56 protein-coding genes and 3 pseudogenes (2 of these 59 cut by a window edge) are annotated in these 55091 nt (G+C 71.4%); 35 read left to right on the top strand and 24 right to left on the bottom strand.

What is annotated here, in order from left to right:
- Positions 1-79, bottom strand: the start of a protein-coding gene (locus CW359_RS02155) for a molybdopterin-dependent oxidoreductase (protein ID WP_105967937.1). It extends 404 nt beyond the left edge of the window; the window shows 79 of its 483 coding nt (coding positions 1-79); the start codon lies at positions 77-79; the stop codon falls past the left edge of the window.
- 201 nt (positions 80-280) lie between these two features.
- Between CW359_RS02155 and modA the strand changes: the two genes are divergently transcribed.
- From modA to CW359_RS02190, 6 genes are all read left to right on the top strand, one after another.
- Positions 281-1102, top strand: coding sequence for a molybdate ABC transporter substrate-binding protein (gene modA / locus CW359_RS02160; RefSeq protein WP_105967938.1), 822 nt, complete (start codon positions 281-283; stop codon positions 1100-1102).
- Positions 1099-1965 (top strand): molybdate ABC transporter permease subunit, encoded by an 867-nt coding sequence (gene modB / locus CW359_RS02165; RefSeq protein WP_105967939.1) that lies wholly within the window; start codon positions 1099-1101, stop codon positions 1963-1965. The genes modA and modB overlap by 4 nt, the downstream gene beginning before the upstream one ends.
- The gene (locus CW359_RS02170) at positions 1962-3038 is read left to right on the top strand and encodes an ABC transporter ATP-binding protein (protein WP_105967940.1); all 1077 of its coding nucleotides are present in this window, start codon (positions 1962-1964) and stop codon (positions 3036-3038) included. Before modB ends, CW359_RS02170 begins: the two co-directional genes overlap by 4 nt.
- 107 nt (positions 3039-3145) lie before the next feature.
- Positions 3146-3847: a hypothetical protein gene (locus CW359_RS02175; RefSeq protein ID WP_157968466.1), complete on the top strand. Its 702-nt coding sequence runs from the start codon at positions 3146-3148 to the stop codon at positions 3845-3847.
- Positions 3848-4023: 176 nt separating this feature from the next.
- The gene (locus CW359_RS02185; protein ID WP_332874954.1) at positions 4024-4740 is read left to right on the top strand and encodes a substrate-binding domain-containing protein; all 717 of its coding nucleotides are present in this window, start codon (positions 4024-4026) and stop codon (positions 4738-4740) included.
- Positions 4741-4790: 50 nt separating this feature from the next.
- Positions 4791-4982, top strand: a complete 192-nt coding sequence (locus CW359_RS02190) for a hypothetical protein (RefSeq protein WP_105967943.1) — start codon at positions 4791-4793, stop codon at positions 4980-4982.
- A gap of 19 nt (positions 4983-5001) precedes the next feature.
- On the opposite strand, the gene CW359_RS02195 is transcribed toward CW359_RS02190, so the two are convergent.
- Complete coding sequence (locus CW359_RS02195; RefSeq protein WP_105967944.1) at positions 5002-6063, bottom strand: nuclear transport factor 2 family protein; 1062 nt, start codon at positions 6061-6063, stop codon at positions 5002-5004.
- Between the two features lie 174 nt (positions 6064-6237).
- On the opposite strand from CW359_RS02195, the gene sigJ reads away from it, so the two are divergent.
- The 3 genes from sigJ (at position 6238) to CW359_RS02210 (ending at position 8669) form a co-directional block, all read left to right on the top strand.
- Complete coding sequence (sigJ, locus tag CW359_RS02200) at positions 6238-7308, top strand: RNA polymerase sigma factor SigJ (RefSeq protein WP_105967945.1); 1071 nt, start codon at positions 6238-6240, stop codon at positions 7306-7308.
- A gap of 97 nt (positions 7309-7405) precedes the next feature.
- Positions 7406-8065, top strand: a complete 660-nt coding sequence (locus CW359_RS02205; RefSeq protein ID WP_105967946.1) for an ATP-dependent Clp protease proteolytic subunit — start codon at positions 7406-7408, stop codon at positions 8063-8065.
- Position 8066: 1 nt separating this feature from the next.
- Positions 8067-8669, top strand: a complete 603-nt coding sequence (locus CW359_RS02210; RefSeq protein WP_105967947.1) for a ClpP family protease — start codon at positions 8067-8069, stop codon at positions 8667-8669.
- 16 nt (positions 8670-8685) lie between these two features.
- Here CW359_RS02210 and CW359_RS47050 read toward each other — a convergent pair whose 3' ends face one another.
- Positions 8686-9111: a helix-turn-helix domain-containing protein gene (locus tag CW359_RS47050; RefSeq protein WP_105967948.1), complete on the bottom strand. Its 426-nt coding sequence runs from the start codon at positions 9109-9111 to the stop codon at positions 8686-8688.
- Positions 9112-9209: 98 nt separating this feature from the next.
- Between CW359_RS47050 and CW359_RS02220 the strand changes: the two genes are divergently transcribed.
- Both CW359_RS02220 and CW359_RS02225 read left to right on the top strand, forming a co-directional pair.
- Positions 9210-9986, top strand: coding sequence for a class I SAM-dependent methyltransferase (locus CW359_RS02220; protein WP_105967949.1), 777 nt, complete (start codon positions 9210-9212; stop codon positions 9984-9986).
- A 262-nt stretch (positions 9987-10248) separates the two neighbouring features.
- Positions 10249-11136: an RNA polymerase sigma factor SigF gene (locus CW359_RS02225; RefSeq protein WP_105967950.1), complete on the top strand. Its 888-nt coding sequence runs from the start codon at positions 10249-10251 to the stop codon at positions 11134-11136.
- 148 nt (positions 11137-11284) lie between these two features.
- On the opposite strand, the pseudogene CW359_RS02230 reads toward CW359_RS02225, so the two are convergent.
- A pseudogene (locus CW359_RS02230) lies at positions 11285-11737 on the bottom strand (ATP-binding protein); the annotation flags it as partial.
- A 120-nt stretch (positions 11738-11857) separates the two neighbouring features.
- Entirely contained in the window at positions 11858-13138 is a 1281-nt protein-coding gene (locus tag CW359_RS02235) for a DUF6777 domain-containing protein (protein WP_232838172.1), read from the bottom strand.
- A 162-nt stretch (positions 13139-13300) separates the two neighbouring features.
- Here CW359_RS02235 and CW359_RS02245 point away from each other — a divergent pair, with 162 nt between their 5' ends.
- Positions 13301-14614, top strand: a complete 1314-nt coding sequence (locus CW359_RS02245) for a streptophobe family protein (protein ID WP_105968210.1) — start codon at positions 13301-13303, stop codon at positions 14612-14614.
- On the opposite strand, the gene CW359_RS02250 is transcribed toward CW359_RS02245, so the two are convergent.
- From CW359_RS02250 to mgrA, 5 genes are all read right to left on the bottom strand, one after another.
- The gene (locus tag CW359_RS02250; protein ID WP_105967953.1) at positions 14587-15606 is read right to left on the bottom strand and encodes a serine/threonine-protein kinase; all 1020 of its coding nucleotides are present in this window, start codon (positions 15604-15606) and stop codon (positions 14587-14589) included. The two genes, CW359_RS02245 and CW359_RS02250, sit on opposite strands and share 28 nt — an antisense overlap.
- Positions 15603-16196, bottom strand: coding sequence for an SH3 domain-containing protein (locus CW359_RS02255; RefSeq protein WP_105968211.1), 594 nt, complete (start codon positions 16194-16196; stop codon positions 15603-15605). The genes CW359_RS02250 and CW359_RS02255 overlap by 4 nt, the downstream gene beginning before the upstream one ends.
- A gap of 14 nt (positions 16197-16210) precedes the next feature.
- Positions 16211-18556 carry an ABC transporter ATP-binding protein/permease gene (locus CW359_RS02260; RefSeq protein WP_105967954.1) on the bottom strand — a complete coding sequence of 782 codons (2346 nt, stop codon included), beginning with the start codon at positions 18554-18556 and terminating at the stop codon, positions 16211-16213.
- A 69-nt stretch (positions 18557-18625) separates the two neighbouring features.
- A complete protein-coding gene (locus tag CW359_RS02265; protein WP_105967955.1) occupies positions 18626-19036 on the bottom strand; it encodes a hypothetical protein in 411 nt (136 codons plus the stop codon).
- 463 nt (positions 19037-19499) lie between these two features.
- Complete coding sequence (gene mgrA, locus CW359_RS02270) at positions 19500-20492, bottom strand: L-glyceraldehyde 3-phosphate reductase (protein WP_105967956.1); 993 nt, start codon at positions 20490-20492, stop codon at positions 19500-19502.
- A 120-nt stretch (positions 20493-20612) separates the two neighbouring features.
- Between mgrA and CW359_RS02275 the strand changes: the two genes are divergently transcribed.
- Entirely contained in the window at positions 20613-21512 is a 900-nt protein-coding gene (locus CW359_RS02275; RefSeq protein ID WP_105967957.1) for a LysR family transcriptional regulator, read from the top strand.
- A gap of 28 nt (positions 21513-21540) precedes the next feature.
- Entirely contained in the window at positions 21541-22056 is a 516-nt protein-coding gene (locus tag CW359_RS02280; protein WP_105967958.1) for a mycothiol transferase, read from the top strand.
- Here the strand turns inward: CW359_RS02280 and CW359_RS02285 are convergent.
- Complete coding sequence (locus tag CW359_RS02285; protein WP_105967959.1) at positions 22038-23117, bottom strand: adenosine deaminase; 1080 nt, start codon at positions 23115-23117, stop codon at positions 22038-22040. The two genes, CW359_RS02280 and CW359_RS02285, sit on opposite strands and share 19 nt — an antisense overlap.
- Positions 23118-23186: 69 nt before the next feature.
- Positions 23187-23582 carry a VOC family protein gene (locus CW359_RS02290; RefSeq protein ID WP_105967960.1) on the bottom strand — a complete coding sequence of 132 codons (396 nt, stop codon included), beginning with the start codon at positions 23580-23582 and terminating at the stop codon, positions 23187-23189.
- A 193-nt stretch (positions 23583-23775) separates the two neighbouring features.
- Between CW359_RS02290 and CW359_RS02295 the strand changes: the two genes are divergently transcribed.
- Both CW359_RS02295 and CW359_RS02300 read left to right on the top strand, forming a co-directional pair.
- Complete coding sequence (locus tag CW359_RS02295) at positions 23776-24651, top strand: phosphatase PAP2 family protein (RefSeq protein WP_232838173.1); 876 nt, start codon at positions 23776-23778, stop codon at positions 24649-24651.
- Positions 24587-24979, top strand: a pseudogene (locus CW359_RS02300) (dienelactone hydrolase family protein); the annotation flags it as partial. The gene CW359_RS02295 and the pseudogene CW359_RS02300, both read left to right, overlap by 65 nt.
- A 239-nt stretch (positions 24980-25218) precedes the next feature.
- Here CW359_RS02300 and CW359_RS02305 read toward each other — a convergent pair.
- The 3 genes and pseudogenes from CW359_RS02305 to CW359_RS02315 all read right to left on the bottom strand — a co-directional run.
- A pseudogene (locus CW359_RS02305) lies at positions 25219-26166 on the bottom strand (hydrolase); the annotation flags it as partial.
- Positions 26167-26398: 232 nt separating this feature from the next.
- Positions 26399-27298, bottom strand: coding sequence for an aldo/keto reductase (locus CW359_RS02310; RefSeq protein WP_105967963.1), 900 nt, complete (start codon positions 27296-27298; stop codon positions 26399-26401).
- A gap of 64 nt (positions 27299-27362) precedes the next feature.
- Positions 27363-28733 (bottom strand): PI-PLC domain-containing protein, encoded by a 1371-nt coding sequence (locus tag CW359_RS02315; RefSeq protein WP_105967964.1) that lies wholly within the window; start codon positions 28731-28733, stop codon positions 27363-27365.
- Between the two features lie 227 nt (positions 28734-28960).
- Here CW359_RS02315 and CW359_RS02320 point away from each other — a divergent pair, with 227 nt between their 5' ends.
- The 12 genes from CW359_RS02320 to CW359_RS02375 all read left to right on the top strand — a co-directional run bounded on the left by CW359_RS02320 (position 28961) and on the right by CW359_RS02375 (position 41796).
- Entirely contained in the window at positions 28961-30127 is a 1167-nt protein-coding gene (locus tag CW359_RS02320; RefSeq protein WP_105967965.1) for an acyl-CoA dehydrogenase family protein, read from the top strand.
- 16 nt (positions 30128-30143) lie between these two features.
- Positions 30144-30911: an SDR family oxidoreductase gene (locus CW359_RS02325; RefSeq protein ID WP_105967966.1), complete on the top strand. Its 768-nt coding sequence runs from the start codon at positions 30144-30146 to the stop codon at positions 30909-30911.
- A gap of 91 nt (positions 30912-31002) precedes the next feature.
- A complete protein-coding gene (locus CW359_RS02330; RefSeq protein WP_232838175.1) occupies positions 31003-31773 on the top strand; it encodes a FadR/GntR family transcriptional regulator in 771 nt (256 codons plus the stop codon).
- 198 nt (positions 31774-31971) lie between these two features.
- On the top strand, positions 31972-32766 hold the full coding sequence (locus CW359_RS02335; protein ID WP_105967967.1) for an enoyl-CoA hydratase/isomerase family protein: 795 nt from the start codon (positions 31972-31974) through the stop codon (positions 32764-32766).
- 6 nt (positions 32767-32772) lie between these two features.
- Complete coding sequence (locus tag CW359_RS02340; RefSeq protein ID WP_105967968.1) at positions 32773-33765, top strand: acyl-CoA dehydrogenase family protein; 993 nt, start codon at positions 32773-32775, stop codon at positions 33763-33765.
- Positions 33762-34907 (top strand): acyl-CoA dehydrogenase family protein, encoded by a 1146-nt coding sequence (locus CW359_RS02345; protein WP_105967969.1) that lies wholly within the window; start codon positions 33762-33764, stop codon positions 34905-34907. The genes CW359_RS02340 and CW359_RS02345 overlap by 4 nt, the downstream gene beginning before the upstream one ends.
- A gap of 26 nt (positions 34908-34933) precedes the next feature.
- Positions 34934-36529: a FadD3 family acyl-CoA ligase gene (locus CW359_RS02350; protein WP_198655040.1), complete on the top strand. Its 1596-nt coding sequence runs from the start codon at positions 34934-34936 to the stop codon at positions 36527-36529.
- 1 nt (position 36530) lies between these two features.
- On the top strand, positions 36531-37733 hold the full coding sequence (locus CW359_RS02355) for a CaiB/BaiF CoA transferase family protein (RefSeq protein ID WP_105967971.1): 1203 nt from the start codon (positions 36531-36533) through the stop codon (positions 37731-37733).
- The gene (locus CW359_RS02360) at positions 37730-38584 is read left to right on the top strand and encodes an enoyl-CoA hydratase/isomerase family protein (RefSeq protein WP_105967972.1); all 855 of its coding nucleotides are present in this window, start codon (positions 37730-37732) and stop codon (positions 38582-38584) included. Before CW359_RS02355 ends, CW359_RS02360 begins: the two co-directional genes overlap by 4 nt.
- Positions 38585-38589: 5 nt before the next feature.
- A complete protein-coding gene (locus CW359_RS02365) occupies positions 38590-39825 on the top strand; it encodes a thiolase family protein (protein WP_105968213.1) in 1236 nt (411 codons plus the stop codon).
- 31 nt (positions 39826-39856) lie between these two features.
- Complete coding sequence (locus CW359_RS02370) at positions 39857-41005, top strand: acyl-CoA dehydrogenase family protein (RefSeq protein ID WP_105967973.1); 1149 nt, start codon at positions 39857-39859, stop codon at positions 41003-41005.
- Positions 41005-41796 (top strand): SDR family NAD(P)-dependent oxidoreductase, encoded by a 792-nt coding sequence (locus CW359_RS02375; RefSeq protein WP_198655041.1) that lies wholly within the window; start codon positions 41005-41007, stop codon positions 41794-41796. The genes CW359_RS02370 and CW359_RS02375 overlap by 1 nt, the downstream gene beginning before the upstream one ends.
- A 49-nt stretch (positions 41797-41845) precedes the next feature.
- Here CW359_RS02375 and CW359_RS02380 read toward each other — a convergent pair whose 3' ends face one another.
- On the bottom strand, positions 41846-43156 hold the full coding sequence (locus tag CW359_RS02380) for an amidohydrolase family protein (protein WP_105967974.1): 1311 nt from the start codon (positions 43154-43156) through the stop codon (positions 41846-41848).
- Positions 43150-44133 (bottom strand): CoA transferase, encoded by a 984-nt coding sequence (locus CW359_RS02385; protein WP_105967975.1) that lies wholly within the window; start codon positions 44131-44133, stop codon positions 43150-43152. The genes CW359_RS02380 and CW359_RS02385 overlap by 7 nt, the downstream gene beginning before the upstream one ends.
- Positions 44134-44221: 88 nt before the next feature.
- Between CW359_RS02385 and CW359_RS02390 the strand changes: the two genes are divergently transcribed.
- Positions 44222-45187 carry an enoyl-CoA hydratase/isomerase family protein gene (locus CW359_RS02390; protein WP_105967976.1) on the top strand — a complete coding sequence of 322 codons (966 nt, stop codon included), beginning with the start codon at positions 44222-44224 and terminating at the stop codon, positions 45185-45187.
- Positions 45188-45228: 41 nt separating this feature from the next.
- Here CW359_RS02390 and CW359_RS02395 read toward each other — a convergent pair whose 3' ends face one another.
- Positions 45229-45915, bottom strand: a complete 687-nt coding sequence (locus tag CW359_RS02395; protein ID WP_232838176.1) for a helix-turn-helix domain-containing protein — start codon at positions 45913-45915, stop codon at positions 45229-45231.
- A gap of 63 nt (positions 45916-45978) precedes the next feature.
- On the opposite strand from CW359_RS02395, the gene CW359_RS02400 reads away from it, so the two are divergent.
- Entirely contained in the window at positions 45979-46782 is an 804-nt protein-coding gene (locus tag CW359_RS02400; protein ID WP_105967978.1) for an NAD(P)H-binding protein, read from the top strand.
- A gap of 183 nt (positions 46783-46965) precedes the next feature.
- On the opposite strand, the gene CW359_RS02405 is transcribed toward CW359_RS02400, so the two are convergent.
- From CW359_RS02405 to CW359_RS02430, 6 genes are read right to left on the bottom strand one after another with little or no spacing between them, the layout of a single operon-like run.
- Positions 46966-47715 (bottom strand): enoyl-CoA hydratase-related protein, encoded by a 750-nt coding sequence (locus CW359_RS02405; protein WP_105967979.1) that lies wholly within the window; start codon positions 47713-47715, stop codon positions 46966-46968.
- A 57-nt stretch (positions 47716-47772) separates the two neighbouring features.
- Positions 47773-48087 carry a hypothetical protein gene (locus CW359_RS02410; protein ID WP_105967980.1) on the bottom strand — a complete coding sequence of 105 codons (315 nt, stop codon included), beginning with the start codon at positions 48085-48087 and terminating at the stop codon, positions 47773-47775.
- A gap of 40 nt (positions 48088-48127) precedes the next feature.
- Entirely contained in the window at positions 48128-48490 is a 363-nt protein-coding gene (locus CW359_RS02415) for a hypothetical protein (protein WP_105967981.1), read from the bottom strand.
- Entirely contained in the window at positions 48487-49194 is a 708-nt protein-coding gene (locus tag CW359_RS02420; protein ID WP_105967982.1) for an ABC transporter ATP-binding protein, read from the bottom strand. The genes CW359_RS02415 and CW359_RS02420 overlap by 4 nt, the downstream gene beginning before the upstream one ends.
- Complete coding sequence (locus tag CW359_RS02425; RefSeq protein WP_105967983.1) at positions 49191-49901, bottom strand: ABC transporter ATP-binding protein; 711 nt, start codon at positions 49899-49901, stop codon at positions 49191-49193. Before CW359_RS02425 ends, CW359_RS02420 begins: the two co-directional genes overlap by 4 nt.
- Positions 49882-51996, bottom strand: a complete 2115-nt coding sequence (locus tag CW359_RS02430) for a branched-chain amino acid ABC transporter permease (protein WP_105967984.1) — start codon at positions 51994-51996, stop codon at positions 49882-49884. Before CW359_RS02430 ends, CW359_RS02425 begins: the two co-directional genes overlap by 20 nt.
- Before the next feature lie 114 nt (positions 51997-52110).
- Here CW359_RS02430 and CW359_RS02435 point away from each other — a divergent pair, with 114 nt between their 5' ends.
- The 5 genes in view from CW359_RS02435 to CW359_RS02455 are tightly spaced (at most 56 nt apart) and all read left to right on the top strand, a layout consistent with a single transcriptional unit that may run on beyond the window.
- On the top strand, positions 52111-52581 hold the full coding sequence (locus tag CW359_RS02435) for a pyridoxamine 5'-phosphate oxidase family protein (RefSeq protein WP_105967985.1): 471 nt from the start codon (positions 52111-52113) through the stop codon (positions 52579-52581).
- 56 nt (positions 52582-52637) lie between these two features.
- Positions 52638-53075 (top strand): nuclear transport factor 2 family protein, encoded by a 438-nt coding sequence (locus CW359_RS02440; RefSeq protein WP_232838177.1) that lies wholly within the window; start codon positions 52638-52640, stop codon positions 53073-53075.
- Positions 53072-54175 (top strand): acyl-CoA dehydrogenase family protein, encoded by a 1104-nt coding sequence (locus tag CW359_RS02445; RefSeq protein WP_105967987.1) that lies wholly within the window; start codon positions 53072-53074, stop codon positions 54173-54175. The genes CW359_RS02440 and CW359_RS02445 overlap by 4 nt, the downstream gene beginning before the upstream one ends.
- Positions 54176-54177: 2 nt before the next feature.
- Positions 54178-54966: an acyl-CoA dehydrogenase family protein gene (locus tag CW359_RS02450; protein WP_105967988.1), complete on the top strand. Its 789-nt coding sequence runs from the start codon at positions 54178-54180 to the stop codon at positions 54964-54966.
- A gap of 32 nt (positions 54967-54998) precedes the next feature.
- Positions 54999-55091: the 5' portion of an acyl-CoA thioesterase gene (locus CW359_RS02455; protein WP_105967989.1), read on the top strand. Its footprint extends 717 nt past the window's final position; 93 of the gene's 810 nt are visible here — the first part of the coding sequence; the start codon lies at positions 54999-55001; its stop codon lies off the right edge, out of view.

Here is a 55091-nt window from a genome sequence, read left to right on the forward strand (position 1 = left end):
GCTTGGCCAGGTCGCCGGCGAGGGTGAGCGAGGCCATGGGAACGGCGGCCGTACCGGCGGCTGCGAGAGACTGACCCACGGGCTACCACCTCCCGGATGACCGTACCCGGACCGGCATCCCGTGCAAACGCACATGCCAGGTTTGTAGATCACAGTTCTGGCTCATGCGAAGGCACAGGAGACATTTCCCTCGCATCTGCGGCAGTATCATCAGCGCCTGGACCAGCAGTCGTAACCGCAGGTGAATGTGTCCGTGAGGACCAGAGGGAGTGGACCCGAGATGACCCGTACCGCGCGCCGGACCCGCCGACCGATGCAGGTGGCCGCCCTGGGGGCCACCGTGCTGCTCGCGCTGAGTGCCTGTTCGTCGTCGGACGACTCCTCCTCGGCGAAATCGGACTCCTCGGCCTCGGCGTCGGACAAGCTGTCCGGCACGGTGACGGTGTTCGCCGCCGCGTCGCTGAAGGAGAGCTTCACGACGCTGGGCGAGCAGTTCGAGAAGGAACACCCCGGTACGAAGGTGACGTTCAGCTTCGGCGGCAGCGACTCCCTCGCCGCGAGCATCACCGGCGGTGCCCCGGCGGACGTGTTCGCCTCGGCCAGCCCCAAGACGATGAAGATCGTCACGGACGCGGGCGACGCCACCGGCACCCCGGCCACCTTCGTCCGCAACCAGCTGGAGATCGCGACCCTGCCGGGCAACCCCGACAAGATCGCCTCGTTGAAGGATCTCACCAAGTCCGGTCTGAAGGTCGTGCTGTGCGACAAGGAGGTGCCGTGCGGTGCCGCCGCGCAGAAGGCCCTGGACGCCGGCAAGCTGAAGCTCACCCCGGTCTCCTACGAGCAGGACGTCAAGTCCGCCCTGACGAAGGTGGAGCTGAAGGAGGCCGACGCGGCCGTCGTCTACAAGACCGATGTGCACGCCGCGGGTGACAAGGTGGAGGGCGTGGACTTCCCCGAATCGGCCAATGCCATCAACGAGTACCCGATCGTCCAGCTCAAGGACGCCCAGAACACCGAGGCCGCCAAGGCGTTCATCGCCCTGGTGCAGTCCGCGGCGGGCCAGCAGGTCCTGACCGAGGCCGGGTTCCTCAAGCCGTGACCCGCCCGACCGACAGGTCCGGCGCCGCGGCCGACACCCTCCGGGGTGGCCCGCGGCGTCGGCGCGTCCGGACAGGTGGCGGCGGCCGAGGGGCTCCCCTGCCGCTGCTGGTCCCCGCGCTGATCGGCGTCGCGTTCCTCGTCGTACCGCTGATCGCACTGCTCGTACGGGCCCCCTGGCGCAGTCTGCCCACGCTGCTGACCAGCGCCGAGGTGTGGCAGGCGCTCCAGCTGTCCCTGGTCTGCGCGACCGCCGCGACAGCGGTGAGCCTGGTCATCGGTGTGCCGCTGGCCTGGCTGCTGGCCCGGGTCGAGTTCCCCGGGCGCGGCCTCGTACGAGCCCTGGTCACTCTCCCCCTCGTGCTGCCGCCGGTGGTCGGCGGTGTGGCGCTGCTGATGGCGCTCGGCCGCAACGGCATCGTCGGGCGCTCGCTGGACTCCTGGTTCGGGATCACGCTGCCGTTCACCACGGCGGGCGTCGTGGTCGCGGAGGCGTTCGTCGCGATGCCCTTCCTGGTCATCAGCGTCGAGGGCACCCTGCGCGCCGCCGACCCCCGCTTCGAGGAGGCGGCGGCCACGCTCGGCGCCTCCCGCTTCACCGCGTTCCGCCGGGTCACGCTGCCGCTGATCGCGCCGGGGATCGCGGCCGGTGCGGTGCTTGCCTGGGCGCGGGCGCTGGGCGAGTTCGGGGCGACGATCACCTTCGCCGGCAACTTTCCCGGCCGTACGCAGACGATGCCCCTGGCGGTCTATCTGGCCCTGCAGAGCGACCCGGAGGCCGCCATCGCCCTCAGTCTGGTCCTGCTGGCCGTGTCCGTCGCGGTGCTGGCGGGCCTGCGCGACCGTTGGATGACCGCAGGATGACCGACATGCACAAGGCTCCCGCCGACACCGTCCCGGAAGGGCTCGACGCCCGTCTCGTCGTCGAGCGCGGTGCGTTCCGGCTCGACGTGGCGCTGAGCGTGGCGCCCGGCGAGGTCGTCGCGCTGCTCGGCCCGAACGGCGCCGGGAAGACGACCGCCCTGCGCGCCCTGGCCGGTCTGTCACAGCTCACCGAGGGCCATCTCCGCCTGGACGGCACGGCGTTGGAGCGTACGCCGCCGGAGTCCCGCCCGGTCGGCGTCGTCTTCCAGGACTATCTGCTCTTCCCGCACCTCACCGCCCTGGACAACGTGGCGTTCGGGCCGCGCTGCCAGGGCGCGTCCAAGGCGGAGGCACGTGCGCAGGCCGCCGAGTGGCTGGACCGCCTGGGCCTCACCGACCATGCCGGCGCCAAGCCGCGCAAGCTGTCCGGCGGCCAGGCCCAGCGCGTCGCCCTCGCCCGCGCCCTGGCCACCAGCCCGCGCCTGCTGCTGCTCGACGAGCCGCTGGCCGCCCTGGACGCCCGCACCCGCCTGGAGGTCCGCGCCCAACTCCGGCGCCATCTGGCCGAGTTCGAGGCCGTCGCCGTACTGGTCACGCACGACCCGCTGGACGCGATGGTGCTGGCCGACCGGCTGGTCGTGGTCGAGGACGGCCGGGTCGTCCAGGAGGGCACCCCGTCCGACATCGCCAGGCACCCCCGCACGGACTACATCGCCCAGCTGGTCGGCCTGAACCTCTACCGGGGCGAGGCCAACGGCCATACCGTCCGCCTTGACACGGGCCCCGCCATCACCACCACGGAGACCCTGTCCGGCCCGGCGTTCGTGGCGTTCCCGCCGAGCGCGGTCACCCTCTACCGCGACCGCCCGACCGGCGCCAGCGCCCGCAACCTCTGGCGCTGCGAGGTCGCGGGCCTGGAGACCCACGGCGACCAGATCCGCGCCGACCTCACCGGCGAACTCCCCCTGGCCGCCGACCTGACGACGGTCGCCGCGGCCGAACTCGGGCTGCACCCCGGGGCGGAGATCTGGGCGGCGGTAAAGGCGGCGCAGACACACGCGTACCCGGTCTGAGCGGCGATCCCGGGCCCTGGACGAGGCGACCTCCGCGACCTCGGCCCCCGCCGCCGTACGGTGATGCTCCCGGTGGCGCCTGTGGGCGAGTTGGGTAAATTGAACGGATGTCTGATGCGATGGTCATGCGCTACTCGCGGTGGACGTTCGCCTTCGACGGCCGTTCGCTGACCATCACCCGACGCGGGACGCCCTGGCGCCGCAGCCGGGTCGAGCACCTGCCGCTCGGCCGCCTACGCGCCTGCTACCTCCGCAAGTCGGAAAGCCACGGCCTCGAAAGCCTCACCTTCCGGCTGGTCCACGACACCGGTGAGGTGGCGATCGGTCGCGACCGGCAGCACTACGAAGGCGACGCCTACTGGTTTGCGAGCTACCTCAGTGAGGCGATCTGCGAGCGGCTGCGCCGGGTCTTCGAGCACACCGTCGGGCTCGGTCCGCACTCCGAGCCGGACCTCCTTGAGCTTGTCCGACCGGCGCTGGATCTCCCCCCGCACAGCATCGGTGTGGGCGACATACCGTACCGTCTGCGGGCGTTGCGCAAGGAGGACCACCTCGTGTCGGTCCCCCGGAAGCCCGCCCCGACCCTCCCCTCCGACCGGCAGACCAACCACCACAACGCGCTGAACGACACCCCACCTGTCTACGAGAAATGGTGGACCTTCGTCGAGCACGTCCGCGCCGGCTACGAGCCGGTGGACGACCCGGGTTGGGAGGAGGTCGTCCAGGATCTCCGGCGGGGCGGCGACATGATGACCCGGAGCAACTGGCGGCGGTACAACCGGTCGGGCTACCGGACGCGGGGCGACTAGGAGCCGCCCGGCCGATCCGGCGCGACGCCCAACTCCTTCGCGGCCTCGACCAGTTCGCGCCACACCTTCACGGCGACGGCCACCCCTCGGTGGCCCGGCGCTCTGCCAGGGCGGTGCTGCGCTCGCCGGGGTAGAAGACGCCGGACGCGTCGGACGCGATCGGCAGTGACTTCAGGGTGCTCGCCCACGACCTCGCGGCGCGGATCGCGCAGCCGCTCGACGTGCTCGCCGCCCTCGAAGGCGACGGCCCGCTGTCCGGGCGCACGGCACCCGTGCGGCTGGCCGGCCCGTCGGAGCTGCTCTGTGTACGTGTCCTGCCCGCGCCGGCTCCCCTGGTCGCCGAGGGGGTCGAGCTGCGCGTCACCCAGGGGCTGCCGGAGCCGCTGCTTGAGGAGCTGCGGGCGGGCCGCCACGACCTGGTCATCACCACCCGGCGCCCCCGTGGCCGCGGTCTGGACTCGGTGCCGTCGGCCGACGAGGAGAACCTGCTGGTCGCCGCCCCCGCCTGGGCTGCACGCGTCGCCGCGCACCCGCAGGCCGACGACCTGTGCGCCGCCCTGCGCGAGGTCCCCCTGGTCACCTACGCCGAGGATCTGCCGATCGTGCGCCGCCACTGGCGGACCGTCCTCGGCAGACAGCTCGCCACGCACGCCGCCGTCACGGTGCCCAAGCTGTACGCGGTCCTGTCGGCGGTCAACGTCGGCGCCGGGATCAGCGTGCTCCCCCGCTCGCTGTGCCAGGAGTATCTCGACTCCGGCCGCCTCACCCTCCTCCACGAACCGGAGGAACCGCCGCTGAACACCCTGTTCCTCGTCCAGCGCCCCGGCGCCGAGACGGACCCGGATGTGCTCCGGGTCCGCGAAACCCTCCGACTGGCCTCCCGTGCTTGGTAGTTGAGGCTCGAAGTGATCCACTGGGGTGCGGCAGCAGGGAAGATGACCTCATGACGATGTGCAAGAAGTGCGGTGCGCGCAAGCGCAGTTGGTTCCGTTCCTGTTCGCAGTGCCGCTCGGGATCGGGCCGGACGGAGGCGGCCGGGGACGCCGCCGATCTGGCCGTGGCGGGAGGGGCGTTCGAGTGGGCCTGGCGTGGGGTCAGGGCGGTGGTCCGGCTGGTGGTGCGCGCCCTCAACTGAGGCGTTCACGCTGACCTGTTCAGTATCCGATGGCCTCGCGGAGCAGCAGCACGGTGCCCCGCCCCGGGTGGGGTTCCGCGTTGAGGACGAGCAGACGGTTCACCGCGCTGGGCACGCCGTACGCCGCCTGCGCTCGGACGTTCTCCAGCGGAAGTGCGTGTTCCTCGACGCGACGCAGGGCCGTGCTCAGGTCGGGCACCACCTTCTGCGCGCCGACGATCCAGACCGCACGGGCCGCGCCGCCCGCGTTGGCGGGAAGCTGGCTCCCACTGCCCGAGGCGAGGACCAGCGAGCCCGTCTCGGTCACCGCGGCGACGCTGTTGACGACGAAGTCGGGGCCCGCGACCAGCCTGCGGATCTCGTCGGCGCCGGTGGCCCGGTCGATGGCCAGCACGCGGGGCCGGACGGCGTCGTACCGGCCGCCGGTGTTGATGTCCTCGTCGATGCCGGACAGCCGGAGGGTCTCGCTGGCCCCGGTGAGCACGGCGGCGCCCTCGGGGACCAGTTCCCGGACGCGGACGCGCGCGGCTGCGGCGTCGTCGAGGATCTCGGCGGCGAAGCCGTTGGCGCGGAGGGCGGTGGCTGCGCGCTCCAGGCGTTCTGGCGACGCGGGCTCGGCGAAGGACGCGGCCGGGGTGTCCGTGGCGCGGGGTGCCGCACCCGCGAGCGGGGAGGTGTCGAGGTACCTGACCTCGTACACCCGCTCGGCGAACCGCCAGCCGTCCTCCGTACGCCGGTAACGGTCGTGGTACACGGCGTAGTTGAGGCCCTCGTGCCCGTCGAGGGTGCGGGCGAGTTCCTGGAGGTAGGCGCGGCCGGTCGCGGTGTCGCCGTCGAGCACGATCGTGCCGGGGTGGGTGGTCTGCACGAAGATGTCCCACCGGCTCTGCAGCCGCTCGCCCCCGGCCAGGATCTCCTCCCGGCCGACCAGCTCGACGGGGATGTTGGGCATGCGCAGGACACCGTCCGGGGTGAACAGCGCGGCCAGCCGTGGCCGGTCGCGCATCATCGCCGCGTCGGTGAACTCGCCGCGCAGCGCCTCGATCTCGACCCGGTCCGCGACGGCCTGGAAGTCGTTCATGGATGGCCCCTCTCCCTCTCGTTGTCGTCCTCGCCGGTACGACAACGCAGCCGTGCGGAATGTGAGGTGACGTGGCGGCCTCACAATCCGCACGGCTGTCCTGTCGTAAGGCGTAGAAGGGGTAGCGGGTAACAGGTAGAGGCAGCGACAGCCAGCGAGGGAGACGGCCGGACCATGACCACCAGAGCCGAGAGCGGCGGCGCCGAGGACCGGAGCGATCCGGGGCTCGCCGCGATCATGAGCGAGCGGCGCCGGCTGATCAACCTCGGCTACCGGCTCCTCGGGTCCCTCGCCGACGCCGAGGACGTCGTACAGGAGACCTACGCCCGCTGGTACGCCCTGTCCGTGCGGGAGCAGCGGGCCATCGAGTCGCCCGGTGCCTGGCTGACGACGGTCGCGGGCCGTATCTGTCTGAACCTGCTCGGTTCGGCGCGGGCCAGACGGGAGACGTACGTCGGCGACTGGATCCCGGAGCCGGTGCCCGAGCCCACGGAGTGGATCACCGGGTGTTCCGGCGCCGCCGGGACCGACCCTGCCGATCGGATCACCCTCGACGAGTCGGTGACGATGGCCTTCCTGGTCGTCCTGGACGCGATGACCCCGGCCGAGCGCGTCGCGTTCGTGCTGCACGACGTCTTCCGCTACCCCTTCGGCGAGGTCGCGGAGATCGTCGGCCGTACGCCCGCGGCCTGCCGTCAACTGGCGTCCTCCGCCCGCCGCCGGGTCCGCGGCGCGCAGGCGCCGGCGGCGGTCCCGAGCACCGAACAGGCGGGCATCGTCCGGCGGTTCAGGACGGCATGGGAGGCGAAGGACATCGAGGCGCTGGTCGGTCTGCTCGACCCGGACGCCACCGCGACCGCCGACGGCGGCGGGCTGGCCGTCACGCACGCGCACCCGCTCGTGGGCGCCGAGCGCATCGCCGGTGCGTACGCCGAGATCGCGCGGGTGGCTGGCGACCGTACGACGTTCGTGGAGTGCACGGTCAACGGCCTGCCCGGCCTGGTCGCCTACCAGGACGGCACGGTCGCGACCGTGTTCGCGTTCGAGATCGCGGGCGACCGGATCAGCCGCATCTGGGCGGTGCGCAACCCCCAGAAGCTCCGCCCCTGGCTGACCGGTGAACCGGGCCGGACCGAGGACCCGACCGACGGCGCGACCGACAACTCGACCGGGGGTCCGACCGACGGCTCGACCGGAGGCTCTGCCGACAGCGAATCTGCCGCAGGCCGAGAAACGGGCCGCTGACGCCGGACCGGGCCGAGAGTGGGGAGTGCGGGGCGATCCGCCGTACGACGCCCCGCGCACCCCCATCTCCATCTCCATCTCTCACCCAGGAGCCCTCATGTCCCCACTCACCGCCGCCGGTCTCCGGCCGACGGCCCTGCTGCCCCGGGCCGAGGAGGGCGACACCCCGCCCTCCCGGTTCGACGACCAGCTGGCCGCCCAACTCCTCGCCCAGCGCATCGTGTTCCTCGGCACGCAGGTCGACGAGGTCTCCGCGAACCGGATCTGCGCCCAGCTGCTCCTGCTGTCGGCGGAGGACCCGCGCACCGACATCAGCCTGTACATCAACAGCCCCGGCGGCTCGGTCACTGCGGGCCTCGCCATCTACGACACCATGCAGCTGATCCCGAACGACGTGTCCACGCTCGCCATGGGATTCGCGGCCAGCATGGGCCAGTTCCTGCTCAGCGTGGGCGCGGCGGGCAAGCGGTACGCACTCCCCAACGCGCGGATCATGATGCACCAGCCGTCGGCCGGGATCGGCGGCACCACCGCCGACATCGAGATCCAGGCGGAGAACCTGGAATTCACCAAGCGGACCGTCGAGCGGATCACCGCCCGGCACACCGGCCAGAGCGAGGAGACGATCTCCCGGGACGGCGACCGCGACCGCTGGTTCACGGCCGAACAGGCCCAGGAGTACGGCATGGTGGACCAGGTCGTCGGCTCGCTGACCGATGTGCGCCCGGCCGGCGCCCGACGACGGATGGGGCTCTGACATGGGGACGTACACGATTCCGAACGTCGTCGAGCGCACCCCGCAGGGCGAGCGGTCGTACGACGTGTTCAGCCGGCTGCTCGCCGAGCGGATCATCTTCCTCGGCACCGAGATCGACGACGGCGTCGCCAACGTCGTCATCGCGCAACTCCTGCATCTGGAGGCGTCGTCGCCGGAGAACGAGATCGCGATCTACATCAACTCGCCCGGCGGCTCGTTCACTTCGCTGATGGCGATCTACGACACGATGACGTACGTCCAGGCGCCGATCTCGACGTTCTGCGTCGGCCAGGCGGCCTCGACGGCGGCCGTGCTGCTGGCCGGGGGCGATCCCGGGCGCCGGTTCGTCCTGGAGCACGCGCGGGTGCTGCTCGGCCAGCCGGCCAGCGGCGGACACCGGGGCATGGTCTCCGACCTGGCCGTGCAGGCCAGGGAGATGGTCCGGATCCGCGCGCAGGTCGAGGAGGTGCTCTCCCGGCACACGCACCACGACGTGACGACACTGCGCGCGGACATGGACCGCGACAAGGTGTTCACCGCCCCGGAGGCGGTGGCGTACGGCCTCGCCGACGAGGTGGTGAGCCGCCGCCTGGTCAGGGCCTGACCGGTCCTGTGGCCGGCTAGGCGGCCAGGCAGAGACCGTTGTACGGCGTACCAGTGGTCGTCCGCGCACGGGTACGGCTCCTGGTGTACTGCCGGGTCAGCTCGCTCTGGGCCAGGGACAGCAGGTCGCCCAGGCCCAGGCCGAGGGCGTGGGCGGCTGCCGCGAGGACCTCCGAGGAGGCCTCCTTGCGGCCCCGCTCCAGCTCGGACAGGTACGGCATGGAGATCCTGGCCGCGTCGGCCACGTCCTTCAACGTACGCTCCTGCGCGAGCCGTTCGCGGCGCAGGACGTCGCCGACCAGGTCACGGAAGAGCGGCTCCTTGGGTGTGGGCGTCGGCGGGGCCACCGGAGCGGCGGCCGGGGCCGGTGCGGGCGTGGTCCTCGGGCGCAGCGGGATGACGCGGGCCTGGTCGGGCGCTCGGTTCGGCGCTTGATTGCTCACCCCTTCAGCCTAAAAGCCGTCGCTTCCGGGGCAAGGGATCGGCATTCTGCCCTGGGTGGAATCACCGGGCGGGGCGAACAGAGGCCGAAGGGGCGAGCATGCTGCGGGACACTTTCGACGAGGCGGCGGAGCTGTACGACAAGGCCCGCCCGCGCTATCCGCGGGCCCTGGTGGCCGATCTGGCCCGCGCGGCAGGGCTCGGGCCGGGCAGCCGCGTCCTGGAGATCGCGCCGGGCACCGGTCAACTGACCGTCCCGCTCGCCGAGTTGGGCTGCCGGATCACGGCCGTCGAGCTGGGGCCGTCCATGGCCGCCGTGGCCTGGCACAATCTGCGGGACTTCCCGCTCGCCGAGGTGACGGTCGCCGACTTCGACCGGTGGACGCCGCCGTCCGAGCCGTTCGACCTGGCCGTCGTGGCGACCGCGTTCCACTGGCTCGACCCGGCGACCCGGCTGCCCAGGGCGGCCAGGGCGCTGCGGCCCGGCGGCACGTTCGCCGTCGTCACCACCCACCACGTCAAGGGCGGCACCGTCGACTTCTTCGAGCGGGTGCAGCGCTGCTACGAGCAGTGGGACCCGGCCACCCCGCCCGACCTGCGGCAGGTCGACGAGGCCGACACCGCGACGGACACCGCCGAGTGGGACCGCTCCGAGCACTTCGGCGAGGTCACCGTCCGGCGCCACGCCCAGGACATCGCGTACACCGTCGACGAGTACATCGACGTCCTGCTCACCTACTCGAACCACCGCGCCCTCGACGCCCCCTCGCGCCACGGCCTGCTCACCTGCGTCCGGGACCTGATCGAGACGCGGTACGACGGCCGGCTCACCAAGCGCTACCTCCACGAGCTGATCACCGTGCCCCGGCTCACCTGAGCGCGCGGACGGGTCCGCTACGCCGATCCCCCGACCGGTGCCCGGCAATCGGCCCACGGTGTCTACGCCGTCTCCCGGGGCGCTGCCACACTCCTTACCGGCAGGTCAACACCGGTTGGTCTGTGGGCTTTTCACACCCGACGTCCACCCGTCTCCAGTAGGGAACATCACATGTGGCATGCCCGGCGTCGGACCGGGTAAGCGCATTCCGGAACGGTTCCATCGTCCGTAGCGTGATGTTTCTGGGGAGAGGTAACAGGTAATGGACACCGCCATGATCCGGTCGAAGTCAGAGGTCGTCGAGGACACCGCTGGGACCAGGACGGGTGACGCCCCACTGCCCGGAGTACCCGAACCTCGAAAGGTGGCACCGCGTGACGCGCGCGAGCTGTCCCGCCAGTTCTTCCGGCGGCTGACGGAGCTCGAAGAGGGCACGCACGAGCATCAGTACGCGCGCAACACGCTCATCGAGATGAACATGTCGCTCGTGCGGTTCGCCGCCGGGCGTTTCCGGGGCCGCGGCGACGACATGGAGGACATCGTCCAGGTCGGGATGATCGGTCTGATCAAGGCCATCGACCGGTTCGAGCTGTCCCGTGAGGTGGAGTTCACGTCGTTCGCGCTGCCGTACATCATCGGCGAGATCAAGCGCTTCTTCCGCGACACGACCTGGGCGGTGCATGTACCGCGCCGGCTGCAGGAGTTGCGCGTCGAGCTGGCCAAGGCCCGTGAGGAGCTGGCGAGCAGGCTGGACCGCGAACCGACGGTCGCCGAGCTGGCCACGCTGATGAACCTGCCCGAGAACGAGGTCGTCGAGGGCCAGATTGCCTCCAACGGCTACAACTCCTCTTCGCTGGACGCCGCGCTGACCGGCGACGGCTCCGAGAGCGGCGAAGCCGTGCTGGCCGACTTCATCGGCGTCGAGGAGCACGGGATGCGGCTGGTCGAGGACTTCCAGTCGCTGGCCCCGCTGCTCGCCGAACTCAGCGACCGCGACCGGCGGATCATCCATCTGCGGTTCGTCGAGGAGGCCACCCAGGCGGAGATCGGTGAGCTGCTCGGCTGCTCGCAGATGCATGTGTCCCGGCTGATCAAGCGCATCATCACGCAGCTGCGCGAGGGCATGCTCGGCGAACTCGACTACGCCTGACCGGTCACTGGACCACGCCTGACCGATCGGGCGGCCGGCCACGAGGCAGGCGCAGTGCGGACTACTGCGCCTGCCTCGCCGGTTGCGCGGACACCGGCTGCGCCGACGGCCGGCCGCCGCCCTGCTTACCGGCACTCTGCCTGCCGGCTCCCTGGTTGAACGGCAGCACGGCCCGGACGTACTTGCCGACCGGCACCCTGCGCGCGGTCACCTCGATGGCGAGCGCGTGCACGATCTCCAGGCCGTGCCGCCCGATCCGTTCCGGATCCCGGGGATAGCGCAGCGGCAGCGCGGCGCTGCTGTCGTACACCGACACCGTCACGGCGCTGTCCGTGCCCTCCAGTTCGAGGACGTACGGCCCATGGCTGTGCCGCTCCGCGTTGGTGACCAACTCGCTGACCACCAACACCAGTTCACCGTCGGCACGTCTGTCGCCCGGGGTGCGCCCCCGCTGCCTCAGCTGTTCCAGGAAACGCTCGGCGAAGGCGCGGGCCTCCGCGATACAGCCCGGCTCGCCGGTGAAGTGCGTCGCCCGTCGCAGCGGCTCGACGGGGACGTCGAAACCAGTCTGTGTCACTGCTCCGCCCAAATGCTCGGTGATGCGTTCGTTCTCTTTCGGTGACCGGATCCTTGCGGACCCGGCCGCATCACTGCTCGTACCCCGAGCCGCGCGCCGCAGTCCCCCCGTCCCCGGAGGCGAGATTTCGCCCCTGCCGGAACCTCAGTAGGAGGGCGTGCTCGCGGAGAGGCTGCCGGCGGGCGCGGACTCCGGCGACCCGGCGGCCGAGGAGGGCGGTTGGACGGCCGGGGACGAGGAGGAGGGCGCGCTGCTCGACACGGGCGGGCAGGGCGTGGCCGACGGGCTCGCGGAGTCCGGTGCGGCCGGCGAGGCGGGCGAGGCGGGGGGCGAGGACACGCACGGCACCGGTGAGGAGGGCGGCACCAGACCGGGCGCCGGGGAGGTGGGCTCCGAGGACTCCGGCGAGGGCGTGGTCGAACTCTCCGAAGGACTCGCCGACGGGCTGCTCACCGAGGGGCTCGGCTGCTCGACCGGCGGGTCGGTCTTCCGGTCCTTGCCACCGGTGTCGCCCGGGTGCCGGCGGAACCAGTCGCGGTGGTCGGGGTCGTAGACGACGAAGATGTTGACGACGGTGACGGCGGGCGCCACGTAGACGACGTTCGAGGTGCGGTACGAGGCCCACTTGTCGCCCGTCGTCCGCGTGGCGCTCTGCTGCCGTACCGGGTCGGTGAGCGGGTTGCCGCAGGCGCAGCGCACCCGCGGTCGGCCGCGGTCGTCGACGAGGACGGCCGTGCCGGTCTGGAGGACGGCCTGGTAGCTGGTGGCGGCGGAGTCGCGGTAGCCGTGGTTGGTGACGCGGGTGTCCATGCGCAGCTGTACGGGGGTGAGTGAGCGCAGGTAGGCGGGTACCCCGGCCGGTTCGAGGCCGAGGACCGAGGCGAAGGCGCCGTTCTTCGCGGGGGCCGTGCCGAGCACCCGGATCTGCTTCTCCACGTCGCAGCTGGCGACCTTGCGGGTGCCGCCGTAGAGGCCGGCCGCGCCGCCGTCCACGCGTCGTACGACGTTCGCGGTGGCTGTGTCGGTGACGGTGGGGGGGGCGGCCGGTGGGGCGGAGCTGTCCTTGGCGGTGGACTCGGTGAAGGGGTCGGGTCCGGACTTGTCGGCGGCCTGGAGGAAGACCTCTCCGTCCGCCCGGCCGGAGGAGCCGCCGTCGGGGCGGGTGAGGACGACGGCCAGGGCGACGGCGGCCACGACTGCGGTGGCGAGCACGGCGATCCTGGGCACGGACCGCCACCAGGGCCGGTCGCGGTCGGGATCCGGTCCCGTACCGCCCCCGCCCGGCCCGCCGCTGCCGTCCCCGCCGCCGGAGGGCGGCTCGGCGGGCGGCCGGGAGGGCGGGCCCGCGGGTGGCTGCGAGGGGCCCGACAGCGGGCCGGAGGGCGGTCCTGTGGGGCGGTCGGAGGACGGCTGATCGACGCTCACGGGCTCTTCTTCCGACGTGGGCTCCTGCGGCACTCACCCCGTTTCATGCCGCTTTCTTCCACAACGTGCCCATTGTGCGCCCCGGCCCCGGGCCGCCCGCAAGCGGAGGCCCGGACCGCTCCCGACAGGCGGCGGGCCCGAGTGCTGCTTAGCGTGGGCAGGGTGAGCACGCGAACCCCCGCTCCCGTGCCGACCCTCGCCGCGGAGCGGACCGTCTCCCGGCACGGCTGGGCGCAGGCCCTGGCCGCGGTGCTGACCGGGCTGGCGTCGATGGTGCTGGTCGCCGGGCTGGGACTGTGGGCGGCGGGAGCGGGCGATCTGCCGGACGGCGCGTTCCCCCGGGTCGTCGCGGCCACCGTCGTCGCGGCGGTCGGCGGGACCGTCGACCTCACGGGCGACGCCGGGGACCTCGCCGAGACGGCGGGCGGCCTGACCGTGATGCCGCTGTCGGTGACGCTGGTCGGGGCGCTCGTGATCGGCGCGGGTTTTCTGCGCCCGCTGCGGCACCGGGCGGTCGCCGGGGCGCGCGAACTGGCGGGCTGGGCCGCGCGGATCGCCGTCCTGTGGCTGCTGGGCCTGGCCGGTCTGGCGTTCGCGGCCCGCCAGTCCTTCGCGGTGTCGCTGGGCGACGGCACGCTCGGCGACATCGGCGACATCCTCGGCGCCTCACCCCAGGTCGGCTTCGCCACCGACGTGCCGCTGACACTGCTCGCGGGCGTCGCGTGGCTCGCGGGCGTCCTGGCACTGGCCCTGCTGGTCTCGCGCGGGGCCCCGCTGCCCGCGCGGCTGCTGCGGTTCCAGGAGTCGGTACGTCCGGCCGCGCACGCCATGGTCGTCCTGCTGCTCGCCTTCGTGGCCCTCGGGACGGTGATCGCGCTGGTCGTGGCGGTGACGCGCGGCCAGCCCGCGCAGTCGCTCGCGCTGGTGCTGCTGGGCATGCCGAACCTGGTCTGGCTGGCGCTCACCACGGGCCTGGGCGCCACCTGGGAGGGCCGCGTGGACGGCCCCTTCGGCCTGCCGATGCCCCATGTCCTGGACGAGGTCCTGCGCACCGACGACACGGCCACGCTCAACCTGAACACCCTCGCGGACTTCGACGGCAAGGTGTGGTGGCTGGTCGCGGTCGACGCGGTACTGCTCCTGACCGCCGCGTTCCTGATGGCGGCACGCTCACCGGCCCGCGTACGGGCCTGGCAGCACGCCGTGCACATGGCGGTCGCGCTCGCGCTCACGGTCCTGATGGTCTGCCTGATCGGCAGGATCTCCGCCCACTACGGCCTGTCGGTGCTGGGCATCGGCGACCTGGGCGGCAACCTCGGCGGCTCCCTGTTCCTGCGCCCCCACCTGTGGGGCGCGCTGGGTCTGGCCCTGCTGTGGGGGCTGGTCACCGGGTTCCTGGGAGCACTGCTGGCACGGCCGGTCCATCGGCGGGGCGAGGTCGAGAACCGTCAGCCGGGCCCGACGGCCCGTCGGTGACCGTGCCGGGTGAACACCGGCCGGGCCCAGGACGGGGGCCGTGGTGGGCGTTCCTCGGTGGTGGTGGGCAGGTGGACCACCTTTGTGGACGGGTGGCCGGTGTGTGAGGTGGGGGTCGCGCGGAGGGCGGCGATGAAGTCGAGGCAGGAGTCGTAGCGGTCGTCGGGGGTCTTCGCGAGGGCCTTCGTGAACACCTGGTCGACGGCTGCGGGGAGTTCGGGGCGCTGTTCGGTCAACGGCGGTGGTTCGTCGTACTGGTGGGCCCACAGCAGCGCCATGTCGTCGTCGCGTCGGAACGGCGGGTGGCCCGCAAGGAGTTCGTAGACGACGCAGGCGAAGCCGTAGACGTCGCAGCGGCCGTCGACCGGGCGGCCCGAGATCTGCTCGGGGGCCACATAGTCGAGCGTGCCGACGAACTGGCCGACCGTCGTGAAGCCGGTCAGCGACAGCGACTTCTTCGTCAGGCCGAAGTCGGTGAGGTAGACGTGCTCGGGGTGGTCGCTGTCGGTGCCCCGGGCGACCAGGATGTTGCCGGGCTTCACATCCCGGTGGACCAGGCCGTGTTCATGGGCCGCGTCGAGCGCCGAGGCCACCTGGGCGGCGATCCGGGTCGCGGCCGTGAGCGTCAACGGGCCCTCGCGGTCCAGGAGATGACGCAGGTCGCTGCCCTCGACGTACCGCATGGCGATGTAGAGGACGCCGTCCGTCTCGTCGGCCTCGAAGACGGGGACGATGTGCGGATGGTCGATCGCGGCGGCCACCCGGGACTCGTGGGTGAAGCGTTTGCGGAAGGTGTCGTTGCGGGCTAGTTCGGGGGCGAGGAGTTTCAGGGCGACGGTCCGGTCGAGGCGCAGGTCCCTGGCCCGGTAGACCACGGCCATGCCGCCCCGGCCGATCTCCTCCTCGACCCGGTAGCCCGCGATCTGCCGCCCCAGCAGGTCGGAGTCGCGCCCCGCGTGCGAGCGCGTGTCGCCGTCCCGGTGGCGGGTCATCGCCCGCCGCCTTCGGCGTCGTCCCTGACCACCTGGGTGGGCGCGTGGCCCAGGTCGGGCACCACCTGGGTGGGCTCACGCGCGGGGGCGGCGGGTTCGCGGTCGGCGGCGTACGTGCTCAGCCGGGTGCCGTCCGTGTACACCCAGCGCTCGTGCTCGGCGTCGTACAGCCATACGGACTCGCCGTCGACGACGATCCCGATCCGCTGTCCGCGTGTACGTCCCCGGAACGCCTCCCGGTCGAGCGCGCCCCCGGTCAGCTCCTCCACTGCCGCTCGGTAGCGGGCCAGCGCCTGTTCGGCGCGGGCCAGCAGGGGGCGTGGGTCGGCGGTGCGGGCGAGCGGGGCCCCGGCCGCGGGCGGGTCCTGCGGTACGGCGACCAGGAGCCGGCCGTCGACCCAGGCGGACCAGCCGTTCGCGCACCGGACGTGCCCCCAGTCGCCGCGCCGCTCGACCAGTTCGACCGGCAGCAGCGCGTCGAGCGGCACCGTCGGCCTGGACGCGTCCGGTGCCTCCCAGGCGGCGAGGCCGTCGCCGGGGACGACGTGCGTGGGCCGGAACCCGGTGAGCTGGTATCCCGGGGACGTCATCTCACCCACCCCCTCTACTTCCGCATGACGGTCGGCTCGTGCCGCCGCAGCAGCCGCAGGACGACGTAACCGAAGAGCACCGAGAGCACGACGAGCATCCCCGCGTTGAGCAGCCAGACCCCGGTCGAGTGTTCGAACAGCGGGTCGCCGGTCAGCTTTCCGGGGAGGATCCGCGAGATCCCGATCGTGCCCGCCATCGCGCCGAGCGCCCAGCGCGAGGGCACCAGCCAGGAGAGCTGTTCGATGCCGGGGACGCCGTCCAGCTTGAGCAGGGCGCCGCAGAACACGACCTGGACGATGGCCAGCAGCACCAGCAGCGGCATCGTCACCTCTTCCTTGCCGACCAGCGCCGAGACCAGCAGCCCGAGCATCATCGCCGTGAAGGAGAGCAGCGCGACGGCGACCGTGATCTCCACCAGGGGTGGCATCAACACGCCTTTGCCGCCGGGTGCGTTGAGGTCGACTCCGAGCAGGGCCACCAGGGTCAGTACGACGGCCTGGGCGACGGTGATCGTCCCGAGGACGACGACCTTCGACATCAGGTACGCCGATCTGGACAGGCCGACGGCGCGCTCCCGCTGGTAGATCACCCGTTCCTTGACCAACTCGCGCACGGCGTTCGCCGCACCGGTCAGGACGCCGCCGACGCACAGGATGAGCAGTACGTTCATCGCCGTCTCGCGGTCCAGCTCGCCGCCCGACAGCGCCCTGGCCATCGCGCCCATCACGAACGGCAGGGCGATCATGATGGCGAGGAAGGTGCGGTCGGCGCTCAGCGCGGCCGTGTAGCGGCGGACCAGGGTGCTCAACTGGGCGCCCCAGCTCTGCGGTTTGGGCGGGTGCGGGGCGGCGGCGACCGGGCCCGACCTCGGGAGCCGGGGCTGGGCGGTCGAGTTGAGGATGTACTGCCGGTGGAAGGGCGAGGCACGGTAGTCCCCCGCCCAGTCGCGTTCCCGGTCGCGCTCGAAGGCCTCGAACGCCTCGGGCCACTGCTCGTACCCGAAGAAGGCGAGGGTGTCCTCGGGCGGCCCGTAGTAGGCGACCTTGCCGCCGGGGGCCAGCACCAGCAGCCGGTCGCAGACATCGAGGCTGAGCACACTGTGGGTGACGACGATGACGGTCCGGCCGTCGTCGGCGAGGCCGCGCAGCATGTGCATCACCGAGCGGTCCATGCCGGGGTCTAGGCCGGAGGTCGGTTCGTCGAGGAAGAGCAGCGAGGGCTTGGTGAGCAGTTCCAGGGCGACGCTGACCCGCTTGCGCTGGCCGCCGGAGAGGCTGTGCACGGGCTGCTCGACCCGCTGTTCCAGGCCGAGTTCACGCACCACCTCGTCGACCCGGGCCCGCCGCTCCGCCTTCAGGGTGTCCTGCGGGAAACGCAGTTCGGCGGCGTAGGAGAGGGCTCCGCGCACGGTCAGCTGGGCGTGCAGGATGTCGTCCTGCGGGACCAGGCCGATACGCCGGCGCAGTTCCGCGTAGTCGCGGTAGAGGTCGCGGCCGTCGTACAGGACCGTGCCGTGGTCGGCGGGGCGCAGTCCGGTCAGGGCGTTCAGCAGGGTGGACTTGCCCGCGCCGCTGGGTCCGACGACCGCGAGCAGGCACTTCTCCCCCACCGGGAAGGACACGCCCTCAAGCAGGGTCTTGTGGCCGTGGTCGACGGCGACGGTGAGGTCCTGGACGTCGAGGGAGACCTCGCCGGTGTCGACGTACTCCTGGAGCTGGTCGCCGACCAGGCAGAAGGCGGAGTGCCCGACGCCGACGATGTCACCGGCCGCGACGACCGCTCGCTCGACGGGCCCGCCGTTGAGGTAGGTGCCGTTGTGGCTGCCGAGGTCGACGATCTCGTACGTCCCGTCCGGGTGGGCGCGCAGTTCGGCGTGCCGGCGGGAGACGAGGAGGTCGTCGACGACGAGGTCGTTGTCGGCGGCGCGGCCGATGCGGACGGTACGGGCGGACAGGGGCCGCACGGTCGTGGGTTGCCGGAAGGTGCCGGTGAGTGCGGGCATGGAGACCGCCGAGGGGCGTTCCCGGGCGGGCGGGGGCGGGCTGAGGAGGACGGCGCGCGGCCCGTCGGCGGGGCTGCCGAACCGCAGGACGCTGCCGGGGCCGACGTCCCGTTCACTCACGCGCAGACCGTCGGCGTAGGTGCCGTTCGTGCTGTTCTCGTCCGCGACCGTCCAGTGGCCGTCCTCCTGCCGCAGCACCGCGTGGTGCCAGGAGACCCGGGCGTCGTCGATGACGATCTCGCTGAGCGGGTCCCGCCCGACGTGATAGTCGCGGCCCGGGCACATCAGCGTGGAGCCCGTGTCCGTCTCCAGGACGAGTTCGGGCGCGGTCGGCACGGCCGACCCCTGGTCTACCATGCCCAGAATTCTAGCGATTCGTCCGTATATACGCCTGGCCAGCGCCCGGCGGCTCAGGAGTCGCGGAGGCTAGGCGACCGGGACGACCAGTGCCGGGGTGGTCCGCTGCATCCGCAGGGCGTCGACGGACTCGGCGAGCAGTTCGTACTCGGTGGTCTCGTCGTAGGTGGCGATCCGGACGAGTCGGCCCGCCGCCAACTCCTCGGCGACCAGCTCCTGTTGGTACTGGTCCATGGCCCAGGCGCGCAGCAGGCCGGGCACGTCGGGCACGGTGGCGGCGACCGGGACGAGCGAGTTCGGGGGGAAGTACGGCTCCTCCGGCTGCGGATCCAGCCGTTCGGCCATCCAGTTCGCCCGGTCCCGTAACCACCACAGGGCCAGCGCCAGGGTCGGCGCGCGATACGTGCCCAGCGGGACGCCTATTCGCCGGCCCGCACAGACTCCGTACGCCGTGACATGGCAAAGGAACTCGTCGTGCACGATCTTTCCCCCGATCGCCTGCCGGCCCTGCCTCGCTTTCCGTGCGGCTCACTCGGTCGTGCAGTGTTCTACCACTGAGTATCTTCACTATTGACACTCTGTCACCACACCTTTCCGGCCAGTCTCCAGTGCATTCGCCTGGCATATTCCTGGCAGGTATGGACCGGATTCCGACGGGACGGTCTCTTTTACCGTCGATTCACGGCACGCGCCCCGCATTCCCGGTGGTTTCTCAAGTGAAGACCACCGGGAATGCGGGGCGTGACGACAACCAGCGAGAAAGCCGCAAGGGTCGGTGGAGAATTCACAGCCGTACCGTGCAAAAGGCCCGCACCTGGAGCCCACTCCGTCCGACCTGGCCAAAACCCGTCATACGCCTTGGCTCCTGCGGACAAAAAGATCGCGTCAACGTGACAGTACGGTCGGCCGAGCGGTTCTGTTCATCCGGATCGGGCAAAAAAGATCAGGCCTTGATCACCGCATCGATTCGCGCCAGTTCCTCGGCGGAGAATTCCAGGTTGTCGATCGCGGCCACGCTGTCCTCCAGCTGCTGCGGGCTGCTCGCGCCGACCAGGGCGGAGGTGACCCGGCCGCCGCGCAGCACCCAGGCGAGCGCCAGCTGGGCGAGGCTCTGGCCGCGCGACTTGGCGATGTCGTCGAGGGCGCGCAACTGCCCCACGAGGTCCTCGGTGATCCGGTCGGAGTTCAGGAAGGGGCTGTCGCTCGCGGCCCGCGAGTCCGCCGGAATGCCATTGAGGTAACGGCCGGTGAGCAGGCCCTGCTCCAGCGGGGAGAAGACGATGGAGCCGACCTGGAGTTCGTCCAGGGCGTCCAGCAGGCCCTCGTCCTCGGGACGGCGGTCGAGCATCGAGTAGCGGGGCTGGTGGATGAGGAGCGGGGTGCCCAGCTCGCCCAGGATGCGGGCGGCCTCGCGGGTCTGCTCGGCGGAGTAGTTGGAGATGCCGACGTAGAGCGCCTTGCCCTGCTGGACGGCCGTGTGCAGGGCGCCCATCGTCTCCTCAAGGGGAGTCTCCGGGTCGGGACGGTGCGAGTAGAAGATGTCGACGTGGTCCAGGCCCATCCGGGTCAGGCTCTGGTCGAGCGAGGACAGCAGGTACTTGCGCGAACCCCATTCGCCGTACGGGCCCGGCCACATCAGATAGCCGGCCTTGGTGGAGATCACCAGCTCGTCGCGGTACGGGGCGAAGTCGGCCGTGAGCGCCTCGCCGAGGGCGGACTCGGCGGCGCCGGGGGGCGGGCCGTAGTTGTTCGCCAGGTCGAAGTGGGTGACGCCGAGGTCGAAGGCGCGGCGCAGGATGGCCCGCTGGGTGTCGACGGGTCGGTCGGGGCCGAAGTTGTGCCACAGGCCGAGCGACAGCGCGGGGAGCTTCAGGCCGCTGCGTCCGGTGCGCCGGTAGGGCATGTCCGCGTAACGGTCGGTGTGTGCGGTGTACAACGCGACTCCAGAGGGGTTGGCACGGCGGAGGTGATCTTTGCTGGTCCTACTCTTCCCCCGGAGGCGGGCAGTGGTCCAACAGGAGAATCGGATGGAATTCAGCGGATAGGCTTCTCAATCATGGAGCTACGCCACCTTCAGCACTTCGTCGCGGTCGCGGAGGACCATCACTTCACCCGGGCCGCCGAACGCCTGATGGTGTCCCAGTCGGGCCTGTCGGCCTCGATCCGCGCGCTGGAGCGTGAGCTGCAGACTCCGCTGTTCGTGCGTACCACCCGCCGGGTGACGCTCACCCCGGCCGGGCGTGCGCTGCTCGGCGAGGCCGAGCGGATCCTCGCCCAGGTGCGCTCGGCCCACGAGGCGGTGGCGGCGGTGCAGGGGGTGCTGCGCGGGATGCTCGCGGTGGGCTCCGAGCAGTGCATCGCCGGGGTGCATGTGGCGGGGCTGCTGGCCGCGTTCCGGCGGCAGCACCCGGATGTGGAGATCTCGCTGCGGCAGGCGGGCTCGGGCGCGCTGGCGGAGGAGGTGGCAGCGGGCCGGCTCGACCTGGCCTTCGCCGTGCGGGGGACGCAGGAGGAGACCGACCAGCTGCGTGCCGTACCGCTGACCAGCGAGCCGATGACCGTGCTGTGCCATCCGAGCCACCGGCTCGCGGCGGCCGGCGCGGCCGTGACGCCGGAGGATCTCGGCGGCGAGGTGTTCGTCGACTTCCACCCGGACTGGGGGCCGCGCCGCACCACCGACGCCGCCTTCGCCGAGGCGGGCGTGCGCCGTACGGTCGCCCTGGAGGTCAACGACGTGCACAGCCTCCTCGACCTCGTGGACGAGAACCTGGGCGTGGCCGTCGTACCCCGGCACTTCCGGCACAAGCGCGACTCGCTGACGGCGCTCCCGGTCAAGGGCACCGGCGAGACCGTGTACGAGACGGTCGCCCTGCTGCCCGCCTCGGAGGCGACCAGCCCCGCCGCGCGGGCGCTGATGGCCCTGCTGGACACAGAGGCCGAAACCAAGGGGGCGTGACGGGCCGGAGTGCGGGAGGGTGGACCCCATGCATGCCAAGGACATCCTCATCGACGGCTACAGCCGTATCCGGGAAGAGGTCCACGCCGCCGTCGAGGGCCTCGGCCCCGACGACCTCAACCACCGCCCCGGCCCCGACGCCAACTCGATGGCCTGGCTGGTCTGGCATCTCACCCGGGTCCAGGACGACCATGTGGCCGGTGGCTTCGGGCTCGACCAGGTGTGGCTGACGCAGGGCTGGGAGAAGCGTTTCGGCCTCGACCTGGAGCCCCGTGACATCGGATACGGCCACACCTCCGCGCAGGTCGCCGAGGTCCGGGTCGACTCCCCCGACCTGCTGACCGGCTACTTCGACGCCGTGCTCGACCAGACCCTCGAAGCCCTGCGCACACTGATCGCCGAGGACCTGGAACGCGTCGTGGACAAGGGCTGGGACCCGCCGGTCACGCTGGGCGTACGGCTGGTCAGTGTCCTGGCCGACGACTGGGAGCACATCGGCCAGGCCGCCTACCTGCGGGGGCTGATTCAGAGCGCCGAGGCGTAGCCGGGAAGCACCACGTCCTCGATGAGGGCGTTGCGCTCGTCGAAGGGGATGAAGGCGCTCTTCACCGCGTTGACGGTGACCGTCCGCAGATCCTCGACCGTCCAGTCCGCCTCCTCGACCAGCAGGGACATCTCGCGGGTCATCGTCGTGCCGGATACGAGGCGGTTGTCCGTGTTGAGGGTGACGCGGAAGCCCAGGTCCTTCAGGGCGGTGATGGGGTGCTCGGCGATCGAGGTGGCGGCGCCCGTCTGGAGGTTGGAGGTCGGGCACATCTCCAGGGCGATCCGGCGGTCGCGCACCCAGCCAGCGAGCCGACCGAGCTTGCCGCCCGCGAGGTCGACGATGTCCTCGGTGATGCGGACACCGTGGCCGATGCGCTGGGCGCCGCAGACCTGGAGGGCCTGGTGGATGCTGGGCAGCCCGTGCGCCTCACCGGCGTGGATGGTGAACGGCACGTTCTCGCGGCGCAGGTGTTCGAAGGCGGCGAGGTGGTCGGCGGGCGGGAAGCCGTCCTCGGCGCCCGCGATGTCGAAGCCGACGACACCGGCGTCCCGGAAGGCAACGGCCAGGTCGGCGGCCTCCCGGACCCGGTCGAACATCCGCATCCCGCACAGCAGCGTCCCGACCCGCACCGGGGTGCCAGCGGCGGCGGCCTTCGCCATACCGGCGGCCAGGCCCTCCTGGACGGTCTCGACGACCTCGGGGAGGGTCAGCCCGCCGTTGACGTTCAGCTCGGGGGCGTAGCGCACCTCGGCGTAGACGACGCCGTCCTCGGCGAGGTCGAGGACGTACTCCTCGGCGGTGCGCAGCAGGCCCTCGCGGGTCTGCATCACGGCGAGGGTGTGCTCGAAGGTGGCTATGTAGCGCACCAGGTCACCGGAGTTGGCGGCCTCGTAGTACCAGGCGGCCAGCTCGTCCGGGTCGGTGGTGGGCAGGGTGTGCCCGACCTCTGCGGCCAGCTCGACCAGGGTGGCGGGGCGCAGACCGCCGTCGAGGTGGTCGTGCAGGACGGCCTTGGGGAGGCGGCGGATCACTTCGGCGTCTACGCGCGTAGTAGTCATGGCGGAGTCTTTCGTCGAGCTGGGCGGAACGGCGGGAAGGGGCGGAAGAAGGAGAGGAAGGGGGCTGGATCAGGCGGGCTGGAGGAGGTCCCAGCGGTTGCCGTACAGGTCCTGGAAGACGGCGACCGAGCCGTACGGTTCGTGGCGCGGCTCCTCCAGGAAGGTCACGCCTGCGGCGGTCATCCGGGCGTGGTCGCGGGCGAAGTCGTCGGTGTGCAGGAAGAAGCCGACACGTCCGCCGGTCTGGTCGCCGACCCGGGCGCGCTGGCCCTCGCCCTTGGCCCGGGCGAGGACCAGCCCGGTGCCCGCCGCTTCTCCGCCGGCGCCTGGCTCGACGACGACCCAGCGGGAGCCGTCGGGGCGCGGGGTGTCCTCGACGAGCCGGAAGCCGAGCGCGTCGGTGTAGAAGCGGATCGCCTCGTCGTGGTCGTCGACGACGAGGGTGATCAGTGCGATACGTCTCATCGGCCCTCCTCGGCCTCTCGGGCGCCGGCCAGCCGGGCCGTGCGGCCGACCTGCGAATCACGTGCGGTTGACGGGTGAGGTTATACGTAACACGCGGGGTGTGTCATCTCCGTGTCCGCACGCGTGATCCCGTCCGCGTCCGCAGAGCCGGGAACGATCGCCGGGGTGTGATCGTCGAGCAGGTGTGAACCGTGTGCGTGCTGTGGCGAGGTCGGGCTCCCCCGTGGTGGGGAGCCTGGCCGCGTTCGTGCTGCTGGCGCTGCTCGCCCTCACGGTCGCGGCGCAGGGCGGCGGCACCCTGTTCGGCGACCGGGCCCTGCTGGAGTGGTCGCTCGCCCACCGCCCGGACGCGGCGGCCACCCTCGCCCGGGTGGTGACCCACACCGGCTCGGGCTTCGTTCCGTACGCGCTTGTCGCCCTCGCCGGTTTCCTGCTCGGCAGAACCGCACAGCAGCGGATCCGGGCAGCCGCCGCCTGCCTCGTCTGTCTGGTCGCCGCCCAGGCGGTGCGGTTCTCGGTGATGGCGCTGCTGTCCCGGCCCCGGCCCGCCGTGGCGCACTGGGCGACGGACGCCGGCCACTGGTCGTTCCCCTCGGGCCACACCACCACGTCGGCCGTCACCGCCGGACTGCTGGTCCTGGCCGTGTGGACACGGGCCCCGCGCGGCCGGCGTCCGATCGCCGTCGCGGTCGGCTGCTGGGCTGTGCTGGTGGGGCTGACCAGGGTCTATCTGGGCGTCCACTGGTTCTCGGACGTCATCGGTGGCTGGCTGTTCGCCGCGTGGTGGCTGGGGCTCGCGGCGTACGCGGTGACGCGCTTCGCGCCGGACGCGTGGGCGGAGACGCTGCGCGGGGACGCGACGACCGAGGTGCGCGGAGTGCCGCTGCCCGGCATACCGGGGCCGGGAGCGGAGGCCGGGAGCGGGCGCGGCAAGGTGGAGATCGTGTCGGAGTCCGACTGCGACGCGCCCCCACCGAGCGCTGCCCCTCCAGGAGTTGGGTGCCATGTCCGTGCTGCCGAGGCCGACCGGATACCCGTCCCGCCAGAACGTGACGTTTCCCAGCGCTGACACCACCGCGTACGGCGGTCTGGCACTGCCTCCGTCCGGCAGCGGGCCCGGTGTCATCGTCATCCAGGAGTGGTGGGGCCTCAACGACCACATCGCGGACGTCACCGACCGGCTCGCGCAGGCGGGCTTCGCCGCCCTCGCCCCCGACCTGTACGGCGGCAATGTGGCGCACGAGAGCGAGGGGGCGCTGCGGATGACGCAGGCCCTGCCGGTGCCGAAGGGCGTCGAGCTCCTGTCCGGCGCAGTCGACTACCTGCTGGCACGGCCGGAGGTGACTTCGGAAACGGTCGGTTCGGTCGGTTTCTGCGTAGGCGGCGGCTTTGTGCTGGACCACTAGGCCGAGGTGCTGAGCCACTACGGCGAACGTTTACGACGCGGAGTCGGCGACGTCGGCGTGGGAGAGCACGGTGCCGTTCCTGCGGGAGCGGGTGCGCTGAGCGCGAGTTGTTCGTAGGGCGGGCGGGGCAGGCGGGCCCGGAACACTCCCGGACCCGCCTGCCGTACCACTGGTCTGCCTGAACTGCAGGACCACTTGGACCTGTTGGAGCTGTTGGAGCTGTTGGATCAGCCGCTGGCGCCCGCGAGCCAGGCCGTGGCGTTGAGGGCGAGGGGTGCGTTGGTGGCGCCGGTGTCGTTCCAGCCGTCGTAGAGGGTGTTGCCGGACTGGCCGGTGCCGTCGTCGATGGGTGAGCTGTCGCCCCAGAAGGCGATCCGGCCGCTGCCGAAGGTGCTGGTCAGGAAGAAGGCGCCGGTGTTGCCGGAGTATCCGGACCGGTAGAGGAGCCCCTTCACGGCGGAGTTGTCGGCGGGCTTGAGGGTGGCGGTCGTACCGCTGGCGATGAGGCTCTTGGTGACGGTGCCGAAGGAGCCGTGCAGCACGGGGTTCGTACTGGCGCTGATCGCGGCGGGGTAGCCGGAGCTGATGCTCAGGGAGTCGATGGAGAAGCCGAACGGGTCGGTGGAGTCGACACTGTTGTTGGTCATCAGGTCGTTGAGGATCTCGACCGCGTCCTCGCCGTCGTTGTTCCGGTCGGCGCCGGTGTGGTCGGAGATCATGAAGAGGCCGCCGCCGTTCTGGACGAACCTCATGATGGCGGTCTTCTCGGCCGTGGTGAACAGCGTGTTGGGCTCGGGCAGCACGAGGGTGTCGAAGTTCGACAGGTCGGTCGCCGTGGAGCCGCCGTAGGCGAGGCTGGAGCCCGAGGGCAGCGTCTTGAGGCTGTAGTCGCCGGTCTGCTGGAGGGCGACGCCCCAGGAGGAGAGCGCGCCGGTCCAGTCGGTCTCGTCGGCGGGGGCGGAGTCCTCGGAGAGCGGGTCGGGCTGGCTCTTGGAGATGATCCAGTCGGCGTTGCCGGCGGTCTCGGCGTGGGCGTTGTCGAAGAGGACGCGGTGGGTGGTGGCCGCGTGGGCGGGCGTGGCGGTGGCGGTGGCCTGGGCGGCGGCACCGGCGGCAACGAGGCCGAGCACGGCCAGGGCGGAGACAAGTCTGTGGCGGGACCCGGTGATGGCGTACATCTGGCGTTCCTCCATGGGTGGGGGGATGTGGGGGAAGGCGGTGCGGGTGCAAGGTGATCGAGGTACTGCAGTGCTGAATCTGCGCGCGTAGAACGGGCGTCGGAGCCCTCCCGGTGCACACAAGGCAGGACCGTACCGACAAGATCGACGCCGCCGGGAGGTCCGGCCGGGGTTTCACGTAAAGCTCTTACGCACGAGCAACCACTTGCCGGGAAGCGGTATTTGAGGATGTTTACGGCCGATGCGATGCGTCGAACCGGGCCAACTCGTTGTCCGTCAGCTGCAGTCCGCCCGCAGCCACGTTGTCCACGACGTGCTCCGGGTCGCCCGTGCCCGGGATGGCGAGGACATGCGCCCCCTGGTGCAGACTCCAGGCGATCCGGACCTGGGCCGGGCTGACGCCGTGCGCACGGGCGACGGCGAGCACCGCGTCGTCGTGGCTGTCGGTGGCACCCCGGGCTCCCCCACTGCCCGCGACGGCGAAGAAGGGCACGAAGGCGATGCCGAACTCCCCGCACAGCCGCAGGAGTTCGTCGCCCTCGGGGTCGGGCAGGTCCAGCGCGAACCGGTTCTGCACGCACACCACGGGGGCGATCGCCCGCGCCTCGGCGAGGTGTCGGGGCTCGACCCCGGAGATCCCGAGGTGGCGGATCAGGCCGGCCTCGCGCAGCTCGGCGAGCGCGCCGAAGTGCTCGGCGATGGAGTCCTGCCGTGTCCGCCGCAGATTGACCACGTCGAGATGGTCGCGCCCGAGCTGACGCAGGTTCTCCTCGACGTGTCCGCGCAGTTGGTCGGGGCGGGCGGAGGTGCCCCACTCCCCCGAGTAGTCGCGGTACGGGCCGACCTTGGTGACGATGACGAGGTCGTCCGGGTAGGGGGCCAGCGCGCTGTTGATCAGTTCGTTGGCGGAGCGCAGCGCGGAGAAGTAGAAGTCGGCGGTGTCGATGTGGTTGACGCCGAGTTCGACGGCCTTCCGCAGCACGGCCAGCGACCGTTCGCGATCGCTGGGCGTGCCGAGATGGAAGGCGGCGCTGCCGGTGAGCCGCATGGCTCCGAAGCCGAGCCGGTTGACGGTGAGATCGCCGAGTTTCCAGGTGCCCGCGGCGTCCGCGGTGATCGTCTCCGAGGTCATTCGACGGAGTCTCGCACGCGCCCCGGGCACCGGATCGGCGTTCTTACCGTCCTCTTGGCTCCTTTTACGGATACACGTACGTGTTCAGCGTCGCCACCGCCGCGGCGGGATTGCCCAGGTTGTAGTGGTCCACCGCCAGGAAGTTCGGCTTCTTTCGGGCCGCCGGCTGGCAGAAGCGCTGGGCCCTGTCCGCGAGTTTGGTGTTGTCCGTCGTCGCCGTGGAGGTGATCGCCGCGTCGCGGAAGTGGTTCATGACGAAGAGGGGCTTGAAGGCGCCCGACGTGAGGGTCAGGGGGGTGTTGGAGTCGGCGCCGTACCAACGGCTGTAGCAGGACCAGTCGGAGGAGCCGATGCCGCCGCCCATCGACCAGTAGTTCTCCACGGTCCACTCGCGCTGGTACATCACGCCGAACGTGTCCCGGGTCAGGCCCGCGCTCTGGTCCGACGCGCGGCTGTGGTCCGTGAAGATCAGCAGGCGGTCGTTGGCCGCGATCAGGTCGGCCACCTTCGGCCAGCCGTTCTGGCGTACGCCGGTCTGGTCGGGGCGGTAGAGGACGTCCGACAGGCCGCTGACGCGGGCGAGTTCGCCGCGCAGGACGCCCGGGTCGACGTAGTCCTCCAGGAAGACGGTGACGACCTGCGTGGGGTTCTGCTTGAGGAAGTCGACCATCCGCTGGAGGTCCACCCAGAGCGCGACCGGGCTGCCGACCAGGGTGCAGCTGTTGTGGCAGAGGATCGCGCCGTCGGAGGTCTGGTGGATGTCCAGCATGAACCCCCGTACGCCGTCCGCCAGTTGCTGGTTGATGCCGCGCGTCTGGTTCGGGACCAGGTTGACGAAGGGCGGGGCGAAGCCGCCGTCCACGCCGTTGGCGTACGCGTTGTGGGCGGTGAGGAACGTGACCTGGTCCAGGGTCCGTTGGTCCGCCGGCGGCATCGGGGAGACCGTCGGGGTGACCGGGGTGAGGTACCACGTCGCCAGGCCGCCCGCGCCGCCGATCGCCAGCTGGTCCGGGTAGTTGGCGCCCGAGGGCTTCGCGGCGACCGTCAGGTAGCGGGTCGTGCCGGGGGCCTTCAAGGTGTACTGGTCAGTGCCTGACGGGGTGATCTCCCAGGCCGCGTCCGCGCTCGTACACGCGACGGTCCTCGCCAGGTCGCCGGAGCGGCCGAGGCAGCTGCCCGCCGTGTCGGTGCTCTCCAGGAGGTACGAGGTCCCGCTCGCGCGCAGCGTCCACTGCTGGCGGTCCTCGTTACCCTTCGGCCTGTGCTGCTCGACCGCCCCCGCGTCGTCGGCGGCGTTGAGTCCGGTCGTCGCGCTCTGGACGTAGTACGCGCCGGCGGCCGGCACGGGGGCGGCCAGGGCGGGCGGTGCCGGTGCGGCAACCGCCGCCACCAGAGCGGCAGTTGCGGTGAGGAGTGCGGTGCGGGGGGTTGGCATCTACGAGGCCCTTCATCAACTCGGCGACTCAACTACGTGTTCAGACGGCTCACTTACGCGTTCAGGCAGCTCGCTTACGCGTTCAGCAGGGGCATGACATCACGAAGCCCCGCACCACGTCTGCACACCCACCACACCCGCAACCCAACCGTCAGCAGCCGTCTACCTCTTCGGTCTGACCTTTGGTATGTTTCGACGCCACCGAGGCTGCGGGAGGCGTTCGGACTGTGGACTTCGAGCTGACCGAAGATCAGGAAACGATCCGCAAGGCCGTCGCCGGACTGCTGCGCGACTTCGACGACCGCTACTGGATGGAGAAGGACCGGGACCACGAGTTCCCGGCCGAGTTCTACGACGCCGTCGCGCGCGGCGGCTGGCTGGGGCTGACGATTCCCGAGGAGTACGGCGGCCACGGGCTCGGCATCACCGAGGCCTCGCTGCTGCTCGAAGAGGTCGCGCGCTCGGGCGGCGGGATGAACGCGGCCAGCGCCATCCATCTGTCCATCTTCGGGATGCATCCCGTCGTCGTGCACGGCTCCGAGGAGCTGAAGCGCCGGACGCTCCCCCGTATCGCCAACGGTGACCTGCACGTCTGTTTCGGTGTCACCGAGCCCGGTGCCGGTCTGGACACGACGAGCATCACGACGTACGCGCGCCGGGACGGTGACCACTACGTGGTGAACGGCCGGAAGGTGTGGATCTCCAAGGCGTTGGAGTCGGAGAAGATCCTGCTGCTGACGCGCACGGCGAAGGTCGGCGAGGTCGCGAAGCGGACCGACGGGATGACGCTCTTCCTGACCGATCTCGACCGGGCCCATGTCGACATCCGTCCCATACCGAAGATGGGCCGCAACGCCGTCACCTCGAACGAGCTGTTCATCGACGAGCTGCGGGTGCCGGTCGAGGACCGGGTCGGCGAGGAGGGGCAGGGGTTCCGGTATCTCCTCGACGGGCTCAATCCGGAGCGGATGCTGATCGCCGCCGAGGCGCTGGGCATCGGGCGGGTCGCGCTCGACAAGGCCGTGCGGTACGGGAAGGAGCGGGTCGTCTTCGACCGGCCCATCGGCATGAACCAGGGGGTGCAGTTCCCGCTCGCGGACTCGCTGGCCCGGCTGGACGCGGCCGAGCTGGTGCTGCGCAAGGCGACCTGGCTGTACGACCACGGCCGCCCGTGCGGGCGCGAGGCCAACACCGCCAAGTACCTGTGCGCGGACGCCGGGTTCACTGCGGCGGACCGCGCGCTGCAGACGCATGGCGGGATGGGCTACTCGGAGGAGTACCACGTGGCCCGCTATTTCCGGGAGGCGCGGCTGATGCGGATCGCGCCGATCAGCCAGGAGATGATCCTCAACTATCTCGGCTCGCATGTGCTCGGCCTGCCCAGGAGTTACTAGTCACCGGGAGTGAGTCATGAGCGTCAGCAGCGGGTTGTTCGATCTCACCGGCCGCTCCGCGCTGGTCACCGGCGCGGCCGGCGGAATCGGCTCCGCCGTCGCCCAGGCACTCGCCCGCGCCGGTGCCGCAGTACTGGTGACGGACGTGGACGGGGACGCGGCTGCCGTCGTCGCCGGGAAGATCGGGGCCGCCGGGTTCACCGCGGACAGTGCCGCGCTCGACGTACGGGACCGGGCCGCCGCCGATGCCGCGGCGGCGCGGGCGGCCGGGCTCGCGGGCGGGACACTGCACATCGTCGTCAACAACGCCGGAGTCACCGCGCCCGCCATGTTCGACAAGCTGGAGGAGGAGTCGTTCCGGCGGATCGTCGACATCCACCTCATGGGGACCTTCCACTGCTCCCAGGCCGCGCTGCCCTTCCTCCCGGAGGACGGCAGGGGCCGGATCATCAACGTCACGTCGTCGGCCGGTCTCGTCGGGACGCTCGGGCAGGTGAACTACTCCGCCGCGAAGGCGGGCGTCATCGGGTTCACGAAGTCGCTGGCGCGTGAACTCGCGCGCCGCCAGATCCTGGTGAACGCGCTGGCGCCGCTTGCCGCGACGCCGATGACGGAGACGATCCGTACGAACGAGAAGTTCGCCGCCCCGATGCTCGCGCGCATCCCGCTGGGGCGCTGGGCGGCGCCCGAGGAGATCGCGGGCGCCTTCGTCTTCCTCGCCTCGGACGCCGCGTCCTTCGTCACCGGGCAGGTGCTGCCGGTGGACGGGGGTCTCGTGATGTGACGGACGGGGCGGGATGTCATGTGACAGGCCGCACGGGTCCCGGATTGAATGGTCCGGCCGCAGTGGTGTCGCCGACGAGAGGTCTGAACCCGTGCAGAGCGCCGGACGTTCCACCAGTGACCCGCGCTTCGACGTGGTGCGGGTGCCCAAGGCGTCGGACGTGCTGGCCGCCGAGGTGCGGGAGCGGATCCTCTCCGGCGAGTTCACCGAGGGCATGGCCCTGCCGCCGGAGCGTCAGCTGGTCGACCAGACGGGGCTGAGCCGGGCGACGGTGCGCGAGGCGCTGCGCATCCTCGAAGTCGAACGGCTGGTGCGGATCAGGCCGGGGCGCGGCGGCGGCGCCTTCGTGCACCGGCCGGGGCGCGAGTCGGTGGCGAACACGGTACGGCTGGTCATCCGGGGTCAGCAGATCCGCCTTGAGGCGCTGCACGAGACGCGCGAGGCGATCGAGCCGACGTGCGCGGCGCTGGCCGCGAAGCGGCGTACACCGGCCGACCTCGCCGAACTCGACGCGGCGCACGCCGAGTTGGTCGCGGCCGACGACGACGTCCCGCGCTTTCTGCGGGCCAACGTCCGCTGGCACACCGCCGTGGCGAAGGCCGGTGACAACGAGCTGCTGATCGGTTTCATGACCGCGCTCTCCCAGTCGATCTACGCCGCCACGGACATCGACCAGTTCATGGACGCGGAGATCCGCGACGTCACCGCCCGCGCCCACGCCCGCATCACCGAGGCGATCCGGGCGCAGGACGGGCCCGCCGCGATGCGGCGGATGACCCGGCATGTGTGCGGGTTCGCGCGCGCGGCGGCCGAGGCGGACCCGCGGCAGCGCCTGGAGCTGCCCGAGCCGGACAGCGACTGACAGCGACTGACAACGCCTGACGCCGGTTCGCACACGGGGAAGCCACGGCTCCCGCCCCTCCCCATCCAAGCCTCACTCATGCGAGAATGGGATTTCCATTTCGCGTGAACAACACTCTTCACTTTCGGTCTGACCTTTACTAGCATCCGAGATCGACCGACCAGTGACAGTGGCACGGCTGCGAGGGAGAGGGTGCGCATGGGTGAGGCCGGTTCCGTCCTGACCGTGACCGCCGACGGCGATGTCCGTGTCGTCACCCTGAACAGGCCCGACCGGCTCAACGGTGTCTCCGAGGAGCTGCACCGCCGACTCGCCGAGGTGTGGCGGGAGTTGGCGGACGATCCCAAGGCACGGGCCGTCGTTCTCACAGGTGCGGGACGGGCGTTCAGCGCGGGCGGCGACTTCGACCATCTGCGCCGCCATCACACCGACGCCGAGCTGCGGGAGCGGTCGATCCGGCTCGACCGGACGATCCAGACGGAGATGATCCGCTTCCCGCTGCCCGTCGTGGCCGCCGTCAACGGCCCTGCGGTGGGCCTGGGTTGCAGCCTGGCGCTGGGCTGCGACCTGGTCCTGATGGCCGACGACGCCTATCTCGCGGACCCGCACATCTCGGTGGGCCTGGTGGCCGGCGACGGCGGTGTGACCCTCTGGCCGCTGCTCACGAGCCTGCTGCGGGTGAAGGAGTACCTCTTCACCGGGGACCGCATCCCCGCCGCGACGGCGGTCCAACTGGGCCTGGCCAACCGGGTGGTGGCGTCCGCCGACCTCCACCAGGAGGCGCTGGCGCTGGCCCACCGGCTGGCGGCGCAGCCCGCGGAGGCGCTGCGCGCGACGAAGGCGGCGCTGGCGGCCGTGGTGGAACAGGCGACCCGGGGCGGCATGGAGGCGGCGCTGATGGCCGAGCGGGCCACGATGACCAGCCCGGACCACATCCGGATCATCGACGAACTGGCGTCGCGGGCCGAACGCCGTTCGCAGGGCGGGGAGTGACCGCCCGTGGAGACCAAGGAGTTCGTGCTCGTACGTGACCTGCTGCGGTCGTTCGCCGCCCGGTTCCGCGTGGGCTCGGCAGACGACGTCAAGCCCTCGGCCGGCGCCGCCGCGCAGGAGGCGCTCGGCGAGCTGGGCCTGGGCGAACTGCGCCGGTCCACTCCCCCGGCCGCCACCGTGCAGGAGTGCGCACTGCTCGCCGAGGAACACGGCGGCCTGCCGCTGCCCACCTCCCTCCTCGGTACGGTCCTGCTGGCTCCGGAACTGCTCCGCCTGCTCGGAGCACCAGCGGCGCCCGGCGGCACCCCGACGATCGCCCTCGCCCGCGACCTCCGTTTCCCCGACGCGAGCCCCTCCCCGCTCGTCGCCTGGGACAGCGAGGGCGCGGACGAGGCGCTGTGCGTGCACCCGGACGGGACGGTGACGGCGGTGGGCCTCGGGCAGGCGGCACCGAGCGTGGATCTGCTGCGGGCGATCCGTACGGCGGGGCCGGCGCGGCGCGTGGTCGGACGGCTCACCCTCGCCGGACAACGGCACTGGCAGGCGTACGCGTTGGTCGTCGTGGCCGCCGAACTCATGGGCGCGGCACGGTCGTTCGTCGGGCAGAGCGTGGCGTACGCGCGGGAGCGCAGCCAGTACGGGCGGCCGGTCGGGTCGTTCCAGGCGGTGCAGCATCTGCTCGCCGACGCGACCGTACAGGTCGAGGCCTGCGCCAGCGCGACCCGGTACGCCGCCTGGTGTCTCGACCACGAGTCGCCGGAGCGGGCGCTGGTCGCCGCGCGGGTCGCGAAGGCCGAGGTGAACAGGTCAGCGGTGGAGGCGGTGTACGCCGGTATGCAGGTGTTCGGCGGGATCGCGCAGACGTGGGAGCACGTGGCGCACCTGTATCTGCGCAAGGTGCGCGTGGGCGCGACGGTGCTGGCCACGACGGCCGATCTGCTGACGGCGCTGGCCGAACCGGAGCCGGCGGCAGTGGCAGTGGTGGAGGCGGTGCGATGAGCGACGTCCCGCTGGACTTCGGCGACCCCGCCGACCTGAACCGGCTCCGTACGGAGTTCCGTGCCTGGCTGGCCGAACACCCGCTCCCCGAGCGTCACTTGGACGAACCGGCACCCGTCTTCCTGCTTCGCTGGCACCAGCTGCTGCACTCGGGTGGCTGGGTCGGTCTCGATGTGCCGGAGCGGTACGGCGGTCGCGGTCTGACGGCTCTTCACCAGGTCGCGATCAGCGACGAGTTGGGCGCCTGCCGGGCCCCGGGGGTCCCCCGGATCGGCTATCTCGCCCACGCCCTGCTGGAGTTCGGCTCCGAGGAACAGCGGCTGCGCATGCTGCCGAGGATGCTGGCGGGCGACGACGTCTGGTGTCAGGGGTTCAGCGAGCCTGGCGCGGGCTCGGACCTCGCCGGGATGAGCACCTTCGCGGAGCGCCGCGGCGATCACTACCTGGTCCGGGGCCAGAAGCTCTGGACCAGCTACGCCCAGTACTCCGGCCTGTGCCTGCTCCTGGCCCGCACGGACCGCACCGGCTCACCGCACCGCTCGATCACGGCGTTCGCGCTGCCGCTGGACCGGGCGGGCGTGACCGTACGGCCGTTGCGGGCGGCCAACGGGGACGACGAGTTCTGCGAGCTGTTCCTCGACGACGTACGCGTCGAGGAGTCCGAGCGGGTCGGCGCCGAGGGCGACGGCTGGCCGCTGGCGATGACGACGGTGTCGTACGAGCGCAACGCCCTCGACACCGGCCATCTGTCGAAGTACGGGCTGCTCGTCGAACGCCTGCGCTCCGCCGCCCGGTTGCGGGCGGACCCGCTCCCGGACGGGCTGCGTTCGGAGATCGGGCAGTGCTACGTGGACTACGAGGTCCTGGTGGCGCATGCCAGGCGCCGTACCGCCGAGCGGCTGAGCGGGCAGGCGGCCGGACCCGAGTCGTCCATCGACAAGCTGCTGATGACGAGGGCCGAGCAGCGGCTGTACGAGACGGCGCTCAAGGTGTTTCCGGAGCAGCTGGCCGAGGACGGCGGCGAGATCTTCGGTGAGTATCTCTATTCCAGGGCCGCCTCCGTGTACGGCGGTACTTCCCAGATCCAGCGGAACATCATCGCGAAACGGGTCCTTCATCTCCCTTCGTCCGGCCAGTCCTGAGCCCTGGAGCCCCTGGAGCCTGCTCGATGCGATTGCGATTGCGGTACGACGAAGAATTCCTGACCATTCCCCATGTGGTCACAGTGGCCGCCGAGCGCTTCGGGGACGACATCGCGCTGATCGACGGGGACAGCCGCTGGAGTTTCCGCGAGCTGGAACAGCGGATGACGCAGGCGGTGCGGGCCGCCATCGCGCTGGGTGTGGAGAAGGGTGACCGGGTTGGGCTGTGCGCGCCGAATTCCGCGGAGTGGATCTTCGCGGCACTGGGTATTCAGGGCGCGGGGGGTGTGGTCGTCCCGCTCAACACCCGATTCAAGGCGGGCGAGATCTCCTACATCCTGCGCAAATCGGGAGCGAAGGCGGTTTTCGCTTCCCCCTTCCTCGGCAGTGACTACATCGCCGAACTGGTCAAGCACGACCCGGATCTTCCGGCTCTCCGCCGGACGGTGTCGATTCGCGGCCCGCAGGGTGCCGCTGAACTCTCCTGGGCGGAATTCCTGCGGGCCGGTGAGGCCGTCCCCGCAGCCGCCGCCGAGGAATCGATCGAGCGGCTCACCCCGGACGACATCTCCGACGTGATGTTCACGTCCGGCACCACGGGCCATCCCAAGGGCGTCATCCTCACCCACGGTCAGTCGCTGCGGGCGTACGGCTGGATGTCCGAGGAGTACACCTTCCGGCGCGGAGACAGTTTTCTCGTCATTCCGCCGTTCTTCCACTGTTTCGGCTACAAGGCGGGCTGGCTGGCATCCCTGATGCACGGCGTGACGGTCATTCCGATGGCCGTGTTCGATCCCGGACAGGCGCTGGAGATCATCGGCAGGGAAAGGGTGAGCATTCTCCTCGGCCCGCCCACGATCTTCCACGACCTCATCAACCACCCCGACCGTCCCGCGCACGATCTTTCATCACTCCGCGTTTCCATGACGGGCGGCACCACCATTCCGGAGTCGCTGATCCGGGCCATGAAGTCGGAGTTGTCCTTCGACATCGTGATGAGCGCGTACGGGCTGACCGAGTCGTCCGCCTTGGTGACGACCACCCGCATCGGGGATTCCGAGGAGACCGTGGCCCGTACGACCGGACGTGTCATTCCGGACGTCGAAGTGTGGATCGTCGACGCGGAAGGGCGGGAACTCGGGACGGAACAGGACGGCGAAATCCTCGTCCGGGGATACAACGTCACCCAGGGCTATTGGGAGGACCCCGAGGCGACCGCCGCCACGATCGACGCCGAAGGCTGGCTGCACACGGGAGACGTCGGGCGGCTCGACTCGGCCGGAAACCTCTCGATCGTCGACCGGAAGAAAGAGATGTACATCGTCGGTGGATTCAACGCCTATCCGGCGGAGATCGAGAAACTGCTGCTCACGTACGAGCCGATCGGGCAGGTGGCCGTGATCGGGGTGCCCGACGAGCGGCTCGGCGAGGTCGGCTGTGCCTTCGTCGTGCCGAAGGCGGGGTACGAGGTCGGCGAGAAGGACATCGTCGAGTGGGCGCGCGAGCACATGGCCAACTTCAAGGTGCCGCGCCATGTCCGCTTCAGCGACCAACTCCCGCGCAACGCGAGCCAGAAGGTCCTCAAGGACGAGTTGCGCGCACGGTTCGAGGCGAAGGCCTGACATGGCCGAGGAGACGCGGACCGTCGGGCCGCTGGCCGGCATCACGGTGGTGACCTTGGAGCAGGCCGTGTCCGCTCCCATGTGCACCCGTACGCTCGGCGACTTCGGCGCCCGGGTCATCAAGGTGGAGAACCCGCAGGGCGGCGACTTCGCCCGGCACTACGACGATGTGGTGAACGGCCTCGCGGCGCACTTCGTGTGGATCAACCGGGGCAAGGAGTCGGTCGCCCTGGATCTCAAGTCCCCAGGCGGTATGGCGGTGTTGCACCGCCTGCTGGACCGCGCCGACGTCCTCGTCTCCAACCTCACCCCCGGCACCACGGCCAAACTGGGCATCTCCCCGGCCGACTTGGCCGTACGGCACCCGGAGCTGATCGCGGTCGAAATCGACGGGTACGGTCCTGGCGGCCCCCTCTCCCACAAGCGGGCGTACGACCTGCTGGTCCAGGCGGAGGCGGGCGCGTGCGCGGTGACCGGGCTGGCCGGGGCTCCGGCGAAGCCCGGGCCGCCGATGGCCGACGTGGGCAGCGGGCTCTACGCGGCCCTGTCCATCATGGCGTTGCTGTACGAGCGCGGGCTCGGGCTGCGTACCGGGCCGGCGTCGGTCGCGGTGTCGTTGTTCGACACGATGACGGAGTTGATGGGTTACCCGCTCACCTATACCCAGCACTCGGGGGTCGACCAGCAGCCCATGGGGATGGGCTCGCCGGCGGTGTCGCCGTACGGGGCGTACGCCACGGCCGACGGTCACACGGTCGTCCTCGGGACGACGAACGACCGTGAATGGCAGCGGTTCGCAAGGGAGTTGCTGGGGCGGCCGGACCTGGCGGACGACGAGCGGTTCGCGACCACGCCCGGTCGGGTCGCCCATCGCGACGTCCTGGACGCCGAGATCGGCGACTGGTGTGCCCGCCATGAACTGGCGTATGTGCAGAGCAGCGCGGACGCGGCCGGGATCGGCAACTCGCGGTTCAACAAGCCGAGTGAGGTGGTCGCGCATCCGCATCTGAAGGCGCGGGACCGGTGGCGGGAGGTCGACACGCCGTACGGGCCGATCTCCGCGCTGCTTCCACCGCCGGTGATCTCGGGCTACGAGCCACCGATGGGCGCGATCCCGGCGCTGGGTGAGCATACGGCCGCTGTGCTCGCCGAGTTGGGCATCGACGAGCAGGGCGAAGACGTGGACGGGGGCGGGACGCCGTGAGCGGCGGGGAGCCCGTGCTGCTCCGCGACGACCGGGACGGCGTGCGGACCCTGACGCTGAACCGGCCGCACCGGAAGAACGCCATCGACGCGGAGTTGTGGGACGCGCTTCGGGAGGCGTTGGCGGACGCCGGGCGTGATCGTGCCGTGCGGGCGCTGGTGGTGACGGGGGCCGGAGGTGCCTTCTGCTCGGGCGCCGACATCTCGGGCGGGCTCAGTAGTGTGCATCCTCTCTACCGGATGCGGACGTTGAGCGAAATCGCCCTGCTGCTGCACGAGTTGCCGGTCCCGACCATCGCCAAGGTGACCGGGGTCGCGGTCGGGGCGGGGTGGAATCTCGCGCTCGGCTGCGATCTGGTCGTGGCCACGCCGGAGGCGCGGTTCTCGCAGATCTTCGCTCGGCGTGGGTTGTCGTTGGACCTCGGGGGTTCCTGGCTGCTGCCGAGGCTGGTCGGGTTGCAGCAGGCCAAGCGGCTCGCCCTGCTCGCCGAGACGATCGGGGCCGAGGAGGCGCGGGCGCTCGGGCTGGTGACGTGGGTGGTGGCGGCCGAGGACGTGGACGCCTTCGTCGACGGTCTCGGGGCGCGGCTGGTGGCGGGGGCGCCGATCGCGATCGCGCAGACCAAGGCGCTGCTGAACGAGGGCGCCGACCGGACGCTGCGGGACGCGCTCGCGAACGAGGCGCGTGCACAGGGGGTCAACTTCGCCACGGCCGATGTGTCGGAGGCGTTCTCGGCATTCGTGGAAAAGCGGGAGCCGTCCTTCGACGGGCGGTGGGCGGTGCCGGGGAGCGGCGGCCCGGACCCAGTGAACTCGGCGGCGCCAGGCGCCCCTTCGGTCAGGAGGCCGTAGTGCGAGTGCGGGAAGCGGTGATCGTGGCGGCGGTGCGCACGCCTGTGGGCAAGCGCGGCGGGGGTCTCGCGGGCGTTCACCCGGCCGACCTGTCCGCTGTCGTGCTGCGTGCGCTCGTCGAGCGGACGGGGATCGATCCCGGCGTCGTCGACGATGTCGTCTGGGGGTGTGTGTCGCAGGTCGGCGACCAGTCGAGCAACATCGGCCGCTACGCGGTGCTCGCGGCAGGCTGGCCCGAGAGCATTCCGGGGACGACGGTCAACCGGGCCTGCGGGTCGAGTCAGCAGGCGCTGGACTTCGCAGCGCAGGCCGTGATGTCGGGGCAGCAGGATGTGGTGGTCGCGGGCGGGGTCGAGGTGATGAGCCGGGTTCCGCTGGGGTCGGCGCGGGCTTCCGGGATGCCGTACGGGCCTCAAGTCCTCGCGCGGTACGACGACTTCTCGTTCAATCAGGGGGTGTCCGCCGAGCTGATCGCCCAGAAGTGGGGGTTCACGCGGACGCGGCTCGACGAGTTCGCCGCGCTCTCGCACGAGCGGGCCGCGGCGGCTCTGGACTCCGGGGTGTTAGAGGAGCAGATCGTGCCGGTGGGTGTCGGTGCGGAGACCGTGGGGGCCGTGGGGGCCGTGGGGGCCATGGGGGCCGTGGGGGCCGTGGGGGCCGTGGGGGCCGTGGGGGCCGTGGGGGCCGTGGGGGCCGTGGGGGCCGATGAGGGTGTGCGGCGCGGGACCAGTGTCGAGACTCTCGCGCGCCTCAAGCCCGCGTTCCAGGACGACGGTGTGATCCACGCGGGCAACTCCTCCCAGATCTCCGACGGCGCCGCCGCGCTGCTGGTGACGACACCTGAGAAAGCACGGGAGTTGGGCCTCGCACCGCTCGTGCGGTACCGCGCGGGTGTGGTGATCGGCGCCGACCCGGTGCTGATGCTGACCGGGCCGATCCCCGCGACCGGGCGGGTGCTGCGGAAGGCGGGCGTCGGACTGTCCGAGGTCGGCGTCTTCGAGGTGAACGAGGCCTTCGCCCCCGTACCGCTGGCGTGGCTCGCCGAGACGGGGGCCGATCCGGCGCTGCTCAACCCGCTGGGCGGTGCCATCGCGCTCGGGCATCCGCTCGGGGCGTCCGGCGCGGTCCTGATGACCCGCATGATCCACCACATGCGGGAACGCGGCCTGCGCTACGGCCTGCAGACCATGTGCGAGGGCGGCGGCACAGCGAACGCCACCCTCATCGAACTCGCCTCCTGACAGGTGCAGTTGGAAGAAGACGGGAGCAGTTGTGCGCCGAGACATCTTCACGCCCGACCACGAGGCGTTCCGCGGGCTGGTCCGGGACTTCGTGGCGAACGAGGTGGTCCCGTACTACGCGGACTGGGAGGAGGCCGGGCGGCTGCCCCGCGAACTCTTCGAACAGCTCGGCTCGCTGGGCCTGTTGGGCATGTCCGTGCCCGAGGAGTACGGCGGCGCGGGCCTGGCCGACTACCGCTACAACGTGGTCCTCCAGGAGGAGGCGGCCCGGGCGCTGGTCACCCTGGGCACGGTACGCACCCAACTCGACGTCGTGCTCCCCTACTTCCTCACCTACGCCGACCAGGAGCAGCGCGCCCGCTGGTTCCCCGGCCTCGCCGCCGGCAAGCTGCTCACGGCCGTCGCCATGACGGAACCCGGCACCGGGTCCGACCTCGCGGGCATCCGCACGACCGCCGTGCGGGACGGCGACTCGTACGTCGTCAACGGGGCGAAGACGTTCATCACTGGCGGGCTGCTCGCCGATCTGGTGGTCGTGGTGGCCCGGACGGCCACCGATCCCGACGACCGGCGCGCGGGGCTGACCCTGCTGGTCGTCGAGGACGGCATGCCGGGGTTCACCCGGGGCCGGGTCCTGAAGAAGATGGGCATCCGAGTGCAGGACACGGTCGAGCTGGCCTTCGCCGACGTCCGGGTCCCGGTCGCCAACCGGCTCGGCGAGGAGGGTGCAGCCTTCGGCTACCTGGGCCACAACCTGGCGCAGGAGCGGATGACGGTGGCGGTCGGGTCGGTCGCGCAGGCGCGGGCCGCCCTGGACACGACGGTCGGGTACGTGAAGGAGCGCAGGGTCTTCGGGAAGCCGGTCGCCGCCTTCCAGAACACCAAGTTCGAACTGGCCGCCGTCGCCGCCGAGTTGGAGGCGGCACAGATGATGCTGGACCGGGCGGTCCTCGAACTCGTAGCCGGCGAACTGTCCGGCGCTGACGCGGCGAAGGTCAAGCTGTTCTGCTCGGAGATGCAGGCCCGGGCCGTCGACCGCTGTCTTCAACTCTTCGGCGGATACGGCTATATGCAGGAGTACCCGATCGCCCGGCTCTACACGGACGCACGCATCACGCGCATCTACGCCGGGACGAGCGAGGTCATGAAGGTCATCATCGCCAAGTCGTTGGGACTGTGATGCCGGAACTACCTTCCAGGACAGCTGATTTCGAGGGGCGGACCGGCGCCGCCCTCATCGCCGGTGGTACCGGGGGTATCGGTGCGGAGATCGTGCGGATGCTGGCCGAGCGGGGGAGCGACGTGGCGTTCACGTTCCGCACCAACGAGGCCGCAGCGGAGGCGCTCGCCGGTGAGGTGAAGGCGTACGGGCGTCAAGTCCTGTCCCTTCGGCTGGACTTGGGGGACGAGGACGCGACGGCGGAGGCGGTGGCCGGGGCCGACGAGGCGTTCGGAGGGCTGCACACCGTCGTGTACGCGGCCGGTCCGCACGTACCGATGAGGCATCTCAGCAAGGTGACGCCGAGCGAGTACCGTGCCCAACTCGACGCGGACGCCGGGGCGTTCTTCAATCTGGTCCATCCCGCGCTGCCGAGGCTGCGGGAGACGCGGGGCAGCATCGTGGCGGTGACCACGGTGGCCACTCGCCGTTTTCCGGTTCGTGACGGGCTGTCCTCTGGTACCAAGGGGGCCGTCGAGGCGGTGGCACGGGCGCTTGCGGCGGAGGAGGGGCGGTACGGGGTGCGGGTCAACTGCGTTGCACCCGGGATGCTCAATGACGGGATCGCCGCGCGTCTGATCGCCTCCGGGGAACTGGACGAGGCGGCTCTCGCTGTCACCCGGCGCAATATTCCGCTGCGGCGGTTCGGGGCGGCGACCGACATCGCGGAGGCGGTGGTGTTTCTCGCTTCGGGGCGGGCGGGGTTCATTACCGGGCAGGCGTTGGGGGTGGATGGGGGGTACAGCGTTTGAGTGGTCGGGTGCGGCGCCGTCGTGGCTGGTCGCGCAGTTCCCCGCGCCCCTAGGAGCGGGCTTCGCCCGTCCCGGGGGCGGGGATGCGGCGGCCCCCGACGAACGCCGCCCTTACGGTGTCTGCCGAGAGTACGTCCAGTGCCTCCCTCAGGGGTACGCGGAGCAGGCACAGGTCTGCCGTCGCTCCTATCCTCAATCTCCGTGTCCTGGCCGGGTGTTGGGGCTCACCGGTGAAGAGGTCAAGTGCTGCTTCCGGGTGCAGGGCCTCTCCCCCACGCCGTTCGACGGTGGCTCGCATGACCGCCCACGGGTCGTGCGTCCCGTACGGGGCGTCGGTGCCTGCCGCCAGGGGGATGCCCGCGTCGGACAGGGAGCGGCAGCGGTAGAGGTGAGGGCGGTCGTCGGGGTCCACGTCGGTGGCGTAGGCGTGGCCTCGTTCGGTGGGGAAGTGCGGTTGCGTCACGACTGTCACCCCGAGCTGCTTGATCCAGGGGATCGTCTCGGCCGGGACGACGGACGCGTGCTCGATGCGGTCGCCGTCGACCGGGCCGGTCTGGTCCAGGGCGAGGAGAGTCACCAGCAGCTGTACCCGGGTCACGCAGTGGACGGCCACCGGGCGCGGCCTCAACGAGGCGATCCTGGCCGCGAGTTCGGCCGGGGCGGGGAGCGTGGCGTCGTCCAGCATGAGCTTCACGGGGGCGTCCACCGTCATCACGAGCAGCCGTTGCGGGAGTACCGACAGCAGGTCGAGGAGGCCGTCCGCCGGGTGCGGGTCGGCGTTGGTGAATCCCGTGACGCCCAGCGCCGCCGCCCTGCGGCCCACGCCCTCCATGTCCAGCCGGACGGGCGGTACGAATCCGCGCAGCCGTTCGTCCTCGCGCCAGAACCGGCCGTCGCCCGTTCCCGTCTCCAGTCCGGACGCCCGTAGCGCGGCGCTGTTCCACACCCACAGCGCGCCGGTCCGGTGCTGGACGCGGACCGGGCGGCCCGGTGGCGTCAGGGCGTCGAGAGTCCAGCGGTCTAGTTCTCCCGCGACGCTCTCGTGGTAGCCGACGGCCCGTACCCAGTCCCCAGGTGGCCCGCCGCGCAGCGCCTCGGCGAGTCCGTCGCGGCCGGTGACGTCCGCCGGGCCGACCCGGACGGACGCGGTGTCGGCGGCCAGAGCCGCGAGGTGTACGTGGTGGTCGTGGAGGCCGGGCAGCAGGGCGCCGCCTCGCCCGTCGAGGTCGTCGGGCTCGTCTGATCCATCGGGTTCGTTGCTCGTCGCGTCCAGCCGCTGTCCGATCTCCGTGATGCGTCCGCCCCGGACGCGTACGTCCACTCGTCCCCTGCCCCTGACCTCGACGTTCCTGATCAGCACGGCGTCGGCACCAGGGAGGCGGCGCAGGCCGACATGGACAGGCTCAGCAGCTCGCCGCCCCCGTCGGCGAGTGAGCGCGCCGTGGCGTGGGCGGCGTGGATGCCGGTGACCGGGTCGGCGAGCGCGTCGCCCGCGAAGACGGGGTCGCCCTGTGCGTCGAGGCCGGTCAGGCCGCCCGCGACGGCCGCGTCGTCGCCGAACGCGATGCGGTCGTCGTCCCTGCCGTACCCGGTGATGCTCACCCAGACCCGTCCCGGACGGGCGGCGAGGAACTCCTCCGCGTGGATGCCGAGCCTGCGCAGTGCCCGTGCCCGGGACGCCTCGATGACGATGTCGGCCCCGGCGACCACCTCGGCGAGCGCGCCCGAGGCGAAGTCGAGGACCAGGCTGTCGTGGCCGTCGTGCAGCCAGCGGTAGAAGGCGGGCGATCCGGCGCGGGCGCCGTCCGGTCGGGTCGTGCTCTCCACCTTCACCACCCGGGCGCCTGCCAGGCCGAGGAGGCGGGCGCAGAGGGGGCCCGCCCAGAGGGCCGACAGGTCGACGACGCGGAGGCCCGCTGGATCGCGTACGGTCGCGCTCCGCTCGCCGAGGCGCCCGCTCCGTACCGGAGGGCCGCTCGCGGAGGCGTGCTCGGCGGCGGCGATGCCGAGCAGTTGCGCGTTCGCCGCCACCTCGGCGGCCGGGGTCCGCTTCACCGCCTCCTGGAGCGGCTCGCCCTCCGCCCCGGACAGGAGTGCGACGAGCGCCGGTACGGCTGCCAGGTCGTCGGGGCGGGCGAGGTTGACGGCGGTCCAGCCGTCGGCGGCCCGGAGGAGGTGGCAGGAGCCGCCTGCCGAGGTGCTGGTGGGGAGGGGGTGGCCGGTCAGCCGGGCGCGGAGGAAGAGGGCGGTGGGCAGGTCGACGGGTACGTCCGTGAGGGCGGTGTACTCCTTCGCGACCGAGGCCAGCGGGGGCAGATACGGCTCCACCGTGTCCATCCACGGCCCCGCCCACGTGTCGAGAGCGTCATTCTCCAATGATCAAACGCCCTTCTCTTCCGAGGTGACCCCAAATTACACTCCGCCCGTGACCTTGGACTCCCCCTTCGTCCTCGTCGACCTCGACCGTGGACCGCGCCCCGACCTCGGCCCAGGTGCGCCGGGAGTGAGCGGGCGGGTGCTGGTGGGCGTCGCCGAGCGGCCCGTCGAAGCCGACAGCGACTTCGACATCCTCCTCACCGGCGCTCCCGACTCGCCCCGCCCGTGGGTGAGTTGCGCCGACCCGCACGGCACCGCCCGGCGGCTCGCGGAGATCGTCGCGACCCGTCCGGCAGCCTCCGTAGCGCTGACGCAGGTGCTGCGGATGGGGCCGACGCTGGCGCCGGCCGACCGTCTCGTGGTCGAGTCGCTCGCCTATTCGACGCTCCAGGGGTCGGCAGTCTTCCGCGCCTGGCTGGACTCGGCGCCCGCTCGTACGCCGCGCCCCTCCCCCGCGCCGGTGCTGCTGGGCCGGGACGGTGACCGGCTCGCCATCACGCTCGACCGGCCGCAGGCCCGCAACGCCATGGACGCGGGGACGCGGGACGCCCTGTGCGAGGCACTGGAGGTCGCCGTCTCTGATCCGTCGATCACGCGGGTCGACCTGTACGGCAACGGCCCGGCGTTCTGCGCCGGCGGCGACCTCAGCGAGTTCGGCACGGCGAAGGATCCCGCGCAGGCCCATCTGGTGCGCGTGCACCGCAGTCCGGCCGCGCTGCTTCAGCGGTGCGGGGCGCGAGTCACCGCGCATCTGCACGGTGCGTGTGTCGGGGCGGGGATCGAGTTGACGGCGTTCGCGGGGCGGGTGCTGGCTGCGCCTGACACGGTGATCCGGTTGCCCGAGGTGGGGATGGGGCTCATTCCGGGGGCGGGGGGTACGGCGAGTCTGCCGCTGCGGATCGGGCGGGAGCGTACGGGGTATCTGGCGTTGTCGGGAGAGGAGTTGGGGGCTGCGGAGGCGCTGCGGTGGGGGTTGGTCGACGAGGTCGTCGAGTACGCCGGTGAGGGTGGCTGAGGGCTCGGCGGGAGGTGTCGTATCGCGAACTTCCGGGCCGCTCAGCCAGTGCACGGAGTCGCGGCCGGACGCCGTCCGGCGGTGAAAGCGGCCGGTGGGACGCCCATGAAGTGGCGGAACTCGCCCGTCATGTGGGACTGGTCGTAGTAGCCCGCCGTGGCGGCGATGTCCGACCACCGGCCGGTGCCTGCCGCGAGCACCGTACGGACTCGGGCGATGCGCGCGAAGTGCTTGGGCGAGAGGCCGGTGCCCTCGGCGAAGAGGGTGTGCAGTCGGCGCTCGCTGATGTGCAGCCGGGCGGCGGTCGTGGCGACGGTGGAGCCGAGCAGGAGCCGCGCCGCCTCTTCGAGGCGTGCCGGGGGTTCCGGGCGGTCGGCCAATGCCTCGTCGAGAGCGGCGATCGGGTCGGCGGCTAGCCGGTCAATGTCCAGGCCCGGCAGTTCGCGGAGCGGGAGGGCCCGGTCGGCGATGTCCCGCAGTGGGCGGCCGAGCAGGGCCTGGGCACGCCCCGGCCGCATGCGCACCCGCAGGCACGACCGCCCCGGCGGACCCATGTGATAGGCGGCCCGGGTGCGCGGGCCCATGACGATCAGCTCACACTCCTCGATGCGCAGGAGGAGGGTGGTTGCGTGATCGGGTACGTCGACCGCCGCCGAGCCGGCCGCCACGGCGATCTCGACTCCGGCCACCCAACGCCCAAGGCTGGGCGGCACGTTGAGAGAACGCACCCGGTCCACGATAGTGCCGAAACTTCCTATAGACCGGGCTGCGGGCGATGCGATCGTCGGGCCATGATCCTCGTAACCGGTGCCACCGGCACCATCGGTAGTCATGTCGTACGTCAACTCACCGCGCTGGGCCTGCCGTTCCGGGCGATGTCCCGCCGCGAGCAACCGGGCGGGGTGCGGGCCGACTTCGACGACCCGGCGTCGCTGGCGCGCGCGGAGGTCGGCGTCGACACGGTGTTTCTGGTGACCGTGCCGCCCTTGCCGACGGCGGACCATGACATCGCCCTGCTGACGGCCGCGCGGGCGGCGGGCGTCCGGAAGATCGTCAAGTTGTCCGCGATCGGCAGTGGCACGCTGTTCGACGGGGCGACCGTCGGAGCCTGGCATGCCGACGCGGAGGAGGCGATCGAGGCCGCCGGGTTCGTCTGGACGATGCTCCGCCCGCCGAGCTTCGCGTCGAACTTCCTGTACCACCGGGCGCTCATCCAGGCCGGGGAACCCATTCCGAACCTGGTGGGCGAGTCCCGGCAGGCCGTCGTCGACCCGAGGGACGTGGCCGCCGTCGCCGTCGCAGCCATGACCGGCGATGCGCACGACGGTCGGCGGTACGACCTGACCGGGCCGGAGTTGCTGACGTTCGCGGAGCAGGCGGCGGTCCTGGAGCGGGTCCTGGAACGCCCGGTCAAGACCACGGACGTGAGCGCTCTCGACCAGCTGCCGCCCGAGGTGATCACCGGGATCGGGTGGGCGCGGGCCGGTGGCGCGGCCTATGTGACCGACCATGTGGCACGGGTGCTCGGTCGACCGGCGGGCACGTTCGAGCAGTGGGCGCGGGACCATCGGGCGGCTTTCGCGGCGATGCCGTGACCCGGCCGCGCCGACGGGCACTCGGCTGTCCGGCGCGAGGCCGACAGGCGCGCGCCGCACAGCAGAGTGGCCGCCGGGCCCGAGGCCATCGGGGACGCGGCTGTCGAGCCCGAGGCCATCGGGGACAGGAGCCTCCCGCTTCTTGCGCGTGATCCCGTCCCCCGGTGCTCTTTCAGGGACGCCTCACTCCCCCGTCCACACCGGCGCCCTCCGTTCCGCGAACGCCTTCGCCCCCTCCGTCGCGTCCGCGCTGCGGAACACCGCCTCGATCTCGGCCGGTTCGGCCCAACGGCGTTCCCTCATCAGCTTCTTGGTCATGGCGACGCCCAACGGGCCGTTCTCCGCGATGCGTTCGGCGAGGGACAGGGCCTCCGCACGGACGGTGTCGGGCGGTACGACCCGGTTCACCAGACCGATCTCCCGGGCCCTGGTCGCCGTGATCAGTTCACCGGTGAGGCCCATCTCCAGCGCTACGGCGAGAGGGATGCGGTCGGCGAGGGTGGTGGCGCCGCCCGCCGCGAAAAGGCCTCGCTTCACCTCGGCGATGCCCAGGGACGCGGTGTCGGCGGCGACCACCAGGTCGCAGGCCAGGGCCAGTTCGAAGCCGCCGGCCACCGCCGTGCCGTTGAGGGCCGCGACCACCGGGGTTGCCACGCCGTCGCGGTAGAACCAGCTCAGGCCGTCGAAGCGGGCACCCCGCGCGAACGCCTTCAGGTCCATGCCGGCGCAGAAGGCCGGGCCCGCGCCGGTGAGGACGATGGCCCTGACGGCCGGGTCCGCGTCCGCCTCTTTCAGGACCGCCGAGAGTTCCTGCAGAAGCTCCGGGTTCAGGGCGTTCCGTGCCTCGGGCCGGTTCATCGTGGCCACGAGGACGTTTCCCACCCGCTCGGTCAGGACCAGGTCGTCCGGATCGCCCAGGTCTTCCTGCGGCATGGCAACTCCCGTTCGGTTCAGTGAGGTTCACTTCGGTGCGGTTCACCTCGGTGCGGTTCAGTCGGACGCGGGCAGCGGCTTCGCCGCCTTGATGGTCATCGGCGTGCCGTCGCAGGCCAGTTCGCCCGCTCCGGAGGCGGTGCAGAGCAGTTCGAGGGTGCCCGTGGAGTCCACGTACCGCTTGCCGATGAGGGTGCCCGAGCCGGGGGCCTTGGTCTGCGGTGCGGTGGACGCGGGCACCATCGGCTCGCCCGCGCAGGTGAGTCGGGGCTGTCCGTCGGTGGCGGGGGCCCGGATCACGACCACGCGGGTGCCGCAGGCGGTGCTGGCGAGCTGGTCGCCGGGGCGCAGGGTCGTTGCCGGGGTGGTCATGGCGGGGTTTCCCTTCGGACTGTCGGTCGGGGACTCGGGGTCATTCCGGGTCCCGCAGCCGCTCCGGCTCGCGCAGCCGCTCCGCGAGCAGGCTGACGTCGTACGACTGGCGAGCCATCCAGAACCGCAGGAAACCGGTGAGGGAGTAGCGCAGGAAGAGTGCCGAACCCACGACGCCCGCGGCGACTCCGGCGATGCCGAGGGCCAGGCCGTCGTTCTGGACGAGCGGGTCGAGGGTGTTGTGGGTGACCAGGTAGCCGGAGGCGCCGAGGATCACGCCGAGGGCCATCAGTACGCCGCCGAGACGCAGCCAGAGCTGGGAGCGGGCGGTGGCCGGGTCGGGGATCTTCAGTTCGGTCAGTTCGCGGACGAAGCGGTCCGCACGTGGCTCGGTGGATGTCATGCGGAACTCCCGAGGTAGAGAGCGGACAGTTCGGCGCGCAACCCGTCGTCGGGGTGGCCCTGGCGTTCGACCCTGCCGCGTACGAGTACGGCGGCACGGTCGGCGATGTCGAGTACGGCGGCGGCGAACTGCTCGACGACCAGGACGGCCACGCCCTGGCGGGCGATCTCGGCGACCTGTTCGTACAGGCGGGCGACCACCAACGGGGCCAGTCCCATGGAGAGTTCGTCGAGGAGGAGGACGGCCGGGTCGGTGGCGAGGCCCCGGGCGAGGGCGAGCATCTGCTGTTCGCCGCCGGACATGGTGCCCGCCGGTTGGGAGGCGCGGCGGGCGAGGGCGGGGAAGCGGGTGTAGGCGATGTCCTCGATCTCGGCACGGGTGCGGCCGGTGTAGGTCATCATCAGGAGGTTGTCGCGGACCGAGAGGTTGGGGAACACCCCGCGTCCCTCGGGGATCATGCAGACTCCGGCGCGGGCCAGGTCGCGTGCGACGGCGCCCGTCATGTCCCGACCGCCGAGCAGGAGTTGGCCCGAGTCGACCGGGTGGACGCCCGCCGCGATCCGCAACGTGGTCGTCTTTCCGGCGCCGTTGGGGCCGAGCAGCGCCACCACCTCGCCGGCGGCGACGCTCAGGTCGACTCCGTGCAGGACGGTGATGCGTTCGTGGGCGGCGCGGATGCCGCGCAGTTCGAGTAGCGCGTTCACGCGTCCCCCAGGTAGGCGGCGAGGACCGTCTCGTCGTTGCGGATCACCTCGGGCGGGCCGACGGCGATGACCTTCCCGAGGTCGAGGACGTACACGTCGTCGCACACGCTCATGACGAGGCTCATGTCGTGTTCGACGAGGACGACCGCCGTGCCGTCGTCGGCGAGGGAGCGCAGGAGGGCGGCGAAGCGTTCGGTCTCCTCGGCGTCCTGTCCTGCGGCGGGTTCGTCGAGGAGGAGCACCTTGGGGCGCAGGGCGAGCGCCCGGCCGACCTCGACGAGGCGGCCGACGCCAGTGGGGAGGGTGTCGGGGGCGGTGTCGGCGAGGCCGGTGAGGCCGAGGCGGTCGAGGATCTCCTTGACCACGCCTGCCGCGCGCGGGCGTTCGGGGCCGAGTTCGGCGGCGACGAGCAGGTTGTCGTGGACGCTGAGGCGGCCGAACAGCTCCAACCGCTGGAAGGTACGGGCGAGTCCGCACTTGGCGCGGGCCGAGGGGCGCATACGGGTGACATCGCGGCCGTCGAGGTGGACCCGGCCCGAGGACGGTCTGCGCAGCCCGGTCGCGACGTCGAACAGGGTACTTTTTCCTGCTCCGTTGGGCCCGATGAGCCCGGTGATGCGGCCTGGCTCGGCGGTCATGCCGACCCCGTCCAGGGCCCGGTTCCCGCCGAAGGAGACCGTCACTCCACTAACTCGCAGCGACGCCACGGGCCAGCACCTCCTCGTCCTCCGGGCGCCAGTCGCGCCGTACGCCCCACCACTCGACCGGAATCTCCGGCTCGGCCGCCGGGGCCTGCCGGGCGCTCGCCCAAGTCCGTAGTGCCACCGCCACGACGAGGGCGCCGCCGAGGAAGGTCCAGCCGTCGATCAGGTCGCCGAGGCGCAGCAGCCAGGCCGTGGCCAGCCAGGCGAGCAGTGCCGTGCGGGCGATGCGGTCGCGGCCGAGCGGTTCCCACTGGTGGCGGAAGTGGGCCGCGATGCCGTCGGGGTTCTTGCCGAGGCCCATCCCGGCGAGGGCGGGCAGCAGGGCGACCGGGTTCTGCAGGGAGGGCGCGAGGGTGATCAGGGCGTTGGTCGGTCCGATGAGGGCCGTGCCGGTGAACAGGCCGTTGCCGACCGCGCCGAGGCCGCCGATCACCGCGACCAGGAAGAGCGGCAGCCCGGCGATGAGGTTGAACTGGTCGGGCGTGATGGCCCGTTGCTGCATTCCGTAGAGCGCGCCGCCGAGGCCCGCGATGCCCGAGGCCAGTGAGAACACCAGCACCTTGGCGAAGAGGAGGTTGCCGCCGAGAGTGGCGTAGGCGGCCTCGCTGTCGCGCAGGGCGATCAGCCGTCGCCCGAACCGGCCCCGGCGCAGCGCCGCCACCAGGACGGAGGCGAGGGCGAGACAGACGGCGGCGAGCACCATCAACTCCTCGCCGCTGTCCAGTCGTAGGCCGAAGAGCGAGGGTCCGGTCACCTCCACCGAGCCCTGGTCGAACAGGGCGACCTCGACGCCGAGGACGTGGAAGGCGGGGAGGGTGAAGATCCAGCGGTCGAGCACGACGGCGAACGCGGCGGTGCCCAGGGCCAGATACACGCCGGACAGGCGCAGCGCGGGCAGCGCGATCAGCGCCCCGGCGACCGCCGCGACCAGCACCGCGAGGCCCAGGGCCCAGAGTTGACCGTGCGCGCCGAAGTGCGCCCAGACGACGGCGCCGATGCCGGCCATGCTCAGCTGGCACAGGGAGATCTGGCCCGCGTAGCCGGTCAGGGGGACGTAGGAGAGGGCCACGATGCCGAGGGAGAAGATCGGCCCGTAGGTGATGAGGTCGGCCTCGCCGAGGACGGAGGCCAGGACGACGCCGAAGGCGATGGTGGCGGCGGCGAAGACGAGGGTGCCGCGTGCCGTCGGGACCGGGACCGGTGCCAGGCGGCGGTCGCGTCCGCGCAGCCGTCGGTGCGGGAACACCAGGAGGGCGATGAACAGGAGCAGGGCGGGGGCGGCGAGGCGCAGGCCGGGCAGGTAGTCGTTCTGCGGGAGGTAGCCGGTGAGGTAGCTCTCCGTGCAGCCGATGACGACGGCGCCGATGAAGGTGAGCGGCACGCTGCGCAGCCGGCCGAAGACGGCGGCGGTGTAGGCGCTGACGATCAGGAGGGAGAGCTGGGCGGCGTCCAGGGTGACGGTCGGTGCGATGAGGATGCCGCCGAGGGCGGCGAGTTGAGTGCCCAGAATCCAGGCGGCCTTGTTGGCCCGTACGGGATCGGCGCCGGTGAGTCCGACGAGTGCGCGGTCGTCGACGGTGGCGCGCATCTCGGCGCCCGCGCGGGTCCGGTAGAGCAGCAGGCGCAGGGTGATGGCCACCGCGACCGCGACGGCCATGGTGATGGCCTGGTGCCAGGTGACGGCGGCCGGGCCGATGTGGAAGGGCGGCCGGTCGTCGAAGAACGCGGGGAGCGGCCGGGCCACGTTCGGATCCCAGATCCAGCGCGCTACCCCAATGAGGCCACTCAATAGTGCGACGGTCATCACCAGGCGTTCCGCTTCCCCCAGCGCCTGGACGGGCCGCAAGATGAAGCGTTCGACGAGAAGTCCGAACGCCGGGGCGAGCAGAAGCAGGACGACGGCCAGTGCGATCGGAACCGGCCAGCCCCAGCCGACGGTGAGCTGCCAGTAGCTGAACGCCGAGAGCATGCCCGCGGCGCCATGGGCGAAGTTGAAGACGCCGGTGGTGGTGTAGGTGAGCACGAGGCCGCTGCCGATGACCGCGTAGATCGCGGCAGTGCTCAGACCGACGATGCCGAAGGTGAGGAACTGGTCCATGACACGCCGTCACTCGAAGTCGGGGTCGGCCGACCGAGTGTTCCCCTCTCTGGAGCTGGAAACTAGCTTCTCAGTTGGAGAGAATCAAGCATTCGGACAAGGCTGGGAGAAACCATGACCGGACAGCGCAGGGGAACCGCCATCGCCATGACCGACGCGGAGCGGGACGCGTTTCTGCGCGACCAGCCCGTGTGCCGGGTGGCGACCGTCGGGGCCGGCGGGCACCCCCATGTCAGTGCTCTGTGGTTCGTGTGGGACGGGACGGCGCTGTGGCTGAACTCGCTGGTCCGCAGCCAGCGCTGGACCGATCTCGACCGCGATGCCCGGCTGAGCGTGATCGTCGACGACGGGGGTGCCGACTTCATGCGGCTGCGCGGGGTGGAGCTGAAGGGCAGCGTCGAGGTGGTCGGCGAGACACCTCGGAAGGGGGCACCCGTGGAGGAACTCCGGGAGCCCGAGCGGCTGTTCGCGGACAAGTACGCGGGCGGCAAGGACTTCCCGTACGACGGGCGGCACGCCTGGCTGCGGGTGACCGCGGAGAAGGTGGTGAGCTGGGACTTCTCGAAGCTGCGGAAGGACCGTTGACGCCTCGGCGGCCCCCGTGAGAACCTTCCGCTCTCTTTGAGAGAATGGAATTCTCAGTGTCCACTGACGATCCGATCTCCACTGACGACCTGATGGAGATCCAGCAGCTGCTGGCCCGGTACGCGGTGTACATCACCCGGGGCGACCTGGACGGCGTGCTCGCGGTCTTCACCCCCGACGGGACCTACAGCGCCTTCGGCGACGCCTACGGCCTCGACGAGTTCCCGGCGCTGGTCGCGGCGGCACCCAAGGGGCTCTTCCTCACCGGGACCGCGATGGTCGTGCCGGGCGCGGACCGGGACTCCGCGTCCGGCACCCAGCCGCTGTGCTTCGTCGACCACGCCTCCCACGATCTGCGTATCGGCTACTACGACGACACCTACGTGCGGACCACCGACGGCTGGCGGCTGCGCACCCGCGCCATGACGTTCATCCGCCGCAGCGGCGCGCACGACTCGGGCCGCCCGCACGCCTACCGGCGCCCGGTGACATGAACGTCGCCGAGTTCCGGGCGGACCTGCGCCGCTGGCTCGACACGAACGACCTCTCCCCCGGCCTCGACGACTCGCTCGACGCGCAGGTCGCCCAGCTCGCCCGGGTCCGGCGCGCGCTGTACGGGGCGGGGTGGATGCGGTACGGCTGGCCCGCCGGGGTGAGGGGGCTCGGCGGTCCCGCCGTACTGCGCGCGGTGCTCGGCGAGGAGGTCGCCACCCGGGGCCTGGCCGAGCCCGGCATCTACTCCATGGTCGAGGTGCTGGCCCCGACGATGATCTCGTACGCCCGTCCTGAGCTGGCCGCCGAGATGGTCCCGCGGCTGCTCGGTGGCCGGGAGCAGTGGTGCCAGGGTTTCTCGGAGCCGGGTTCCGGCAGCGATCTCGCCTCGCTCACCACCAGGGCCGTCCCCCGGGACGACGGCGACTGGGTGGTGACCGGCCAGAAGGTGTGGACGAGCCTCGCCCAGTACGCCGCCCGCTGCGTACTGCTCACCCGGACGGCCCCCGGTCACGCGGGCATCACCGCCTTCTTCGTCGACATGGACACCCCGGGGATCACCGTCCGGCCGCTGCGCACGATGCACGGGGTGGACGAGTTCGCGGAGGTGTTCCTCGACGAGGTCGTCGTCCCCGGCGACCGGATGCTGGGCCGCCCGGGCGACGGCTGGCAGCTGGCGATGGACCTGCTCCCGCACGAGCGCTCGACGTGCTTCTGGCACCGGATCGCCCATCTCTACACGCGACTTGACCACCTGCTGGAGCAGACGCCCGCACCGGACTCCGCCCGGGACGACGACGCCCTCGGCGCCGCCTTCCTCGCCCTGCACACCGTCCGCTGCCGCTCCCACGCGACCCAACGACGCCTGGCGGAGGGCGGGCGCCTGGGCCCGGAGACCTCCGTCGACAAGATCCTGTTGGCCACGGCGGAACAACAACTCTTCGACACCGTACGGGACTTGCTGCCCGGCGTACTGGAGCTGACGGAGACGCCGTGGCGGTCGGAGTACCTGTACTCACGTGCGGCGACCATCTACGGCGGCACCGCCGAGATCCAACGGAACATCGTCGCGCGCCGGTTGCTGGACCTGGGGAGGGAGTAGCCGTGGACGCCACCGAACGGGACCTGCTGGCCGACACGCTCCGCAAGACGATGGCCACGGCGACGGGCCCGGCACTCGACTCGGCGCTCACCGAACTCGGCTGGGCCGACCTGCTGGCGGAGGCGCCCGAGGTCGCGGTCCCGCTCGTGTTCCGGCTGCTCGGCGAGACGGGTGCGCACGCCTCGCTGCTCAACGACGTGGTGCTGCACGAGGCGGGCCGGCCACTCGAGGGCGCGTTGCCGCTGCCGTACACGGGCGGTTCTTGGGTGGTGTGGGGGCGGGGCGTGGACGCTCCGCCGGGTGCCTCTCTCGACGGCGAACTGCCGTTGCTGATCAGCCCCGCCGGGGAGCCGGTTCCGCTCGGGGCGGGTCGGCGGGCGCTCGGCTGGTGGCTGCTGGGCACCGGGCGGGCGATGCTCGCGCTGGCCCGGACGCATGTGCTGGCCCGCACCCAGTTCGGCCGCCCCCTCGCCTCCTTCCAGGCGGTACGGCACCGGCTCGCGGAGACGCTCGTGGCGCTCGACGGCGCCGAGGCGACCCTCGCGGCAGCCGAGGACGACCTGGGCGCACTGCTGGCGAAGGCCGCGGCCGGACAGGCGGCGCTGACAGCGGCCCGGCACTGCCAGCAGGTCCTGGGCGGGATCGGCTTCACCGCCGAGCACGATCTGCACCAGCATGTCCGACGGGCGCTCGTCCTGGACGGGCTGCTGGGCAGCGCACGGGAGTTGACGCGGGAGGCGGGAGCGCTCGTACGGGAGGGGCGGTCGGCTCCCCGGCTGGTTCAGCTCTGACAGTCGTCCCCATCTCACCTTGGGAGCCCCCAGTGACGGAACTCTGGAGTGATCTGCTGGCCTGCCTCGAACTCCGCACCGCTGACGCGGACTTGACCTTCGAGGGCGCCAACCAGAGCCTCGGC

Origin of the sequence: Streptomyces geranii (assembly GCF_002954775.1) — a bacterium.
In the GTDB taxonomy this organism is placed as follows: domain Bacteria; phylum Actinomycetota; class Actinomycetes; order Streptomycetales; family Streptomycetaceae; genus Streptomyces; species Streptomyces geranii.

What these genes read in the sequence shown, in the direction of transcription:
- modA (WP_105967938.1), top strand. Translation starts at nt 281, where the DNA reads ATGACCCGTACCGCGCGCCGGACCCGCCGACCGATGCAGGTGGCCGCC.
- CW359_RS02170 (WP_105967940.1), top strand. Translation starts at nt 1,962, where the DNA reads ATGACCGACATGCACAAGGCTCCCGCCGACACCGTCCCGGAAGGGCTC.
- CW359_RS02175 (WP_157968466.1), top strand. Translation starts at nt 3,146, where the DNA reads ATGTCTGATGCGATGGTCATGCGCTACTCGCGGTGGACGTTCGCCTTC.
- CW359_RS02190 (WP_105967943.1), top strand. Translation starts at nt 4,791, where the DNA reads ATGACGATGTGCAAGAAGTGCGGTGCGCGCAAGCGCAGTTGGTTCCGT.
- CW359_RS02195 (WP_105967944.1), bottom strand. Translation starts at nt 6,063, where the DNA reads ATGAACGACTTCCAGGCCGTCGCGGACCGGGTCGAGATCGAGGCGCTG.
- sigJ (WP_105967945.1), top strand. Translation starts at nt 6,238, where the DNA reads ATGACCACCAGAGCCGAGAGCGGCGGCGCCGAGGACCGGAGCGATCCG.
- CW359_RS02205 (WP_105967946.1), top strand. Translation starts at nt 7,406, where the DNA reads ATGTCCCCACTCACCGCCGCCGGTCTCCGGCCGACGGCCCTGCTGCCC.
- CW359_RS02210 (WP_105967947.1), top strand. Translation starts at nt 8,067, where the DNA reads ATGGGGACGTACACGATTCCGAACGTCGTCGAGCGCACCCCGCAGGGC.
- CW359_RS02220 (WP_105967949.1), top strand. Translation starts at nt 9,210, where the DNA reads ATGCTGCGGGACACTTTCGACGAGGCGGCGGAGCTGTACGACAAGGCC.
- CW359_RS02225 (WP_105967950.1), top strand. Translation starts at nt 10,249, where the DNA reads ATGGACACCGCCATGATCCGGTCGAAGTCAGAGGTCGTCGAGGACACC.
- CW359_RS02250 (WP_105967953.1), bottom strand. Translation starts at nt 15,606, where the DNA reads ATGACCCGCCACCGGGACGGCGACACGCGCTCGCACGCGGGGCGCGAC.
- CW359_RS02255 (WP_105968211.1), bottom strand. Translation starts at nt 16,196, where the DNA reads ATGACGTCCCCGGGATACCAGCTCACCGGGTTCCGGCCCACGCACGTC.
- CW359_RS02260 (WP_105967954.1), bottom strand. Translation starts at nt 18,556, where the DNA reads ATGGTAGACCAGGGGTCGGCCGTGCCGACCGCGCCCGAACTCGTCCTG.
- CW359_RS02275 (WP_105967957.1), top strand. Translation starts at nt 20,613, where the DNA reads ATGGAGCTACGCCACCTTCAGCACTTCGTCGCGGTCGCGGAGGACCAT.
- CW359_RS02280 (WP_105967958.1), top strand. Translation starts at nt 21,541, where the DNA reads ATGCATGCCAAGGACATCCTCATCGACGGCTACAGCCGTATCCGGGAA.
- CW359_RS02285 (WP_105967959.1), bottom strand. Translation starts at nt 23,117, where the DNA reads ATGACTACTACGCGCGTAGACGCCGAAGTGATCCGCCGCCTCCCCAAG.
- CW359_RS02290 (WP_105967960.1), bottom strand. Translation starts at nt 23,582, where the DNA reads ATGAGACGTATCGCACTGATCACCCTCGTCGTCGACGACCACGACGAG.
- CW359_RS02310 (WP_105967963.1), bottom strand. Translation starts at nt 27,298, where the DNA reads ATGACCTCGGAGACGATCACCGCGGACGCCGCGGGCACCTGGAAACTC.
- CW359_RS02315 (WP_105967964.1), bottom strand. Translation starts at nt 28,733, where the DNA reads ATGCCAACCCCCCGCACCGCACTCCTCACCGCAACTGCCGCTCTGGTG.
- CW359_RS02325 (WP_105967966.1), top strand. Translation starts at nt 30,144, where the DNA reads ATGAGCGTCAGCAGCGGGTTGTTCGATCTCACCGGCCGCTCCGCGCTG.
- CW359_RS02335 (WP_105967967.1), top strand. Translation starts at nt 31,972, where the DNA reads ATGGGTGAGGCCGGTTCCGTCCTGACCGTGACCGCCGACGGCGATGTC.
- CW359_RS02345 (WP_105967969.1), top strand. Translation starts at nt 33,762, where the DNA reads ATGAGCGACGTCCCGCTGGACTTCGGCGACCCCGCCGACCTGAACCGG.
- CW359_RS02350 (WP_198655040.1), top strand. Translation starts at nt 34,934, where the DNA reads ATGCGATTGCGATTGCGGTACGACGAAGAATTCCTGACCATTCCCCAT.
- CW359_RS02355 (WP_105967971.1), top strand. Translation starts at nt 36,531, where the DNA reads ATGGCCGAGGAGACGCGGACCGTCGGGCCGCTGGCCGGCATCACGGTG.
- CW359_RS02375 (WP_198655041.1), top strand. Translation starts at nt 41,005, where the DNA reads ATGCCGGAACTACCTTCCAGGACAGCTGATTTCGAGGGGCGGACCGGC.
- CW359_RS02385 (WP_105967975.1), bottom strand. Translation starts at nt 44,133, where the DNA reads ATGGACACGGTGGAGCCGTATCTGCCCCCGCTGGCCTCGGTCGCGAAG.
- CW359_RS02400 (WP_105967978.1), top strand. Translation starts at nt 45,979, where the DNA reads ATGATCCTCGTAACCGGTGCCACCGGCACCATCGGTAGTCATGTCGTA.
- CW359_RS02405 (WP_105967979.1), bottom strand. Translation starts at nt 47,715, where the DNA reads ATGCCGCAGGAAGACCTGGGCGATCCGGACGACCTGGTCCTGACCGAG.
- CW359_RS02410 (WP_105967980.1), bottom strand. Translation starts at nt 48,087, where the DNA reads ATGACCACCCCGGCAACGACCCTGCGCCCCGGCGACCAGCTCGCCAGC.
- CW359_RS02415 (WP_105967981.1), bottom strand. Translation starts at nt 48,490, where the DNA reads ATGACATCCACCGAGCCACGTGCGGACCGCTTCGTCCGCGAACTGACC.
- CW359_RS02430 (WP_105967984.1), bottom strand. Translation starts at nt 51,996, where the DNA reads ATGGACCAGTTCCTCACCTTCGGCATCGTCGGTCTGAGCACTGCCGCG.
- CW359_RS02435 (WP_105967985.1), top strand. Translation starts at nt 52,111, where the DNA reads ATGACCGGACAGCGCAGGGGAACCGCCATCGCCATGACCGACGCGGAG.
- CW359_RS02445 (WP_105967987.1), top strand. Translation starts at nt 53,072, where the DNA reads ATGAACGTCGCCGAGTTCCGGGCGGACCTGCGCCGCTGGCTCGACACG.